This is a genomic window from Candidatus Omnitrophota bacterium, assembly GCA_028716165.1.
Taxonomy (GTDB): Bacteria; Omnitrophota; Gorgyraeia; order JABMRG01; family JABMRG01; genus JAQUQI01.
Genome location: JAQUQI010000013.1, coordinates 1 through 46,039, shown reverse-complemented (window position 1 = coordinate 46,039; position 46,039 = coordinate 1). Strand labels below are relative to the sequence as shown.

51 protein-coding genes and 1 riboswitch are annotated in these 46,039 nt (G+C 44.7%); of the genes, 1 reads left to right on the top strand and 50 read right to left on the bottom strand.

The window, feature by feature from the left end:
- Positions 1-189: 189 nt before the first annotated feature.
- From rpsO to PHV77_06355, 36 genes are all read right to left on the bottom strand, one after another.
- Positions 190-459 (bottom strand): 30S ribosomal protein S15, encoded by a 270-nt coding sequence (rpsO, locus tag PHV77_06530; protein MDD5504943.1) that lies wholly within the window; start codon positions 457-459, stop codon positions 190-192.
- Between the two features lie 249 nt (positions 460-708).
- Entirely contained in the window at positions 709-2,775 is a 2,067-nt protein-coding gene (locus PHV77_06525; GenBank protein ID MDD5504942.1) for a hypothetical protein, read from the bottom strand.
- A gap of 118 nt (positions 2,776-2,893) precedes the next feature.
- Positions 2,894-3,259 (bottom strand): prepilin-type N-terminal cleavage/methylation domain-containing protein, encoded by a 366-nt coding sequence (locus PHV77_06520; protein ID MDD5504941.1) that lies wholly within the window; start codon positions 3,257-3,259, stop codon positions 2,894-2,896.
- Positions 3,260-3,416: 157 nt separating this feature from the next.
- A complete protein-coding gene (locus PHV77_06515) occupies positions 3,417-3,782 on the bottom strand; it encodes a prepilin-type N-terminal cleavage/methylation domain-containing protein (GenBank protein ID MDD5504940.1) in 366 nt (121 codons plus the stop codon).
- Between the two features lie 127 nt (positions 3,783-3,909).
- Positions 3,910-5,136: a type II secretion system F family protein gene (locus tag PHV77_06510; protein ID MDD5504939.1), complete on the bottom strand. Its 1,227-nt coding sequence runs from the start codon at positions 5,134-5,136 to the stop codon at positions 3,910-3,912.
- A gap of 108 nt (positions 5,137-5,244) precedes the next feature.
- The gene (gene gspE / locus PHV77_06505; GenBank protein ID MDD5504938.1) at positions 5,245-6,951 is read right to left on the bottom strand and encodes a type II secretion system ATPase GspE; all 1,707 of its coding nucleotides are present in this window, start codon (positions 6,949-6,951) and stop codon (positions 5,245-5,247) included.
- Between the two features lies 1 nt (position 6,952).
- Positions 6,953-8,449, bottom strand: a complete 1,497-nt coding sequence (locus tag PHV77_06500) for a secretin N-terminal domain-containing protein (GenBank protein MDD5504937.1) — start codon at positions 8,447-8,449, stop codon at positions 6,953-6,955.
- A gap of 12 nt (positions 8,450-8,461) precedes the next feature.
- Positions 8,462-8,923, bottom strand: coding sequence for a general secretion pathway protein GspB (locus PHV77_06495; GenBank protein MDD5504936.1), 462 nt, complete (start codon positions 8,921-8,923; stop codon positions 8,462-8,464).
- Positions 8,924-8,925: 2 nt separating this feature from the next.
- A complete protein-coding gene (locus PHV77_06490) occupies positions 8,926-9,492 on the bottom strand; it encodes a hypothetical protein (GenBank protein ID MDD5504935.1) in 567 nt (188 codons plus the stop codon).
- A 2-nt stretch (positions 9,493-9,494) separates the two neighbouring features.
- The gene (gene pilM / locus PHV77_06485) at positions 9,495-11,078 is read right to left on the bottom strand and encodes a pilus assembly protein PilM (GenBank protein ID MDD5504934.1); all 1,584 of its coding nucleotides are present in this window, start codon (positions 11,076-11,078) and stop codon (positions 9,495-9,497) included.
- Positions 11,078-11,269, bottom strand: a complete 192-nt coding sequence (locus PHV77_06480; GenBank protein MDD5504933.1) for a MerR family transcriptional regulator — start codon at positions 11,267-11,269, stop codon at positions 11,078-11,080. The genes pilM and PHV77_06480 overlap by 1 nt, the downstream gene beginning before the upstream one ends.
- A 185-nt stretch (positions 11,270-11,454) precedes the next feature.
- Positions 11,455-12,624, bottom strand: a complete 1,170-nt coding sequence (gene alr / locus PHV77_06475; protein MDD5504932.1) for an alanine racemase — start codon at positions 12,622-12,624, stop codon at positions 11,455-11,457.
- The gene (tsaB, locus tag PHV77_06470) at positions 12,624-13,346 is read right to left on the bottom strand and encodes a tRNA (adenosine(37)-N6)-threonylcarbamoyltransferase complex dimerization subunit type 1 TsaB (GenBank protein MDD5504931.1); all 723 of its coding nucleotides are present in this window, start codon (positions 13,344-13,346) and stop codon (positions 12,624-12,626) included. Before tsaB ends, alr begins: the two co-directional genes overlap by 1 nt.
- Positions 13,312-13,779 (bottom strand): tRNA (adenosine(37)-N6)-threonylcarbamoyltransferase complex ATPase subunit type 1 TsaE, encoded by a 468-nt coding sequence (gene tsaE, locus PHV77_06465; GenBank protein MDD5504930.1) that lies wholly within the window; start codon positions 13,777-13,779, stop codon positions 13,312-13,314. The genes tsaB and tsaE overlap by 35 nt, the downstream gene beginning before the upstream one ends.
- A 12-nt stretch (positions 13,780-13,791) precedes the next feature.
- The gene (locus tag PHV77_06460) at positions 13,792-14,676 is read right to left on the bottom strand and encodes a thiamine-phosphate kinase (GenBank protein ID MDD5504929.1); all 885 of its coding nucleotides are present in this window, start codon (positions 14,674-14,676) and stop codon (positions 13,792-13,794) included.
- Positions 14,673-15,701 carry an S-methyl-5-thioribose-1-phosphate isomerase gene (gene mtnA / locus PHV77_06455; protein MDD5504928.1) on the bottom strand — a complete coding sequence of 343 codons (1,029 nt, stop codon included), beginning with the start codon at positions 15,699-15,701 and terminating at the stop codon, positions 14,673-14,675. The genes PHV77_06460 and mtnA overlap by 4 nt, the downstream gene beginning before the upstream one ends.
- A 27-nt stretch (positions 15,702-15,728) precedes the next feature.
- Positions 15,729-16,523 (bottom strand): TatD family hydrolase, encoded by a 795-nt coding sequence (locus PHV77_06450; protein ID MDD5504927.1) that lies wholly within the window; start codon positions 16,521-16,523, stop codon positions 15,729-15,731.
- Between the two features lie 88 nt (positions 16,524-16,611).
- Complete coding sequence (metG, locus tag PHV77_06445; GenBank protein MDD5504926.1) at positions 16,612-18,141, bottom strand: methionine--tRNA ligase; 1,530 nt, start codon at positions 18,139-18,141, stop codon at positions 16,612-16,614.
- A 23-nt stretch (positions 18,142-18,164) separates the two neighbouring features.
- Complete coding sequence (locus tag PHV77_06440) at positions 18,165-18,962, bottom strand: stage 0 sporulation family protein (GenBank protein ID MDD5504925.1); 798 nt, start codon at positions 18,960-18,962, stop codon at positions 18,165-18,167.
- 95 nt (positions 18,963-19,057) lie between these two features.
- On the bottom strand, positions 19,058-20,023 hold the full coding sequence (locus PHV77_06435) for a DNA polymerase III subunit (protein MDD5504924.1): 966 nt from the start codon (positions 20,021-20,023) through the stop codon (positions 19,058-19,060).
- Positions 19,983-20,648 carry a dTMP kinase gene (gene tmk, locus PHV77_06430; protein MDD5504923.1) on the bottom strand — a complete coding sequence of 222 codons (666 nt, stop codon included), beginning with the start codon at positions 20,646-20,648 and terminating at the stop codon, positions 19,983-19,985. The genes PHV77_06435 and tmk overlap by 41 nt, the downstream gene beginning before the upstream one ends.
- Positions 20,633-22,048 (bottom strand): cysteine--tRNA ligase, encoded by a 1,416-nt coding sequence (gene cysS / locus PHV77_06425; GenBank protein MDD5504922.1) that lies wholly within the window; start codon positions 22,046-22,048, stop codon positions 20,633-20,635. Before cysS ends, tmk begins: the two co-directional genes overlap by 16 nt.
- Complete coding sequence (gene cysE / locus PHV77_06420) at positions 22,045-22,713, bottom strand: serine O-acetyltransferase (GenBank protein ID MDD5504921.1); 669 nt, start codon at positions 22,711-22,713, stop codon at positions 22,045-22,047. Before cysE ends, cysS begins: the two co-directional genes overlap by 4 nt.
- Before the next feature lie 65 nt (positions 22,714-22,778).
- A complete protein-coding gene (ispF, locus tag PHV77_06415) occupies positions 22,779-23,249 on the bottom strand; it encodes a 2-C-methyl-D-erythritol 2,4-cyclodiphosphate synthase (protein ID MDD5504920.1) in 471 nt (156 codons plus the stop codon).
- 1 nt (position 23,250) lies between these two features.
- Positions 23,251-23,967: a 2-C-methyl-D-erythritol 4-phosphate cytidylyltransferase gene (gene ispD, locus PHV77_06410; protein ID MDD5504919.1), complete on the bottom strand. Its 717-nt coding sequence runs from the start codon at positions 23,965-23,967 to the stop codon at positions 23,251-23,253.
- Positions 23,964-24,992: a PIN domain nuclease gene (locus PHV77_06405; protein MDD5504918.1), complete on the bottom strand. Its 1,029-nt coding sequence runs from the start codon at positions 24,990-24,992 to the stop codon at positions 23,964-23,966. The genes ispD and PHV77_06405 overlap by 4 nt, the downstream gene beginning before the upstream one ends.
- 41 nt (positions 24,993-25,033) lie before the next feature.
- Positions 25,034-25,477 carry an MgtC/SapB family protein gene (locus PHV77_06400; GenBank protein MDD5504917.1) on the bottom strand — a complete coding sequence of 148 codons (444 nt, stop codon included), beginning with the start codon at positions 25,475-25,477 and terminating at the stop codon, positions 25,034-25,036.
- Between the two features lie 109 nt (positions 25,478-25,586).
- Positions 25,587-26,600 carry a tRNA (adenosine(37)-N6)-threonylcarbamoyltransferase complex transferase subunit TsaD gene (tsaD, locus tag PHV77_06395; GenBank protein ID MDD5504916.1) on the bottom strand — a complete coding sequence of 338 codons (1,014 nt, stop codon included), beginning with the start codon at positions 26,598-26,600 and terminating at the stop codon, positions 25,587-25,589.
- An 8-nt stretch (positions 26,601-26,608) separates the two neighbouring features.
- Positions 26,609-27,883, bottom strand: a complete 1,275-nt coding sequence (locus PHV77_06390; GenBank protein ID MDD5504915.1) for a S41 family peptidase — start codon at positions 27,881-27,883, stop codon at positions 26,609-26,611.
- Positions 27,870-29,315 carry an Asp-tRNA(Asn)/Glu-tRNA(Gln) amidotransferase subunit GatB gene (gene gatB, locus PHV77_06385; protein ID MDD5504914.1) on the bottom strand — a complete coding sequence of 482 codons (1,446 nt, stop codon included), beginning with the start codon at positions 29,313-29,315 and terminating at the stop codon, positions 27,870-27,872. Before gatB ends, PHV77_06390 begins: the two co-directional genes overlap by 14 nt.
- Positions 29,316-29,345: 30 nt before the next feature.
- Positions 29,346-30,818, bottom strand: a complete 1,473-nt coding sequence (gatA, locus tag PHV77_06380; GenBank protein MDD5504913.1) for an Asp-tRNA(Asn)/Glu-tRNA(Gln) amidotransferase subunit GatA — start codon at positions 30,816-30,818, stop codon at positions 29,346-29,348.
- A complete protein-coding gene (gatC, locus tag PHV77_06375; protein ID MDD5504912.1) occupies positions 30,811-31,107 on the bottom strand; it encodes an Asp-tRNA(Asn)/Glu-tRNA(Gln) amidotransferase subunit GatC in 297 nt (98 codons plus the stop codon). Before gatC ends, gatA begins: the two co-directional genes overlap by 8 nt.
- 168 nt (positions 31,108-31,275) lie before the next feature.
- Positions 31,276-32,145: a 16S rRNA (adenine(1518)-N(6)/adenine(1519)-N(6))-dimethyltransferase RsmA gene (rsmA, locus tag PHV77_06370; protein ID MDD5504911.1), complete on the bottom strand. Its 870-nt coding sequence runs from the start codon at positions 32,143-32,145 to the stop codon at positions 31,276-31,278.
- A gap of 101 nt (positions 32,146-32,246) precedes the next feature.
- A complete protein-coding gene (pdxA, locus tag PHV77_06365) occupies positions 32,247-33,293 on the bottom strand; it encodes a 4-hydroxythreonine-4-phosphate dehydrogenase PdxA (GenBank protein ID MDD5504910.1) in 1,047 nt (348 codons plus the stop codon).
- Positions 33,271-34,236 (bottom strand): peptidylprolyl isomerase, encoded by a 966-nt coding sequence (locus PHV77_06360; GenBank protein ID MDD5504909.1) that lies wholly within the window; start codon positions 34,234-34,236, stop codon positions 33,271-33,273. Before PHV77_06360 ends, pdxA begins: the two co-directional genes overlap by 23 nt.
- A gap of 113 nt (positions 34,237-34,349) precedes the next feature.
- The gene (locus PHV77_06355) at positions 34,350-35,240 is read right to left on the bottom strand and encodes a peptidyl-prolyl cis-trans isomerase (protein MDD5504908.1); all 891 of its coding nucleotides are present in this window, start codon (positions 35,238-35,240) and stop codon (positions 34,350-34,352) included.
- Positions 35,241-35,449: 209 nt separating this feature from the next.
- On the opposite strand from PHV77_06355, the gene PHV77_06350 reads away from it, so the two are divergent.
- Entirely contained in the window at positions 35,450-35,998 is a 549-nt protein-coding gene (locus tag PHV77_06350) for a DJ-1/PfpI family protein (protein ID MDD5504907.1), read from the top strand.
- A 91-nt stretch (positions 35,999-36,089) separates the two neighbouring features.
- Here PHV77_06350 and PHV77_06345 read toward each other — a convergent pair whose 3' ends face one another.
- The 14 genes from PHV77_06345 to PHV77_06280 form a co-directional block, all read right to left on the bottom strand.
- Positions 36,090-36,887, bottom strand: coding sequence for a DUF1573 domain-containing protein (locus tag PHV77_06345; protein ID MDD5504906.1), 798 nt, complete (start codon positions 36,885-36,887; stop codon positions 36,090-36,092).
- A gap of 3 nt (positions 36,888-36,890) precedes the next feature.
- On the bottom strand, positions 36,891-39,407 hold the full coding sequence (locus PHV77_06340; protein ID MDD5504905.1) for a PKD domain-containing protein: 2,517 nt from the start codon (positions 39,405-39,407) through the stop codon (positions 36,891-36,893).
- 95 nt (positions 39,408-39,502) lie between these two features.
- Positions 39,503-40,282 carry a hypothetical protein gene (locus PHV77_06335; protein MDD5504904.1) on the bottom strand — a complete coding sequence of 260 codons (780 nt, stop codon included), beginning with the start codon at positions 40,280-40,282 and terminating at the stop codon, positions 39,503-39,505.
- A 26-nt stretch (positions 40,283-40,308) separates the two neighbouring features.
- Entirely contained in the window at positions 40,309-40,992 is a 684-nt protein-coding gene (locus PHV77_06330; protein ID MDD5504903.1) for an outer membrane beta-barrel protein, read from the bottom strand.
- A gap of 195 nt (positions 40,993-41,187) precedes the next feature.
- Positions 41,188-41,733: an RNA polymerase sigma factor gene (locus PHV77_06325; protein ID MDD5504902.1), complete on the bottom strand. Its 546-nt coding sequence runs from the start codon at positions 41,731-41,733 to the stop codon at positions 41,188-41,190.
- 60 nt (positions 41,734-41,793) lie between these two features.
- A complete protein-coding gene (locus tag PHV77_06320) occupies positions 41,794-42,147 on the bottom strand; it encodes an exosortase system-associated protein, TIGR04073 family (GenBank protein ID MDD5504901.1) in 354 nt (117 codons plus the stop codon).
- A 14-nt stretch (positions 42,148-42,161) separates the two neighbouring features.
- The gene (locus PHV77_06315) at positions 42,162-42,305 is read right to left on the bottom strand and encodes a hypothetical protein (protein MDD5504900.1); all 144 of its coding nucleotides are present in this window, start codon (positions 42,303-42,305) and stop codon (positions 42,162-42,164) included.
- The gene (locus PHV77_06310) at positions 42,298-42,561 is read right to left on the bottom strand and encodes a hypothetical protein (GenBank protein ID MDD5504899.1); all 264 of its coding nucleotides are present in this window, start codon (positions 42,559-42,561) and stop codon (positions 42,298-42,300) included. Before PHV77_06310 ends, PHV77_06315 begins: the two co-directional genes overlap by 8 nt.
- The gene (locus tag PHV77_06305; protein MDD5504898.1) at positions 42,548-42,847 is read right to left on the bottom strand and encodes a hypothetical protein; all 300 of its coding nucleotides are present in this window, start codon (positions 42,845-42,847) and stop codon (positions 42,548-42,550) included. The genes PHV77_06310 and PHV77_06305 overlap by 14 nt, the downstream gene beginning before the upstream one ends.
- Before the next feature lie 94 nt (positions 42,848-42,941).
- Positions 42,942-43,034: riboswitch (cyclic di-GMP riboswitch) on the bottom strand.
- 172 nt (positions 43,035-43,206) lie between these two features.
- Positions 43,207-43,947: an anti-sigma factor antagonist gene (locus tag PHV77_06300; GenBank protein MDD5504897.1), complete on the bottom strand. Its 741-nt coding sequence runs from the start codon at positions 43,945-43,947 to the stop codon at positions 43,207-43,209.
- A 79-nt stretch (positions 43,948-44,026) separates the two neighbouring features.
- Positions 44,027-44,407 carry a hypothetical protein gene (locus PHV77_06295; protein MDD5504896.1) on the bottom strand — a complete coding sequence of 127 codons (381 nt, stop codon included), beginning with the start codon at positions 44,405-44,407 and terminating at the stop codon, positions 44,027-44,029.
- A 52-nt stretch (positions 44,408-44,459) separates the two neighbouring features.
- On the bottom strand, positions 44,460-44,873 hold the full coding sequence (locus PHV77_06290; GenBank protein ID MDD5504895.1) for a PilZ domain-containing protein: 414 nt from the start codon (positions 44,871-44,873) through the stop codon (positions 44,460-44,462).
- A 102-nt stretch (positions 44,874-44,975) separates the two neighbouring features.
- Complete coding sequence (locus PHV77_06285) at positions 44,976-45,329, bottom strand: exosortase system-associated protein, TIGR04073 family (protein ID MDD5504894.1); 354 nt, start codon at positions 45,327-45,329, stop codon at positions 44,976-44,978.
- Between the two features lie 66 nt (positions 45,330-45,395).
- Positions 45,396-46,039, bottom strand: a 644-nt coding sequence (locus tag PHV77_06280) for a sugar phosphate isomerase/epimerase (protein MDD5504893.1), incomplete at its 5' end; no start/stop codon positions are given.

The window sequence follows — 46,039 nt, the reverse complement described above, 5'->3', positions numbered from 1 at the left end:
CCTATTACAGCTTTTGCGCTCGTCTTCATCCTGTCTCCTGACTTTAAAGTTGCGTAATGTTTATCCTGTCCGTAAAAAAATAACAGACAACGCCGTTGTTAACCGCCTTTATAACAAACACTCCCCTACATGCTAAACCAAGTTGCAGCAAGAGGGGAGCGCGCTCCAAATACAACCAATTTAAACTGATTACTTTCTGATATTGAGTTTTGCTATAAGATTATTATATTCTTCCCGCGAGTTTTTCTGAAGATAATTTAACAGCTTTCTTCTCTGCGATACCATTTTCAAAAGCCCGCGCCTGGAATGATGATCCTTCTTGTGGGCCTTAAAATGCTCGGTCAAACCGTTTATCCTCTCCGTGAGCAGGGCTATCTGAACATGCGAAGAACCCGTATCCTTGTCATTGATCTTGTTTTGTTTTATTACAGCCTGTTTTTTGTCTTTGCTTAATGCCATTGTTGTCTGCCTTTCCTCCAATGTAGTTTGCCAATATTATTAATATGTTTTGAATTATATCAGATATTTAAGCCGATGTAAAGAAAAATTAATGAAGAGTGATGCCGCGGTGGATTGTAACTCATACCGCAAAAAACCAAGCCAAAACCACTCTTACCTTGCAATAACGCTATCCAAGCTCCGTTTCGCGCCGTTTACGGCTTCATAAGAACCGCGTGCCGCGAAGGCGCATGCCGGGAGCTGATATCATTAAATGCCCCGGGCCCTCTTTAGAGCTTCAAGGCATTCCTTTATTCCATCGCTATCCGGCTCCAGCCTAAGCCCAAGCCTGAAACATCCTTCAGCAAGGTCAAGATTATTATTCTTTAAAAAAAATATGCCGATATTCTGAAAAATCATCGCGTCGGCAGGCTTAAGTCGCGCCGCCTCCAGCATTGCTTCAGAAGCGGGCCCTGGCAGGTTGAGGCCGTCAAGCGCAATACCCTTCAGGCAATAAATTAACGGATCATACGGACATATATATTGGGCCAATTTCAAAGCATCCAGGGCATTATCGTAAAAACCCGTAAGACAAAAAAAACGGGCCAGGTTGACATATGATTCGGGATAATAGCCTTTTTCCCTGGCCTCTTCCACAAGCTCTTTATCGGGCATTATTTCAAATTCTTCAAGACAGACAATGTCTTTCTTGGCAATTATAGTTTTGCGGTTTTTGGTTTTAGGAAAAAATACAGAAGTATTTCCGTCAAAAAAAACAAGGTTCCAATCTTTGGAATTGTATAGATATTTAAACATCCCCGCAGTCCGCCAATCATTACAGGGTAAAACAACCAAATCTATCCCCATATTGGGCTGTATCCTATCCAATATGGCGGGCTCCTTCATTATCCTGGTATATGACATCAATAATGCGTCGCCATAAAGTTCGCTTCTGGCATCAATAAATACCCGGCAATCAGGGTAAAGGCCGAATATAAGATAGGCCGAGTTATTAAAACTATTAAAGATATTGCCTTTTATACCTTTATCCTTTATAAAGCGCACAGCGCCTTCAGGCCTGGATGAGGACAAACCTGAAACATTAGGCAAAAACACAATGCTGGCCCAATTGCCCTTAAGATCGCACACGCGCTTTGCCGTTATGGCTATAATAAAATTCCGCGCATAAAAAAAAATGCCACAGAAAATAATTATATATACGGCCGCGGACAGCACCTTGCTTATGGCCAGCCCGAGCCGTTTCTTTGATAAAAATAAAAAACCGGCACCGGATAAAAGATTACCGTCCGATAAGGCAAGGTTACGCAAAGTTAAAATACCGGCCGTAAGGGCCAGTATCGCGTCGTGCCTGCCGGCCTTTAGCGTTATAAAAAGAAACGGGACAACAACCATGATATCAAATATATCAACACGCCTTATATTAAGAAAAAGCGAATAAAAGAAAACAAGGACCATGGCAGGCAAGAGAGCGGGCGGGCCGGCAAATAAGGCGTCATTTATCGGTATGGACCGGAGTTCATTGATCACAGAAAACTGAAAACCGCTTAACGAAATATTTCTTATTATCGCAAGAGGATATAATGCCCCTTTTAAAAAATAGGGGTTGACCGCCAGCGATGCTATAAGGGCGCAAAAGAGGAGCAAAATAGCCTTAAGTGATTTATTATCAAGAGCGTTCAGATTCCAGTCAAAGGGGAGTTTAAGCTTGCGGCACAATATTCTTGACAATATAAACATGAAAACAAGAAAAGGGCCCAATATAAAATATCCATGTAAATTAACCCATAAAATCTGAATAGGGATGAGAAAAAATATGCCTCTTCCTCCCTTATAGGACTTCAGCATGGATAAAAATATCGCCGCGAACAAAAGGCTGATGATATCCGGCCTCATGTTAAAACGGCCGGAGCAGGCAAAAAGCGCGGCCACAGCAGTAAAACACGATAAAACAATGTATTGTTTTGTTCTGGAAGCAGTAACAAAAAGCACGGATGCTATAAGAGCAATCAAGGCAAGGCGGAATATCATAATACCTGGCATGCCCGCAAAATCATATATCGGATAGATAAGCGCCTGAAACAACCAGCTGTGGTCTATCCACGCGCAGGTTTCAAGCAGAAATGAATATAGTTGAGTGCAGGGTATATGATGGCTGCTCCAGATAAGCGAGCCTGTCTTGATATGTAACCAGATATCATTACAACCAATAGGCCTTATGCCTGAAATCAGGGCTGATAAAAGGCCTATGATCGCCATAGAAGGCCTAAGCCAATCATGGCGTATTTTATAAATACGGCTATCTGCGCGCGTATCCATTAATCTTGTTATAGCTACCGCATAATAAGATTATATCAAAAAAGGACAGGTTTTTTTAAACCCATCCCTTATAAAAACAAATGCGCCTGATAATTGACCTGGTATCAGGGGAAGCGTATTAAGCTCCGGCATTTCCTTTGTCGCCGTCCTCTGTCACCCATGCCGTAAGGCCTGATGCCTTACCGCTTCCGGTGGCTAATAGATTATAATTGGTCGCGTCAACACTGGCTATGGAATAAGCGAACACGGCGCCTGTCGGAGTGGTAAAAGGTATATTGGCTACAGTGGCTCCGGCATAGTTTCCGTTTTCCTGCTTGTATAACTCCATGGCAGTCCTCATTGAGCTAAGCCCTGTCCAGGCCTCGGCAAAATAGGCCCTTTTTGCCAGGCCCGCGAATTGAGGCATGGCTAAGGTGGCGAGTATGCCTAAAATAATAATTACGATCAAAACCTCTATCAGAGTAAAACCCTTTTTACGCAGCATCTAATCCTCCTCATTGTTTGTTTAATTTTACCATTCAATCTCCCGCCTGTCAAGAGCTGTGGAGTGGTATAAAAAAATAAAGGGACAGGTTTTTTAAAACCCATCCCTTATAAAAACAAATACGCCTGATAACCGGGCCGGTATCAGGGAAGCGTAATCAAGCTCCCGCATTTCCTTTGTCGCCGTCCTCTGTCACCCATGCCGTAAGGCCTGATGCCTTACCGCTTCCGGTGGCTAATAGATTATAATTGGTCGCGTCAACACTGGCTATGGAATAAGCGAACACGGCGCCTGTCGGAGTGGTAAAAGGTATATTGGCTACAGTGGCTCCGGCATAGTTTCCGTTTTCCTGCTTGTATAACTCCATGGCAGTCCTCATTGAGCTAAGCCCTGTCCAGGCCTCGGCAAAATAGGCCCTTTTTGCCAGGCCCGCGAATTGAGGCATGGCTAAGGTGGCGAGTATGCCTAAAATAATAATTACGATCAAAACCTCTATCAGAGTAAAACCCTTTTTACGCAGCATCTAATCCTCCTCATTTTTTTTAATTTTACCATTCAATCACTCGCCTGTCAAGAGCTGATACTTTTTACGCGTTATTGTCTTATCCGCGTATCCGTTATCAGCATATCGTGTAAAAACAAAAAACATTTCAACTGCTCATAGCGCTTGAAATACCGAATATGGGTAAAAACATGGCTATTATCAGTGTCCCGACCACGGCGCCAATTACCACTATAAGCATGGGCTCAAACATGGTAGCGAACCTAACAACAGTGGCATCTACCCTTTCACCGTAAAATTTAGCAGCACTATCAAGCATATTGGCAAGTTCTCCTGATTCCTCGCCTACGGCAACCATATGCGCGAGCATCTCCGGGAATATCCCGCATTTTATCAAAGGCTCTGCCATTGACCTGCCTTCCCGGACATTCTCTTTAACGACCTGCAGCATTTCCTTTACAATAATATTCCCTGCCGTTTCAATAGTTATGTCAAGCGCGTGCAAAATCGGCGTTCCGCTTTTTATAAGCATATTAAGGCCCGAAGCAAATCTTACAGCCGCAACCTGCTTAATAATATCGCCTATTAAAAACACATTCAGCAATATCAAATCAATGCGCCTGCGGCCTTCATGGGTACTGGCATAATAACGCAGGCCAAATACCGCAAGAATTACAGCAACAACGAAAAATACCAGATACCGCTTGATACTAAGGCAGACATCAAACACAGCCTGCGTAAAAGCAGGAAGCTGGGCGCCAAAACCGGAATAGATACCGGCAAACATAGGTATTACCTTTACAATGAACACAATAACGGCGCAGGCGGCCACACAAAGGACTATCATAGGATATACGAGCGCGCTCTTGATCTTTCTCTGTAAAGAAGACGATGATTCAAGATAGGTTACAAGCTGTTCAAGAGCGAACGGCAGTTGGCCTGTCGCCTCACCGGTCTCAACGATGTTTACCCAAAGGTTAGAAAATACCTTTGGGTGTTTTTCCAAAGCGGACTTCAGGCTGCTGCCCGCGGATATATCCGCCTTGATTGATTCAACGCAGTCATAAAGCCTTTTACTCTGTATCTGAAGGCTGATTATCTCAAAGCTTCTAAGCAGGGTAATACCTGAACCGAGAAGCGCCTGAAGCTGTTTTGCCATTGTAATAAGGTCGTCCAGTTTCACGCCCGGATGCATCTTAACGTGTTTGACCGCGGCAAGGGAAGGTTTATCTGTTTTTTCAGTTTTATGAAAATCAACAAGCACAAGCCCCTGGGCCTGAAGAGCGTTTACCAGTTCGTCTTCGCCGGCAACATCAATAAAACCTTCCTTGGACTCGGATTGCCTTGTCCTGGCATAATATTTATAAGTAGGCATAATTCTCTCCTGTGCGCTAAACGCGGCACATATACTACGCGCTCTGTAAACCGTTAAGCGGCCACTATCTTTTATAACCGCTCTTGGCTTGCTATGGGCCGGCGCGCTTTATTCAAAGGCAGAACTCATCACCTCTTCAACGCTTGTTGTGCCGGACATTATCTTTGATAAACCGTCTTCCACCAATGTCCGCATACCGGACTTTTTAGCGGCCTGCCTTATCATATCCATCGCCGCTCTATCCGCGATAAGCTGACGCAGTTCAGGGGTGATCTCAAGCAATTCATGTATAGCGACCCTCCCCGAGTAGCCTGTATTCTTACAATACTCACACCCCCTTGCCTCAAATATGTCCCGTTTGGTTATGCCATAGCGGTCAGCAATTGCGTCAGGCATCTTAACACAGGCCTTGCACTTGGGGCATAATCTTCTTACAAGGCGCTGGGCCATGATAAGCAAAAGGCTTGAAGCGACAAGATACGGCTCAACACCTATATCGGTAAGCCTGGTAATGGCTGAAGGAGCGTCATTCGTGTGCAATGTGCTTAATACCAAATGTCCTGTCAAAGAAGCTCTGATACAAATACTCGCCGTTTCAATGTCCCTGACCTCGCCTACCATCATTATATCAGGGTCCTGCCTTAGGAAAGAACGAAGGCCTTCGGCAAACGTAAGCCCGATATTGGGCTTGACCTGCACCTGATTTATGCCGCTCAATTGATATTCAACGGGATCTTCAATCGTCATGATATTTTTCTTTGGTGTCATGATATGGTTCAGGGCCGAATAAAGCGTGGTTGATTTACCACTACCGGTAGGCCCTGTTACAAATATAAGGCCGTAGGGCCTTGTTATCACCGATTTAAAACTGTTAAGGTGCTTTTCCGAAAAACCCAGCTTATCAAGCTCAAAAGAGACAGCGCCTTTATCAAGTATTCTCATCACGGCTTTTTCGCCAAACAGGGTAGGTATAACAGATACCCTTAAATCAATGGGCCTGTCTTCAATCTTTACGGTAAAACCGCCGTCTTGCGGCAGTCTTTTTTCAGCAATATCCATCTTAGAAAGTATTTTTATCCTTGATATCAAAGCGGGCAAAAGGTGCTGTGAGGGAGGCGCTATCTGATGTAATATTCCGTCAATCCTAAAACGCACATTTATCTTTTCCTTGAAAGGCTCTATGTGTATATCGCTTGCCCTGTCTTTTACCGCTTGTATAAGAAGAAGGTTAACAAGTTTTATTATAGGCGCTTCTTCGGCCTTTGAGACAATGTCTTCAAGGCTTTCGCTTTCATACTGTTTTTTGAACGCGTTGACGCCTGCCTCCGTTATATCATAGGAGCTGTCAACAGCCTCTTCCAAAAGATCTTTCGCGCCGTAAAACCGTGATATCATTTCCCTGATATCCGCCTTTGTGGCAATAACAGGATTAATATCACAGCCTGTCATCTTTTTCAGGTTATCCATCAGCAAAAGATCAAGCGGGTTGGCAATGGCAACGGTAAGCGATTTCAGGTGTTTTGAAAGCGGCAATACCATATGGCTTCTGGCAAAATACTGCGGTATAATTTTATCAAGGTCATTGTCTTCGGACGGCTTTAACGAACCGTCCTTGATTGACACAAACGGTATATCCAGTTGCTTGGCAAGGGCGTTTGAAAGATCATTTTCCCTGATCAGGCCCCTGTCAACCAATATGTCCCCGATGCTTCTGCCGCTAAGTTTTTGAAACTTCAACGCCTCGTCAATCTGCGACTGGTTAATCAGGCCTTCATTAAGAAGTATCTCGCCAATTTTTAATTTAGACTTACGCATATTACTTTGCTCTTTCCAGCTCTCTCTTTTTCCTAAGTTTTATAACAGTCTTCTGTATCTCTGCCTGCCTTTGACTTGCCGTATCAGGCATAACTTTCTCAACAACAGCCGGCTTGTTCTCGGTCTTTTGCGCGGCTGGCGCTATTTGATTGGCATCAGCGCTGTCAAGTATCGCGTGGGCCGTGATGAAAACAATGATCTCGGTCTGGACCTTGGTTTTGCCTTTAGACTTAAACAGATTTCCTAAAATAGGTATCCTGCTGACACCCGGCACATCTCTTCCCGAGTCTTCTTCATCCGTCTTTAACAACCCCCCTATCGCGATAGTTTGTCCGTCCCTTACCATGACTGTGGCCTTAGCGCTTCTCTTGGTCGGATCCACAAAACTTGAAAAATACGCAGACTGGACAGCGCGCGACACTTCAGGCTCTATCGTCATAGTAATATAACCTTTTTTGTTTACCGTCGGAGTAACCTTTAATGTTATGCCGGTTTCTATCCTCTCCGCCTCTTCAATAACCTCACCCGTATCGGTAACACTTGTCTTTTTTACTCCTATTGCCGTATCGGATGATATCTTTATCTCCGCCGTTTCACTGCTTAAAGACATAATACGCGGTTTGGCTAAATACCTGGCCATGTTTTCACTTTCAAGCGCCTTGAGGACAACGGAAAACTCCTGCAAAGAAAGAACGCCCATCTCATTTTCAAGCTCCGTGCTGTCATCGTCGTCGGTATTGCTTATCTTCAGAAGCCCTTTGGAAAACGGATTGTTATGCCTTACAAACGGAAAATGAGTCAATTTCGTGGGTCCGGTAAACCTTACAAATGTCCCGTCGCTTCCGCCCCACTCAAGGCCAAGGTTTCTCAAGGCGCCCGTATGTATCTCTACTATTTCAGCTTCTATAAGCGCTTGAGGCGTTACGCTGTCAAGTTTTTTTATAGTATCTTCAATGATCGCAAAATCCGAAGGTATCGCGGTTATGATAAGGCTGTTGGTCCTTTTGTCTACAACAACACTGCCGAGTGTTTCACCGTTTACGCCCTTTGAAAGCAAATGTTCTATTACCGGATAAATATCCGCTGATTCGCTTGATGTTGACTCGTCACCGGACTGGCTTATACGGGCGAAATCAAGCGAATAAACCTTTGTCAGCATCTCAACCTTGGCTTTTCCTGATTCCTTGACAATGAAAATAGAACTGCCCTGGGCCTGTTCATAAGTAAGATTGTTGGCCGCCATAATAGAATCAAGGGCATCCCGGACAGTCACGCTATCAAGATACAAAGTGATCTTCCTGTTTTCAATGTTTTCCGTAGCAACAAAATTCAAGCCCGCCTGCTGTGAAAAAACCTTTAAGACGTCTTTCAACGCGGCCTGCTGAAAATCCATTGATATGCTTCGCATCTCCTGGGCAGGGAGAAAACCCGCCCCGGTAAAAAAAACCATTATAAGAATCAACGCCTTCTTTAATCCCGTATTATGGTTCATTCTCATGTTGATATCTCCTCATTTTTTCCGTTCTACCAGCACGCGCTCTCCGTTAAAATCTATCGTTATGCCTTGTTTTTCTATATTAATAATACGCACACCGTCAATAATATCCCCGGCGTTCAAGACCTTGCCGTTAATTATGGCCTGGGGTTTATCGGTGTTCCACACCATACCCTCAATAACAAGACTGGGCATTGGCACGGAAACATGTTCAACGACTTTCTCCTTATCCGAAGCCTTAAGATATGCCTGCAAAAGATTCGTAAAAGGATTCTCTTCACCAGGCGTGTAATTAAAATCCATGCTTTCATCGGGCATAGGTATGGCGTCAATACCTGCATCGGGCGCAAAAACCTCTTCTTTGACACCTGCCCCGCCCCGGCCCTGTTCTCGTTGTGAATACATATGCATAAGGGCTAAAAAGAATATAGGTATTATAATAATTAATATTATCTGCTGTTTTTTATCTTTATCCATGTTTAACCGCTTATTGAATACCCCGCAACCACCATGGCAACAGAGACATTATCATCCGGCTTATAATCCTTTGCCAGGGGCCGGCTGGCCGAGACAGACGCCTCGTTATAACCAGAATCCCCCTGTATTGACAACGATTCTATTTTAGTAATCATGGGTGTACCTTCAATTCTGGCAATAAATAACCCAAGATCATTGAAAGCGCACGTAAAAGACAGATCAACGGACTCTTTTGAAAAAGGCCCCAGGTTCTCTCTTTCACGAGGTTTTGCGGAGACTATACTCACGTTTGACTCTGACGCGGCAGACAATACAAATGATCTCAAAGCTTGCTGATCTATACCATCGTAAAAAAACCTGGCATACTCCTGCTTGATCTTGTCAATCTTTTCAATGTCCTGCCGCAAAACTATTCTTTTAGAAATATCCGAGACCCGTCTCTTAATAAGCTCTCTTTTTTTCGCGTGAGCGCTTGCTATATTAAAACACACAAAAAAAGTAAACAACAGGATTGCCACCGATATTAATACTGCCTTTTTTTTAGGGTCTAAATCAATTTTTACCGGCATATCTATCTCCTGCCCCTGCGGCCAGCTTTAGGTTCTGCCTGCGATCGGGCGGATATGGTAAAATCCGCCACCCATTCATTTGATACGCTGGTCCTGTCAACAGAACCCAGTTCTATATCGTTAAAATAGCGGGTAAAACCGGCATCTGATGTAATAGCGTCAAGAAAGCTATGGATATAATCCATCTCTCTGGCGCTATCGCTTGAAAAAGCGCCTCCGGACAAAACCATTTCCCTGTTAAAGCCAACAGGCAGGCCTGATTCGTTTTTTATAACGGTTTCTTTAAAAACAATCTTCTTTATCCATAAGCCTGCCGGCTGTTTTTTTTGTTCCTTAACATAAAAAGCTATTGCGGACAGCTGCCTGGCCAAGGAAATACGGTCAGACTGCATAAGCTGAAAACACCTAAGAGTCTGCAGTGTAGCGTCCTTTTTTTTCATAAGGCCTTCCGCTTCCAGTGTTGAAGTCATTATAGGCAAAGACGCGGAAGCTTGCTCTAATTGGCGCAATTTGGAATAACCTCCCTTTAGAAGCAATCCGGAGAGAAGATACGCCGCGGAAATGACGGCTACGGCAGCAATGACCTGCACCGCGAGGATACCGAATGCCTGCCTTTTTTCAATAGCCGCGCAAAAAGGCGAAAGATTGACACTATATCCCGACCTTCCAAGGCCTTCCATCGCGGCGCCAACAGCTATAATGGCGGTGGGAGGCAATTTATCGCCGTTTTTTATTTTCATAAAATCATACATGGTTTCGGTGGTAACTTTTAATTCGTTTGAGATATACGCGTCCAATCCGCTAAAAAGCTGTTCGCCGCAAAGGATAACCTTGGAGACGTCATAACCAATCTTTTGCCTGCGGTAATAATCAATTGATACCATCAATTCGCTTGCAATTTTTTCAAATAAAGATTCTTTGTCATCCATAGAAATTTGGATATCCCTGCTCATAAAGGGAATACCGGATTTTATGATACTTATTGAAATGCTTTTCTTATTCTCATCAACATAAAGTATGGCCAAACCGTCTTTTGCCTCCGCCTTCTTGTGCAGCATCAAGACCCGCAGTAAGGCAAAAGGAATGATATCAATACCGGAGGTATGCAGGCCTGCTGCCGTAAACTTAGCGGTATGGTTATTCAACCTTTCCTTTGTGGCAGCCACAAAAAATATGTCTATAGATCTTTTACCTTTGGATGAAGCCTGGACCTTAAAATCACTTACTATCTCATCAAGCCTGAACGGCATGTATTTTTTTGCTTCAAAACGCACCGCCTGGGCCTGTTCGGATTTAGGTAAATACGGCATATCAAAATATCTGATCACCGTGTCAACTGACGGCAGTACGGTATAAACCGACTGGGGTTTGGATTTAAGGCCCTCTGAACCCTTTTTTATCGCGCAGACAAACTCATCCTGGCATGCCGGGGAAACGTCCTTTTCATAATTGTGGTTAATACCGGCACCGGGGGTTATCTCCTGCCTGCTGAAACTTAAAAGCACCGGATTGGACCGCAAACCCGAAAGTTCAGCGATATCCACATATCGCGATGAAATATAAATACCAACGGCCTTTTTTAACATCAGGAAGTCCTGCCTATTATTTTACGCAAGTGGTTAATCTCATTTATAGTGTATTCACGCCACCCATTGACTTTATTGCGCCGGGCGTTTGGAAATATACCTTTTGACTCATAACGAACCAGCGTCTGCTTTGATATACTTAAAAGCCTGGCAACCTCATTAACAGAATAATATTTTTCTGCCTTTATCATTTTATTACCTCAAATACGGTATCCGACACTTGATAGTGTCTGGTATACCTTGATATATTATGAAGGGAGTATATAGTATTTGCTGTGATTAGTCAATAAGAATAAATCGGTAATAATAGCCTATTACTGCTTGAAATCTCATTATTTCTCTTACTATCTATCAAAATCACGGTTTTTTAAAAAAATTAATTTTTATATTTCCTTGGTATCCTTTTATTAAACCAGCAGACAACTTCATAAGGTATCGTATCGCATAAACCGGCTATCTCGTCAACCGTTATAGAGAGTCCTGACTGACTGCCTATCAGGGTGACTGCGTCAGATTTTTTTACATGAGAGACATTGCCTACATCAAGCATGGTCTGGTCCATGCATATACGCCCGACAATAGGCACCCTTACACCTCTGACAAGGGCATGCCCTATATTAGACAATCCTCTGCTCAAGCCATCTCCATATCCTATAGGAATAGTCGCGATCTTAGTGTGCCTATCAGTAGTGTGGGTGGCGCCATAGCTAATTATTCTGCCCGGAGGCACTGATTTAAGAAAGACAATCCTGCTTTTAAGGCTTAATGCCGGTTTAATACGCATTCTGCCGCAGGATATGCCGTGTTTAGGCCATAATCCGTAAAGAATAAGGCCGGGCCTGATAAGGTTCATGTGTGAGCTTTGATAATCAACGACTGCCATGCTGTTAGCCATATGCTTATAACGTATCTTAAAACCCAATTTCTCTATTTCCGAAATCAACAGGTTAAACGCGGCTATCTGGTTATGCGTAAGAATACTATCCGCGTCGGAACTGGCAAAATGACTAAATATACCTTCTATCTCAAGGTTTTTAAATTTGCGCATGGCAAATAGAAATCGCATGGCATCCTTATGCCAAACCCCTATCCTGCCCATACCCGTATCTATCTTTATATGAACTTTGGCCTTCCGGCGCCGTCTTCCGGCGCTTTTATCTATCGCGGCGGCAAGATTGATATCCCCCACAGCCTGGGTAATATTATTGTCAACAACTATAGAAGAGGCTTTGCCAAGTATCACGCCCATCATTAAAACCGGTATATTACAAAAACCTCTTGACCGAAGCAACATGGCTTCATTTAAGGTGCCTACGCCAAGATAATCCACGCCTAAGTCAACGAGCATCCTGGACACCTCCAATATTCCGTGCCCATAGGCATTGGCCTTTACAGGAGCCAATATAGCCGTTTCTTTTGAAATAATTTTTTTAATCTGCCGGAAATTGTGCCTTATGGCAGAAAGGTCTATCTCTATCCATGTCGGCGCATACCCCAAGCAGGCGGCATTATTTAAAACATTACGCGTAATGTTTGCGTGTTTCATCATGTTTTCTTAGAAAACCATGGCCCCGGACTGTTTGGAACAGGCTGTTTTCTGATCTGGCATTCTTTCGGGTATATGTATAAAGGCGACAGCGTAAAAACATTATCTACTATGCCCGCTCTTGACCTCTTAAGGCCAAGCAGGGCGATTATGCCCGGATCGGGCTGCCAGGCCTGCGGCGAAGCCAAATCCTCTTGCGCAAAACCCGCCTTTATCATTTTTTCCCTATAGATACTTATGGCATCTCCGATAAAATACGTCCTGCTTTTAATAAGCGCGGGCAGTTTGTCTATTTCCAAAAGCATTATCCTGCTTAAGGCAATTGGCCCGGCGGGGGTGTTTTTATAAAATCTCGCGTATACCTTTGACTGCCTGGCGTCCCTTATAACGCATATGAACGGATTTGGAGTTACCGCGTTACGCGCGATAGCGTCAATGCTTGGCACGCCCGCAACGGGTTTTTTCAACGCAAACGCCATGGCCTTTATTATTGTGATCCCAACGCGCAAACCTGTAAAAGAGCCCGGGCCAAGGCCTACGCAAAAAAGCCCGACATCTTCAGCGCGCAGGCCGGAAGAGGCCAAAAGCCTGTCTATTTCAGGAAGCATATCAACAGATTGCGAGTTTAAAGAAACGGACCTGAAGGCCTTTATAATATCCTCGTTCTCGCACAGAGCCAGAGCAAAACTATCGCCTGAAGTATCTGCTGATAATATGATCATATCTTCGCCCCTTAGCTTCAAATAAAAAATTTCTGCTGGAAGGCCCTGTTGTATTAATCTTTATAGCAAGGTATTGGCTGGGTAATAATGCCCCCATACGGCAGGCCCATTCAATAACAACAATACCAAAACCGCTTAAATATTCTTTTACGCCGATATATTCAATGTCTTCAAGCCTTTCAAGACGGTATAAGTCAAAATGATAAAGATTAACACGCCCTTTATATTGTTTGACAAGCGTAAATGACGGTGAATTCACATACTCGTAGTTTGGCACCTTCAATCCGCGCGCTATGCCCTTGGTAAACAATGTTTTACCGGAGCCGAGGTCTCCGTCCAATATAATATTGTCGCCCGCGCGTAAAAAAACCGCGAGCCGGCGTCCAATCCGCATTGTATCATCAGGGCTGTTTGAAACAATTCTCTTTTTCATGAAATCATAATGTCAAAAATGAGTATAACCTTTGGGCAAAAGCCTTCTCCTGCGGCCTGAAGGGCCAACCATGATAATAGAAGGCGCGCCTTTGCATATACGCCCTATAACAAAAAATCCCTTAGGGATAAACCGGGCGCGGTCTGCGGGCATAGTAAACATCAGCTGAAATTGTTCACCTGTTTGCAAAACTTTATCAATGCCACCGGCACGCTTTATTACGGGTATTGCCGATTCATATAAAACAGCTTTTTTTCTGCTCATCCTTAATATATGGCCCAAGTCCGCTAAGAGCCCATCCGATATATCTATCATTGAGGTCGGCATTAAATTTTTTACGATAAAACGGGATTCTTTTATTTTAGGCAAAAAACAAAGGTGATCGGGCTTTTCGCTCAAAGGCCCTGAAAGCACCAATAGGTCCGCCTCTCTTGCTCCATCGCGTGTAACAAGCTCTCTTGCCGCAACCTGGCCTAAAAGAGCCACTGATATAATTATCTTCCGGCAACGGTTGGTATCCCCGCCCACTATATCAATATTGAACCGCCCGGCCAGACGGCGCATGCCCTTATACATATCACTGACAAAAGAACCTTTGGTATCAGGCGGCAGGCCAAGAGCGACAACCGCCCATTTTGGAAGGCCGCCGCATGAAGCGACATCGCTTATATTAACAGCCAATGCCTTATGCCCTATAAATGAAGGCTTCGTTGTTTTTTTAAAATGCGCGCCTTCTATAAGCATATCTGTGGTAAACAACAGGTGTTTACCGGGCCTATGCCTTATTACAGCGCAATCATCTCCTATCCCGCGTAAGACTGAAGCGCTTGTTATAATTTGGCTTGAAATGGCATTTATAAGGTTAAATTCGCCTATCTCTGATACAGGACTGTTCATGCCCGCAAGGTCTTTTGGTATGGCTTTTTCATGATCCCCGCCTCTGTTATAATAGCGCTTATATGGCTTGAAGGCGTGACGTCAAAGGCCGGGTTAAAGGTCTTGATTCCATAAGGCGCGACACGCCTTCTGGAGATATTCGTTATTTCTTCACCCGAACGTTGTTCTATGGGTATATGACTGCCATCTTTTATAGAAAAATCTATTGTTGAGCTCGGCGCGGCTACAAAAAAAGGTATATTATGAGCCCTGGCTAAAACAGACAAAGCATAAGTGCCTATTTTGTTGGCAGTATCACCGTTTCGGGCGATCCGGTCAGCGCCTACAATGATCTTATCCACACCCTTCTGCTTCATTACAACAGCTGCCATATTATCGCAAATAAGGGTCACATCAACGCCTTTATTATGCAGCTCCCACGCGGTAAGGCGCGCCCCTTGCAGTAAAGGCCTGGTTTCGGTAGCATACACCTTAACCCGTTTACCCTGCTCATTAGCTGTATAGATAACAGCGAGCGCGGTTCCCATGCCCCCTGTTGCCAGGAAACCGGCATTGCAATGCGTTAGTATTGTATCATTTTTCTGGATAAGAGAAGCGCCGTTATTGCCTATAGCTTGGCACATAATTCTGTCTTGCTCATGAATAGCCAGCGCCTGCTCGCGCAACGCTTCTATTATTTCCGGTATGCCTTTATCCGCCGCGTTTCGCGCGGCATAAAGCATTTTATCTAATGCCCACGACAGATTAACGGCCGTCGGCCTGCTCTTCCTGATAATGCCTGCTGTCGTATTAAGAGCCGCCAAAAAAACCTTTTTGTCGCGCGTCTTTATGCTCCGGGCCGCAAGAAATAACCCATAAGCGGCAAAAACACCTATAGCAGGGGCGCCTCTGACTGCCAGGGTCCTTATGTAAGAACATATATCCCGCGCGTTTCGCGGAACTATTTTCTTTAATTTACCCGGAAGCAGTCTCTGATCTATTACCATGAGCCTGCCGTTTTTATATGTTATTGTGTCAAACCGCATTGAGGCCTCACCCGTTCCAAATCCGAATCATTGCTTCCGGTTAAAAAAAAGTTCGCCGGCATTTTTATCAGTATGTTCCTCTATATCAGGCTCGGGCAATCCGATAATATCTGCCATTGATTTAAGAAGGTACTTAATGTAAGAAGGCTCATTCCTTAGGCCGCGTTTTTCTTGAGGGCTTAAAAAAGGAGAATCCGTTTCAAGAAGCAATCTCTCCAAAGGAGTGGCCTTGAGCACATCTCTTAATCGGCCCGCATTCTTGTATGTGATATTGCACGTATACGAAATATAAAGCCCTAAGTCCAGACACTTAAAAAGCGCGGCCTTGTCTCCGGAAAAGCAATGTATCACGGCCCTGTAAGGCTTCTCAAGGCATTCCTCCATCGCCTTAAACAGCACATCAAAGGCATCGTATTTTTCAGGCGATTCCTGCCTGCAATGAAAAATCACAGGCAGGCCGAGCTGTCTGCTTAATCCTAAAAAAAGTCTTAAAGCGTTATACTGCGAATCGGCGGAGAAAGTATTCCTATAAAAATCTATGCCTACTTCACCGATAGCTACAACCTTATCGCTTGATACGGCAAGACGCCTTATCTGCTCAATAACCGATTCATCCACTTTGCCGGCTTCATGCGGATGCACACCGCAAGAAGCATACACCATATCATAAGCCCGCGCGAGCGCTAAGGAAGAAACACTGCCTTCAACGCTTGAGGCAACATTGATAATTTTTTTTATTCCGCAGGCCCTCGCTCTTTCTATAACCGATTCTCTGTCGCTTTCATATTGCGAAAAATCAAGGTGCGCGTGCGTTTCTATCATATTAACCTCAAAAATTCTCCGCCATACATCTTCAATCATCAGGCACGATTAGCGCAGTTAGATACCACGCAATCCAGTTATCAAGCAACTAACGTATTCTGGGGAATACGGGATCAGGTTTATTAACCTTACTACCGGCTTTTAACATGCCTCCCGCGTCTTTGATATTCATGGCTTTTTCATCCAGCACTATACCTAACTGCGCCGCTATTTGAAGCGAAGCTTGCGGCATAAAAGGATAAAGCAGAAAAACGCAATACTCAAGCACCTTAAGCAGAATACATATAACCGATTTGAGGTTTTCCAAATTACCTGATTTGGCCATTGCCCACGGTTTTGAAACCTCAATATATTTATTCGCGGCATTTATGATATCCCATACCGCCATAAGGGCTTGATTAAACTTAAACTCGGCAAAAAAAACGTCAAAGCAACTGACAAGCGAACATAGTTTTGACTCTATCAAGCGGCCTTCCTCATCGGAAACGCCTTTATCCGGAATAATAGAATCAAAATATTTTTCAACCATCGTCAATGTCCTGTTGAGAAGATTGCCGATATCATTAGCAAGGTCGCTGTTAAAGCGCGCCACAAAGGCTTCTTCGCTCAATGTGCCGTCTAATCCGGGAGTCATTTCGCGGAGCATAAAATATCTATAAGCATTTTTACCGTATTTATTTATTAGATGAAACGGGTCTATCACATTGCCTTTGGATTTTGACATCTTCTCTCCAGCCGTAAGCCACCACCCATGAGCGAATATGGTTTTCGGCAGGTCTATGCCAAGCGCGTGGAGCATAATAGGCCAATATACGGCGTGGGGGCGCAATATATCCTTGCCTATCATGTGGATATCGCAGGGCCAGACAGTCTCAAACCTCGCGTAATCATCCGCCCACCCGCAGGCGCTGATATAATTGATAAGAGCGTCAAACCACACATAAACAACATAGCCTGGGGCAAACGGCAGCGGGATGCCCCAATCCAAACGCTCTTTCGGCCTTGATATGCAGAGGTCTTTTAAGGGTTCTTTAAGATAGCCCATGACTTCATTGCGCCTAAAATCAGGCTTAATGAATCCAGGATTACGGCTTATATAATCAATCAGCCATTGCTGATATGAGGACAGCTTAAAAAAATAATTTTTCTCGCGTATAGGCTCAACCGCTCTGGCACAATCAGGGCACAGGCCGTCTTTAAGCTGTGATTCAGGCCAGAATGTTTCACAGCAAACGCAATAATACCCTTCGTATTCACCTTCATATATATCGGACTTCTCATAAAGTATTTCCAAAGCTTTTGTCACGGCGCGTATGTGGCGCGTCTGCGTGGTCCTTATAAAATCATCGTATGAAATATCCAAATCTTGCCATAGCTGTTTAAACTTCCGGACAATGCCATCCGCGAACTCCACTGGGCCCAAAGAAGCCTTTTGAGCGCAAGAGGCCACCTTCTGGCCATGTTCATCGGTCCCCGTCAGAAAAAACACATCCTGGCCCTTTAGCCTGCGGTATCTCGCGATACAATCGCACATAACCTGGGTATAAGAATGCCCTATATGGGGCTGGGCATTAACATAATAAAGAGGTGTTGTTACGTAGAAAATTTTTTTTGCCATAAAATTCCCATACAAACCGCGGCTTATCTTTGCTCCCTATTGTAGTCAATCTTAATATGGCGGCCGTCTTCAAGTTCAATAACGGCAATACGTTTAAGATAATTAACGTCTATCACCTTGCCGGAACCGTCAGCGGTCTTGACGCGCTGGCTTGGCTTCGGAAGGCCCTTGGCCGACTCCTTATAGCATTTATGCTCATATGACAGGCAGCACATAAGCCTGCCGCAGACACCTGATATTTTCGAGGGATTAAGAGGCAGGTTCTGGTCTTTAGCCATTTTTATCGTGACAGGCTCAAAATCGCGCAGGAATCTTGAACAGCATAATTCTCTGCCGCACTGCCCGAAACCTCCAAACATCTTCGCTTCATCGCGAACGCCGACCTGTTTAAGCTCAATGCGCGCCTTGAATATCTTGGCCAGGTCTTTTACAAGTTCCCTGAAGTCAACTCTCTCTTCCGCGCTAAAATAAAATATCATCTTACTGCAGTCAAAAGAAAGCTCGGCATTAATAAGCTTCATGCAAAGATTACGTTCGGCAATCTTCCTGTCACACGTCTTTATCGCCTCTTTGGCCGCCTTGCAATTGCGTTCTATCCTGTCCCTGTCCGCATCAGTAGCGATACGTATGATCTTTTTTTGGCTTTTCTGGGAAGCAAGCTTGTCAAGCAGTATCTCTTCACCTGATAGAACCTCGCCGTAATCAAGTCCCCTGTCGGATTCAACTATTACATAATCACCTGCCGATAATTTAAAATCGCCTGCCACATAATGTGCCGTATTGCCCGAACCCCTCTGTTTTACTTCAACCACTTTTATCATTCCCATACCCCTTCCCTAAAAAGATACCGGGTCTTATCCGGCTAAAATACCCCGCCCGGGCAAAAATATCACCCGTGCCCTCAATCGCGGCAGCCTCACTGCGTCAGCTTTTCTTTAAGCAGATTAAAAGTAAGTTTCGCATTCGCATTAAAACGAAAAGCGTTCTTTGCCTCATTTATATAATCCATGCCCGCCTGCGCGTTTAGGCCGCGCGGATTATTTGAGCGTGCCTCAATATCGGCCAGTTTGTCCGCATTGATCAAAATGCTGTCATCTTTAACATATCTGCGCACAAGCACGTCCCTGCAGAAAAACGCCAGGATATCACATACATACTCGTTGGTAAAAGCGCGGTTCGCGGAAAATATATCCTCATCTATCTCAATCCCGGATTGACCAAAAAAATTGTCTATAACAGAGTTCTTCCATAATACAGCTCCTGCTTCCTTAAGCAAAAGCGCTCTTTTTACATCTGATCCGGATAAAGATGAAAGCAGGATTGCCTCTTTCTCATCAGTGTTAAAATTTGCCGCCAGGATATTAGCCACATCAGCTTTTGATAAAGGCTTAAACCGTATTATCTGGCAACGCGACACTATTGTATGCAGTAATGACTTTTGGGAGGAAGCTATAATGATAAAGACCGTATTAGACGGAGGCTCTTCCAGCATCTTCAAAAGAGAATTAGACGCCTCATCGGTCATATCCTCTCCGTCAATAACAGCAATATTATACCTGCCCTGCAGAGGCTTAAGTGAAAATCTTATCTGCAGGCCTCTTATGGTTTCTATGGATACAGACTTCTTACCCTGCTCCTTTTGGATAAAAAAAACATCGGGATGAGACCTCTTTTCAATCATAATACAAGACTGGCATATGCCGCAGTTGTCATCGGCCTTCTGGCCGCAATTTAAAAGCTTGGCAAATTCCACGGCGGTTTTATGCCGGCCTATGCCGCTCGGGCCCAAAAATAAATACGCGTGGGATATCTTCCCGGATAGCATGCCTTTTAAAATAAAATCAACGACCCTGTCTTGGCCTTTTATGTCTTTTAATGACATTTAGAACCAGTTCCTTTATTAGATAATGGGTGGCCTGCGGCTCTTTCGCGTCCACAGATATAGTCTCTATCCTTTTTGGAAATCTTTTCGCTATCTCAAGATAGCCCTTCCTTACCTTGTTATGAAAATCGCGGCCCCTCTTTTCAATCCTGTCTGAAAAACCCTTTACCCTCTTTGACCGCTTGAGCCCTTCTCCAACATTAGTATCCAGAAATATCGTAAGATCAGCGGTAATTGACCTTGTCACAAAACGATTGCATAAACGTATAAGCGATTTATCAATGCCAAGCCCATACCCCTGGTAACACAGGGTGGCATCGGCAAACCTGTCGCATATTACGATAAAACCTTTTTCCAGGGCCGGGGCTATTTTTTCGTCAACCAACTGCGCCCTGGATGCCAGATACAGCATGGTTTCGGCGCGGGCGGATATATTACCTCTAAAATGCAGGAGTATATTACGGACGGATTCGCCCAGCAATGTGCTGCCCGGGTCCCATACGCGTAAGACCTTGTGCCCTTGGCGCCTTAAAAAAGCCTCTAATAATTTTGACTGCGTGCTTTTACCGCTTCCTTCGGGGCCCTCCAGTGTGATCAATACGCCTTTATCTACTGTTTTCGCCACGATGTTATCCCCTTGCCGTCTTCAATAATGATACCTTTTGCCCGCAGTTCATCTCTGATAATATCGGCGCTTTGGAAATCTCCTCTGGCCCTGTGGGAATTTCTTTTTTCTATCATAACCTTCACATATGCCTCCAAATCCTTATCAATGCCAATGGGCGTTTCAAACGTAAGATTAAAAATTGAAGCAAGATCTTTTATGACTTTAGCGGCATAGGCAAGGCAATGACAGTCCCCGGCTGACCTGGAATTAGACAGTGTCATTATCTCAAACAACCTTCCAAGGGCCTGCGGAGTATTAAAATCATCATCCATCGCCGCGATAAAACAACTCTTTAGCGCGTCTATATCCGATTTCACCCTGTCATCCATCGCTTTTTCGGCAATACCGCGTTTTTTTAAATCATTATCTGACCTGGCAAAAAATATAATAAACCTTTCAAGCGCGGAGGCAGCCTGCCGCATCTTCTCTTCGGAAAAATCAACGGGGCTTGAATAATGGGCCTGCAAAAATAAAAGCCTTATGGAATCCGCGCTGTATCTCTGCAAAGCGTCCTGGATTTTAATAAAATTACCCAGCGATTTTGACATCTTCCGGCCCTCTATAGTAAGAAGGCCGTGGTGCATCCAGTATTTGGCAAACGGGAAACCGGTATAGGCCTCGGACTGGGCTATCTCGTTTTCGTGATGAGGAAACACAAGATCTCCGCCTCCGGCATGTATGTCAAGGGTTTTGGTGTTTAAAAATTTCTGGCTCATTACAGAGCACTCTATATGCCATCCCGGACGGCCACTGCCCCATGGGCTGGGCCATGACGGTTCGCCTTCTTTGGAGCTCTTCCACAAAGCGAAATCAAGGCTGTCTCTTTTCCCGGCACCCGGCTCTTTCCTGACTCCTTCTCTCATATTCTGTATGTCCTGCTTTGAGAGCTTGCCGTAGCATTTGGCTTTTTTTACTTCAAAATACACATCCTGTCCGGACTGATAGGCATAACCTTTTTCAATAAGGATCTTGATATACTCTATAATATCCGGTATATTTTTCGTGGCCCTCGGCTCTTCGGAATCTTCATCAAGAATACCGTAACGTATTCCTAAACATTCAAGGTCATGCTTGTAAGAGGTTATATATTTTTCAACAAGCTGCCTCCAATCCATGCCAAGCTCAAGAGAACGGTTGATGATCTTATCATCTATATCGGTTATATTCCTTACAAAATTTACCTTATAGCCTTTGTATTCAAGATAGCGCCTTATAGTATCAAAAACATAAAGGCTCCTTGCGTGGCCGATATGACAGTCATCATAAACAGTGACCCCGCAGGTATACATATTAACGATATTACGGCTGGCAGGAATGAATTCCTCTTTTAATCTGGTAAGAGTATTATATATCTTCATTTCTTTTCAAGATCCGCTATCCTTTTTTCAAGCATCTCCATGGATTGCTTTATCGGATCCAGCATATGAACATGGTCAAGCGACAGGTCCATACGTTTGCCGGCCTGTTTAGTAATGCGTCCGGGGACACCTACTATTGTTGAGTTTTCAGGCACATCCTTTATCACAACCGCATTAGCGCCTATATAAGAATTAGCGCCTATTGTTATATTGCCTAATACTTTTGCCCCCGCGCCTATGACCACATTGTCCTCTATATTGGGGTGCCGTTTACCTTTTTCCTTGCCCGTGCCTCCGAGAGTAACACCCTGGAATATGGTGACATTGTCTCTTATAACGGTGGTCTGGCCGATAACGACGCCCATGCCGTGGTCAATAAATAAGCCCTTTCCTATTACCGCGCCCGGGTGTATTTCTATGCCTGTCATAAAACGGGCCGCCTGCGATATAAACCTGGGCAATAAAGGCACTTTTAAGCTGTAAAAAAAATGCGCTATCCTGAACAATATAATAGCGTGCAGGCCGGCATAGGTAAGTATAACCTCAATGCGCCCACAGGCCGCGGGGTCTCTATCAAATACAGCTCTAATATTATCGTCAAATATTACAGCGATTAAAATCAGGGCTACGCAGACAAAGACTGCGGCAATGAAAAAAATCAGCATAATAACCTCCCGTGGAATATTCCGGCAAAAACCCTTGTAATATATAAAAATTTAAACCGTCAGACCTAACCTACGTTAAGCAAAATAACCGCGTAAGCGCAAATGCAATCGCGGCGGGTCTCTTCGCTCGTCTTGGCCTTTATACTTACTCTGTCCGTGTTGATTTCAAGAAATCCCGCGATTTCCGCTGCCATCCGCTGTTTATAAGAAGACAGATTGGGGCTGTCGCATACCACTACCGTATCCAGATTTATGATATCAACCGCCCTTTTTTTGCGGACTATCCGGCATGTCATGCGTATCAGTTCACCCCCGGAGATTCCGCGAAACCGGCTGTCCGTATCAGGGAAATGTTCACCGATATCAGGCTCATTGCAGGCTCCAAGAATAGCATCGCATATCGCGTGGCAAAGAACATCAGCATCAGAATGCCCGATAAGGCCTTTGGAAAATGGTATATTAACGCCTCCCAGGTATAAAGGCCTTCCTTCCGCCAGCCTATGAAGGTCATAACCTATACCTATGCGGTTTTCCATATCAATTTTCTCCAGCCTTGGCCATATTTTTATTATTGCGCCCTTTCAAGAAAAGCGCGAAAACAAGATCTTCGGCAGTTGTTATCTTGATATTTGCGTAAGTAGACTGCACAAGTCTGACCCTGTTACCGGAATATTCAACTATGCCTGAATCATCTGTAAACCGGCTGACAGCCCTGCCGGCCTTCTTATATGCTTGTTTTAAAATATCCGCCTTAAATACCTGCGGCGTCTGAACCTCCCAAAGACTTGACCTGTCCAGCGTCTTGTCCACAAAATGCTCTCCCTTAAAAGCCTGTTTTATGGTGGATTTAGCTCTAACAGCCGCAACAGCACAATTATATCTTTTAGCGGCCGATATTGTTTTGTTCACTATGCCCTTGTTAATTATAGGTCTGGCGCAATCATGGACAAGAATAAAATCAGAACCTTTATTGACAAACTTTAAGGCATTGGCTACCGAAAATCCGCGGCAACTCCCGCCTTCAATAACATGCCTTACTTTGCAAAAACCTTCCCTTTCAATAACCGCCTTTATTTTATTTATGTTTCTTTTTTGGGCGGCTATAATGATCTCTGAAATACAGGCAATACCTTCCAGGACATTGAGGCAATGGCAAAGCATTTCCTTGCCATGGATCATTATAAACGGTTTATCTGTCTTTGACCTCATCCTCCTGCCGTAACCTGCGGCAGGGATTATGGCAGTAACCTTCATTTATCTTTGCCGTCTTGATGGTTTAAGGCTTTTGCAAATATCATCCTGCCTGCCGAGGTCTGGAGAACACTTGTTACGCAGATACGCCTTCTCTGCCCAATAAGCTGCCTGCCACCCTCAACAACTATCATGGTGCCGTCTTCAAGATAGCCTATGCCCTGATTATGCTCTTTTCCTTCCTTTACGATCTTAATATCCGTTTCCTCGCCAGGCAGCATCACAGGCTTTAACGCGTTACTTAAATCGTTGATATTCAATACCTGGACATGCTGAATTTCTGCGACCTTATTAAGATTATAATCGCTTGTAAATATTCTGGCATTCAATATCTTGGCTATCTTTACCAGCTTTGCGTCGGTTTCTTGTACTTCGGGAAAATCCTCTTCGTGTATCTTAATATCCATATTCGCGCTTTTCTGCATCCGGTTCAATATATCAAGGCCTCTTCTACCCCGGCTTCTTTTAATAGGATCAGAGGAATCAGCCATCTGCTGTAATTCTTTCAAGACAAAGCGAGGCACGATAAAACACCCACCCATAAAACTACTTTGGCAAATGTCTATAACCCTGCCGTCTATTATAACGCTTGTATCCACAACCGTGATATCATCCCTTCTGTCCTGCCTTGTAAATTTCACGTAAGGTATTATCAGGCTAAACTCGTCTTTGCCTCTTATCGCAAGCATCACGCCGAGATAACAGAATATAAGCGTGCTAAAAACGCGCACCGTGAAAGCAAGCGCGGTATTTGAATAACGCATGGATTCAAAAATAAATGAATCTGTTATAAGCCTCACCATTAGAAGGCCTGTCAAAAACCCAAAAATTCCTGCGGAAAGACCCCTTAAAGAAATATTCTTCATGCTCAATTCAATCCAAACAATCAATAAAGATACGGAAAAACCAAACGCTAAACCTATCAATGGCCATGAGGAAGCGCCCGGGCCTGCGAAAGATACGCCTAACTGATAGCTTATAACGGTACTGGCAACGACAAAAAACACTCTGATAAACGACAATGCCATTTACTGCCTCCTTTTGAACTTGCTATAAAACCCTGACAGCATTAAACGGTCTGCTGTCTATGGCTGATTTTGTCCTGAAACTTTCTTAATATAAAAAGGCTTACTACTATAAGCGCCGTCGCGAAAAATGAAATAATAAAAAGGCCCGAACCGACCGCCAGGCCTACACCGGCCACCGACCAAATACTCGCCGCTGTCGTAAGCCCGTGTATTGAAACCCGGCTTCTGATGATAGTTCCTGCGCCAAGAAAGCCTATGCCGCTGACCACCTGCGCGGCAATACGGGCAGGATCCACATCAGTTAGGCCTATATATATATCAAATATATGCATAGAGGTAAGCATCATCAGGCAGGAGCCTATGCATACAAGCGTATGGGTGCGAAAGCCCGCGGCCTTTGAGTTAATCTCTCTTTCCAAGCCCACAATACCTCCTAATACAGCTGACAATATAAGCCTTAATACCATTTGAAGTTCTGTTACCATGGCCTCTCCTTTTGCCGTATTATATCATAAATGGCCTGAATCTGCATAAGCAATCTTTTTGCCCCAACCTTATTCTATCCTGCCTAGCTTGGAGAAAAAACAAAAACCCTTAAAAAGGCATATCGGACATAGCCGTAAAATCAAGACTTCCAAATATATGCCTATTATACTTGTAGCTTCCCAAGGCAGCGATCATGGCGGCATTGTCTAATGACATGCCCCGCGCAGGCAAAAATAAGTCTATGCCCTCTCTGTCGCACAATATCTTTAGCCTTTTCCTAAGCTGGCCGTTAGCGCTGACACCGCCGCCAACCAAAAGGCTTTCGGAACGGTTTTTGAGACAGCATATCCTTGTTTTTTCTATTATAACGTCAAATACCGCGTCCTGGAATTCCCTGCATATATCTGCGGTAGAACACGGCTTACCTTTCATACCGCGGACAAGATTGAGCACCGAAGTTTTAATGCCGCTAAAACTAAAATCCATGGAGCCCGCTTCAAGAAATGGGCGCGTAAATCTTATTTTTCCAGGCCTGCCTTTCGCGGCCAACTTTTCTATGACCGGCCCCCCGGGATAACCTAAGCCAAGCACCCTTGCCGCCTTATCAAAGGCCTCTCCACAGGCATCATCCCTTGTCTGCCCCATCAGCTTAAGATTATCAATGCCCCGCATATGGACAAGAGTAGTATGCCCGCCTGACACCACAAGCCCGGTAGCAGGAAATCGCGCGGCCTTATCGGTTGACAATAAAGCCGCGTAAAGATGCCCGTGAAGATGGTTTACGGGTATTATCGGTATCCTAAGGCAATAGCTAAGCGCCTTGGCCATGGAAACGCCTACCAGCAAAGCGCCTATCAAGCCAGGCCCCTGCGTTACGCTTACAGCTTTTATGTCTGATAGCCCGGCCTTTGCCTGCTTTAAGGCTTTATCTAAAACAATATTTATATTTTCCGCGTGGTGCCGGCACGCTATTTCAGGAACCACACCGGAATATTTTTTATGAAAACGCAGGCTTGAAACCACTACGTTTGACAATATGTTCTTTTCTCCACAGGCAACAGCCGCGGAAGTCTCATCGCATGATGTTTCTATGCCCAGAATTAACGCATTATTTTTTTTCAACGCGGTTCTCATGCCTCAACCGGATCTTTTGAAAGCAGTCGTTCATAGCCTTCTTTGTCTCCAAGCAGAGTAATTGCTTGCGCAATATATTTATCCCGTGCAAGGGCCTGTTCAGGGGGCAGGGTTTCTTCTGGCTCTTCCTCATGGCTGGATTCGGAATCGGGCATATCCTGCGGTATGACAATATCAGGCATTATGCCTTTCTCGTGGATAATACGGCCTGAAGGGGTATAGTAATAACTGGTTGTCAGACGAATAGCCGAATTATCCTTAAGAGGTATCACGGTCTGAACAGAGCCTTTTCCAAAACTTTTATTCCCTATAATTACGGCTTTTTTATTGTCTCGTAATGCCGCGGCAACTATCTCGGAAGCGCTGGCAGAACCTTCATTGATAATTACGGCAATTGGAAAACCCTCATAGATTTTAGCGGCCCTTGACCGGAACAGGGCATTTTGCCCTTCAAACCTTCCCCTGGTTGACACTATTGTCCCGGGCTTTTTTATAAATTTTTCACAAACCATTACCGCCGCTTCCATTAATCCTCCGGGATTATTGCGCAGGTCAATGATCAGCGCCTTAATGCCATTCTTGACAAAATGCCGCATGGCCTTATTAAGGTCAGAGGCTGTATGCTTCTGAAAATCAGCTATCCTGATATAGCCGGTATTTTCACCGTTAAGAAAACAGTGCCTCACCGACTGGACCTTGATAACAGCCCTTTTTAATACAAACTCTTTCATTTCCTGGTCCGGCCCGCGCAGAACGGTCAAACGGACAGTGGTCCCGGGCTTGCCCCTTAATAAGGCTACCGCATCATCTAAACTGTAATCCTTTGTGAGTTTATCATCTATTTTAATTATTCTGTCTCGGGGCAATACCCCCGCTTTCTGGGCCGGGGTCGCCTCAAGCGGGCTTATCACAATAAGCATACCATCTCTTACCGACACCTTAATGCCCAGGCCCCCGAATTCGCCCAATGAATCTGCCTGCAGCCTCATATACTGTTCATGTGAAAGAAATTCGCTGTGGGAATCAAGCGACGAGACCATGCCGTCCAATGCGCCATAGACAAGTTCTTTGGCAGGCACTTTCCTGACATAGTTGGCATCAATAAGGGTAAGGGCGTCAGCAAGAAGACCAAGCTCATAAAAAATATCGTCTTCGGCGCCGGATACCGGTTTCGCGGAATCCTGGCTTAATTCTTCCGCTGAAAAGCCGCAAGCGAGGAATAGCGCGAGGCATATTGCCCATGATAAACAAACAGATTTAAACACCTTCATGCCCTGCCTCAAGCAGTTTTTTAAGGGCCTGCCCTGCCATAACAGGATCGGCTTTGCCTTGCGATTTTTTCATAATCTGGCCTATCAAAAAACCTAAAGCGTTCTTTTTACCCGAGAGATAATCCTCTTTTACCTTTGGATTGCTTTGAAGGACATCGGCGGCAATACTCTCTATGGCAGTTTTATCGGTTATCTGGAGAAAACCCTTTTTCTTTACTATATCTTTGGCAGGCACGCCCGAAGATATCATCTCTTCCAAGACGTCCTTGGCCATATTATTGCTTATAAGCTTGCTGTCAATGAGCCGGATCATGTCAACAAACATGCCGGCATTAATAGCAATCTGGCTAAACCGGCAATTATGCTCATTAAGATATGCCTGAACGCCGCCTGTAAGCCAATTAGCAATGACCTTGGGCTTAGGATATAATTTAACGGACTCTTCCATAAAATCCGCCATGCGCCTGTCAGAGGTAAGCAGGCACGCGTCGTATTCCGAAAGGTTATATTCTTTGACAAACCTGTTCATTTTAGCCCGCGGCATTTCCGGCAGGGATTTTTTCAGCATCAAGACCGTGTCCCGCTCTATAATAAAATCATTGAGATCGGGATCAGGAAAATATCTATAGTCATGGGCCTCTTCTTTGGTCCTCATAAGCTCGGTAATCTTTTTCTTTTCGTTCCAAAGCCTCGTCTGCTGCACAATCACGCCGCCAGAAGATAAAATCTTTGCCTGCCGGTCCTGTTCATACTCAAGGCCCTGCCTTATAGCCTTGAAGCTGTTCATATTCTTGAGCTCTACTTTCGTGCCAAGGCCTTTTTCTCCGGCGGGCATCAAAGAAATATTGGCGTCGCAACGTAATGACCCTTCCTCCATATTGCAGTCGGATACATCCAGGTACTCCAATACCGATTTCAGGGTCTTCAGATATGTATATGCCTCATCGGGAGAAGAGATGTCGGGTTCGCTGACTATCTCAAGCAAGGGCGTTCCCGCGCGGTTTAAATCTATAAAACTTGAAGATCCGCCTTCATCGTGTATAAGCTTGCCCGCGTCCTCTTCCATATGCGCGCGGGTAATGCCTATCTTTTTAATACCGCCTGTTGTCATTATCTCCAAAAAACCGTTTTGCGAAAGAGGCATATCGTATTGGGAGATCTGGTAATTTTTAGGCAGATCCGGATAAAAATAATTTTTTCTGTCAAACTTCATCCGTCGCGCAACCTCGCAATTAAGCGCGAGAGCGGTCTTGACAGCGCGGTAAAGATATTGCCTATTAAGAACCGGCAGGGAACCCGGCATGCCAAGGCATACGGGGCACACAGACGTATTGGGCTCTTTACCAAAGCCGTTCTCACAGGAACAAAACGCCTTTGTCCTGGTGGATATCTGCAGATGTATCTCAAGGCCTATGATTGTCGTGTATTTTATATTATCCATTGTTTTTATATGAAGATAAAACTATAAAACCGGCTTTACCTTTTTCCAGCCGGCATTCTGTTCGTAAGAATAAGCCGCGCGGAGGAGTTTTTCCTCTTCAAAGTGTCTTGCCATTAACTGCATGCCTATGGGCAGTCCTCTCTCGTCATAACCGCACGGCAGTGAGATCGCCGGTATCCCCGCCAGATTTGAGGGAATGGTAAAAATATCGGAAAGATACATGGCAAGCGGGTCTTCTATCTTTTCGCCTATTTTAAAAGCGGTTGTAGGCGTGGTAGGCGTGAGTATCATATCGCATTCATTAAAAGCCTTATCAAAATCCGCTTTGATAAGCGCGCGGACCTTGCACGCCTTAAGATAATACGCGTCATAATAACCACTGCTCAAAGAATATGTACCCAGTATTATGCGGCGCTTGGCTTCAAGGCCAAAGGCCTCGCCCCGCGTCCTCATGCACATATCAATAAGAGCGTATTTTTTATTTGCCTCCTGATATCTATACCCATACTGCATACCGTCAAACCTGGCCATATTGGAAGAGGCCTCTGAACAGCCTATTATATAATAACAACTTACAGCATATTCCGTATGGGGCAGGGATATCTGCCTTATATCGGCGCCAAGGCCTTTATAAACCGAGATCGCCTCATCTATTTTGGCCTTAACGCCTTTGTCCAGGCCTTGTATAAAATACTCTTTAGGAAGCCCTATCCTCATGCCCTTTACCGCGCCCATAAGCGACTTGGTATAATCCGGGACAGGAACATCGGCTGAAGTAGAATCCAGTTTGTCATATCCGGCTATAACGCTTAAAAGCATGGCGCAATCCCTGACATCCTTTGTAATAGGCCCTATCTGATCAAGACTTGAGCCAAAGGCTATGAGCCCGTAGCGCGATACCCTCCCGTATGTAGGCTTGAGGCCGACAACGCCGCATAAGGCGGCGGGCTGTCTGATAGAGCCCCCTGTATCGCTTCCGAGCGCGAGTATAGCCTGGTCCGAGGCAATAAGCGCGGCGGCGCCGCCGCTTGAACCGCCCGGTATTCTCTCTAAATCATAAGGATTTTTAGTCGGGCCATAACAGGAAGTTTCGCAGGAACTGCCGAAAGCGAATTCATCCATATTGGATTTTCCAAGCAATAATACGCCGGCAGACTTCAACCTGGATACGACAGTGGCGTCATATGGGGGTTTAAACCCCTGGAGTATCTTTGAGGCACACGTCGTCAACTCGCCCTTGACGCATATATTATCTTTTAGCACGACAGGAACATTCGGAAGGCTAAACCCCTGGCGGCAGCTTTCGTCCAGATTATCAAGACGAGCCGCCCTATCGGTAACCGCGCCTTTGTCAAAATTAACAAAACCCGATACCCTGCTGTCAACTTCGTCATAACGGCTGATGACAGAAGACGCTATATCAGCGGCCTTTATCTTGTTTTCGGCAGTCGGATCTGCTAATTCGTGGGCGGAGAGTTTGCAAAAATTATTCATTTGACTCTATTATTCTAGGGACTTCAAAGAAACCTTTATTGCGTTTAGGAGCATTGGCAAGCGCCTGCTCAACGGACAAGGACTGGCCAGGATTATCATCACGCAGTACATTAGTGTTTGAAACGATGTGGCCGCACGGTTTAACACCTTCTGTTTGGCATTGCCCTAATTTTTCCATATATGAAAAAACATTATTCAGCTGGCCTGAAAATAATTCCTCTTCTTCGCTTGTTAAAAATATCCGGGCAAGCCTTGCCACATATTTGATATCATCTCTTTTGATCTTCATTCTTTTACCCGCGTCTTTATAGCAAAAAAAATCATTTTATTGGCCATATTACTTTACCAGCATTTGTTTTGCAAACGTAGAATACCATATAATGCCGGCAAAGTAAAGCCATAAGCGATTCAAATACAGAGGTTGTCCGGGAAAGATAAAAAGTCCTGCTAAAAAATATTAGAATTCAGGGCCGCGAGGTTTGTCCGTGCGCGAATGCGGGCTAAGGGCCTCTGATAATTTCGCCATCTCCTCAAGGCCAAGCTCCTCGGCCCTGACGCGCGGATTTATTTTTAGCAGGCTGAATGCGTCCATAATAGCGGCCCTATCCAAGCCCAGTCCGGGCGCGCATTCAAGGGCATTATAAAGGGTCTTCCGCCTCTTATTAAAACCTGCCTTTATTAATTTAAAAAAATATTCTTCGCTTGCAACATGTACCGCCGGGCATTGCCGGACGTTTAATTCAATAAGCGCGGAGTCAACGGCAGGGGCGGGAAAAAAAGAACCTCTGCCTATTTTGCACAGCTTTTTTGCGGTGCAATGATATGATATGCCTATAGTAAGCATGCCATAATCCTTGCAGGCAGGACCCGCGGTTATACGGTCGGCAACCTCTTTTTGAACGGTAAAAAACATGGATCCTATCCGTGACTTTTGGCAAAGCATGTGAAAAATTACCGCTGATGTAATATAATACGGCAGGTTGCCTACAACCTTTACCTTCTCTCCGAAATCAGGTATTTTATAGCGCAGAATATCGGAATTGACTATCTCAATATTACCGCTATCCGCAAAATAACGCTTTAAGAAATCCGAGAACCCACGGTCCTTTTCAACGGCAATCATATTCGCGCACATCGGTTGTATGCCTTCAGTCAAAGCCCCAAGCCCCGGGCCGATTTCCAGCACCGTTTCATGGCGGCATATGCCGCATAAACTTATTATCTCATCCCTCTTGCCGGCATGGACAAGAAAATTCTGCCCCAGGGCCTTATTGACCGAGAGGCCGTTATCTTTCAGTATACGCCTGATTCCGGACGCGTTATGCAATATTAAATACCTATGGGTTTATTGAAAGCCTGGCAAAAACTGCCAGGCATTGGCAAAAATAAACGTATCTTAGTTTCAAAAAATCGAGGCGGTGTTTGCGGCTAATGATGAAAGATCTTATCCTGCTCAAATTTATTATTGGATATCATAAACATGCCTATAGCCGTCCTGATAGCCTCTTTCATGCTGTCAGGGTTTGCTATACCCTTGCCTGCTATATCAAGAGCCGTCCCATGGCCGCAAGATGTTCGTATGAAAGGCAGGCCCAATGTAATATTTACCGCCTTGTCGCGGCCGGCCATTTTCAGCGCGACCAGGCCCTGGTCGTGATACATACACATAACAGCGTCGTATTTACCTCTGGCAAGCTCAAAAAAAACTCCATCTGCCGAAAGAGGCCCTTTGGCATTGACATCTTTTTTCAATACCTTCCTGATAGCCGGTATTATTATGCTTTTCTCTTCATTGCCTATAAGGCCGTCATCGCCGGCATGGGGATTAAGCCCGCATACGGCTATAATCGGCCTCTTTATTCCAAAAAAACGCTTCAAATAAGCATTTACCAATAACAACTTATCGGATATGTCATTGCTATTAAGGCAAAAGGATACGTCTTTTACGGGCAGATGAGTGGTTGCCAGAATCACCCTTAGCCTGCCGCTGACAAGCATCATCGCAACACGCTGATGTTTGGTTAAATATGCCAAAAACTCGGTATGGCCTTTGTGTGTAAAACCCGATAATTCAGCCGCGCGCTTATGTATTGGCCCTGTCACCAGCACATCAAATTTACCGGCTTGCGCCAAATCAACAGCTTTTTTTATATAACGAACGGATTCGCCACCTAATACGGCCGATATCCTGCCGCAGGAAAATTTAACCTTCGCGGCTTCAGGAATGTTCAGAAATAATATATCTGAATTAGAAAATTCTATACCGGCATCATCTTCTATCACGGTATACGGCATATCTTTAACATAACCGCAGCAGGCTTTATTAAAAAAAGATATATTGCCTATAATTAAAAAATTGGCAAGCCTTCTCACTGCCCGGCTTGCCAACGCCTTTGATATAACTTCAGCTCCTATGCCCGCGGGATAACCCATGGTAATGCAGACCCTGGGCTTAATTAATTTTGATATACGCATCCTCTTTCAGTTTGCCCACGAATTCCCTTAAGGTCAGTTCCGACTCTCTCTGGAAAAGCCTCTCTTTGATGGTGTCCGTTACCTCTGTTATCGGGGATGTGGAGGCTTGTTTTTTGTCAATCATTTTAATGATGTAAAAACCCGATGTTGTCTCAATCACACCGGATACCTGGCCCGGAACAAGCCCTGACAGGGCTTGTTCAATCTCGGAAATAGTGCTCCCGGCCGCCATATAGCCCATGTCACCGCCTCTTTGGGCGTTAGGGCCTTGTGAAAACCGCGCGGCAAGAGGGTCAAAATCATCGCCTTTATTTATTTTCATCCATATATCTTCGGCGAGTTTCCTAGCCTGCGGCAACGGCATCTCATCCGTAGGTTTAATGAGTATGACCTTAAATCGGACAGTGTCGGGGACAGTGAAATCCTTTATGTTTCCGTAATAATAGGCCGTAACCTGGGACGGGGTTATATTAACACGGCTGCCAATAACGTCATTAACAAGCTTGCGCATCATTATTTGTTCTTCATATTTTTTTTTAAGGCGCGCAAGGGTTATGCCGGATGAATTTATTGCGCGGTAAAATTCTTCATCACTGCCGAACCTCTTCTTTACGTCATCAACCCTTTGCTGTATTTCATTATCCTCAACCGTCACGCCCCTTTTGACGGCCTCTTGGGATATAAGCTTTTCTTCAATAAGCCTGTTGAGCGCGTCCTGGCGCGCTTCATCCATTTTCTCTTTCAGGCCTTCTTCGCCGTAGCGAAGCCTGTAATCGGCGATAAAAGGCAGCATGGATTCCTGGAGCTCGCTTTCGGTGATAACGTCTTCGTTTACGACAGCGGTGATTTTGTCAACCAAAGAAGCTGCCATGGCATAGCTATGGCAGACTGCAAAAAAAAGGCACAAGACAGACAAGAATTTGAATATTATTTTATTCTGCATGGCAATAAGGTAACGAATTGAACCGCCTAAAGTTACCGGATAAAACTTTACCCAAAAGAGCCCCCGCGTTCCACGTTTTTAACGCGCCATTGATAAACAGGGCCTGACAAGGCCTATTGCGCCGTGCCGGTATCCGGCAGATCATTTTCCGCGTCAGGCTCTTGAGCATTTTCTTTTTCTAAAGATTTCAGCATGTCTTCGTTAAGCGATATCCTGGCCGCATCCTTCAGGGTTTTTGTAAAATCCGCGAAACTTTGCCTTTGTTTATCGCGGATAATAGATGTCATAACATCGTCTTTTACCTCTTCAAAAGTGCGGAAAGAAGCCGGCTTGCGGTCAGTAAGGCGTATGATGTGATAGCCAAACCTGGTCTTAACAATCCCGCTTGTCTGGCCCACTTCCAGGCTAAAAGCCGCGTTCTCAAACTCGGGTATCATTTGACCTTTTTTAAAATAACCGAGGTCTCCACCCCTGTCTTTGGTCAGGTCCTTTGAATACGTATTGGCGACAACGCTAAAATCAGAGCCTTTTTCAAGCTCCGCTTTTACGGCTTCGGCATCTTCTTCGGTACTTGTCAATATGTGGCAGGCTCGTACCATTTCCGGTATGGCGTATTTGTCTTTATTCTGTTCATAATACGCGCTCACGTCATCATCGGAGACGGGATCGGTTTTCCTGGTTTCGTCTTCAATCACCCTTGATATTAATATCTTCTTGATAGCATCATTGATTAACTCTTTCGTATCAGGGTCCTGAAGCAGTTTTCTTCTTTTTGCTTCATCATACAACAGCTCTTCAATGACCATCTCATCAACAATCTCTTTCTTGTGCTGGACCGCGAATGCCTGATAGTATTGAGGTAATTTTTCTATCTTTTCATCAACCATTTTAAGCGTGATCTGCCTGCCGTTCACGCTGGCGACAACCCCGTCCTTGGCTTTTTTGGCGCAGCCAAAAGCTGCGAGCGTTAAAACCACTGCGACAAATACGGATATTCTCTTCATCACATCACCTCTCCCGGTTAATATATTAATTAGGTAATTTTATCACATATATATAGTATACACAAGCAAAATCTACTCCCCGATTCCTTAGAAACCGACACCGGCTCTTGATGTTATTACCTCAAAAAAAATCATGTAATATCAGGATTTAATTACTTGAAACAAGGCGCGCGTAAGTATAAAATATCTTCGTAGAGAAGGGGGTCTATATGCAAAAAACAGCCATAGTTTTGCTTGCCGAGGGTTTTGAGGAAATTGAGGCCGTAACCATAATTGATGTTTTGAGGAGGTCGGGAGTATTAGTTGACGCCTGCGGTATTAATACCATAAAAGTCCAGGGTTCAAGAGGCATCAGTATATCAACAGATCTGATACTTAAGGATGCAAATAACAGATACGATGCTTTGGCGCTTCCGGGCGGCCTTGCCGGGTCTAAAAACCTTGTTGCGGATAAAAGGGTAAAAGAAATGTTAATACAAGCGAAAGCTCTAAATAAACTTATAGCGGCAATATGCGCCTCTTCCGCGCTTGTCCTTGCTCCGTTAGGGATACTGGATGGCAGGTCGGCTACGTGTTATCCCGGAATGGAAAACAACTTTTCCAAAACAACAAAATATGTCAACGACCATGTTGTGGTTGACGGAAATATTATAACCGGCAGCGGCCCGGCCGCGGCATTAAAATTCGCCTTAGCGCTTGTAAACTCGCTATGCGGAAAATCAGTTTCCGATAAAACCGCGGGCGGGCTTTTAATCTAAAAATCCGGCTCCGGGTTAATGCGAAAGCAAACAACCGCCTGTTATTACAACGTTCATTTGGAACAGAGCAGGGATTAAGAAAAAAATAATGTCAATTATTATAAGTTATTAAATACCCGTTTCTTTCCCAGGAGGATATCCCTCCTTTTACGCAACAGGCATTATAACCCAAACTGTTTATTTTGGATGTAACAATACGCGCCTGGCCACGCCCGTCCCAGTCAAATACGGCAATCAATGTCCTTTTCTCAACATTCCTTAACACATCGCGCAGGCATGCCTCGTCATCTATAATGCTGTCCGCGGCAAGCCGTATTGAATTTGGTATATGTTTTTCCGAGTATTCTCCGGACGGCCTTACATCCAGTATCAGGACATCCCTTCCTGTTGACAAGCGGCCGTGTAATTCATCAACGGTTATTGCGGGAATTTCCTCTTCATTCTTAGCCTTTGGCACCTCCTGTACATCGGATGCTTCGGTTTTGCTTTTTATCAGAAGTTTTTTAGGGGCCGGGGAAATGTCAGCCTTTACCGGAATAAGGGCGTGAGGATTGGCCGTGCTGTTTGAAAGAAGGGTAATATATCTTTTGTCCCGTCCAGGCGTCTTTTTTGAAGCATCACAGGTAAGAGCAATCTCTGCTTTTTCTCCCGGCGCGAGTGTCCATTTGGAAACCCTGTCAACGCTGTATCCGCAGCACGTATGGACATTATTAATCACGAGCTCGTCAAAGCCGGTATTGCTGACAAAGAATACCATCTGCTTTGACGAGCCCTGTTGGACCTTGCCGAAATCCCATTCCCTGGAAACAGGCTTGAGTTCAGCCCCATCACATACGCGGCATGCTAAAAAGAAAACACAAGCACAGACAAGGCTTAAAACAACCTTCATCGGTTACCTTATTTTTATAATAGGTACCGGCGGAGCGTTCACGCTTGCCGTAAACGAAGAAACGCTTGTATTGCATTCAGTGCCTGAATTATCGTCAACCGTAAGAACGACATTGTATCTTCCCGGTTTTGTGTATACATGATTAACCTTAACGCCATCGGCTTTCTTCCCGTCGCCAAAATCCCAGCTATAGGACAATTTGTCGCCGTCGGCATCCGTTGAGTATGATCCGTCAAAATACGTATTCTCATCAACACAGCAGGCAAGGTTGATACCTGCATTGGCCACGGGCGGGGTATTTACCCGGATATTAAAGGCGGTTGATGTCTTGGAGCACTCATAACCCCGGCCGTCATCAACCATAAGACGCACCGTATGCACGCCTCCTGAATTAAATGTATAAACCATCTTCGGGCCTGCCTGCTTTACAGCCTCATCTCCAATGCTCCAGTAATAACGCAGGGCATCTCCATCGGGGTCACCTGAACCGGATGCGTCAAAAGTAACTGCTTTGCCGATACATATCACGGACGGGGCATCAATTTTGGCAACAGGTGCCGTGTTTACATCCGCAACGGCTGTAGCCAAAGCCTGCGAACACCGTGTGTCGCTGGTATCATCAACAACGAGTCGTGGAAAATATTTACCGCCTTTTTTATAGACGTGGGTAACCTGAACTCCTTCAGCCCTGGAGCCGTCGCCGAAATCCCACGCATACTTCAGATTTTCGCCGCTTTCCGTTGAAGAACCGGAACCGTCAAATATGACTTCATCTCCCACGCAAATCTTTGACTCTCTTGTCTTTATTGACGCGATAGGCGCCTTGTTTAAAACAACCTTCAGCGTATCCTTGGCCGTGCCGCAGGCAGAGGAACTGCCGTCATCAACGGTAAGCGTTACATTATAATGTCCGGGTTTCTGATACACGTGAGTAATCTTTACACCGGTTTTCTCTGTGCCATCGCCAAGGTCCCACAGATATGAAAGCCGGTCTTTGTCCGTATCGTATGAAGCTGATCCGTCAAAAATAACCTTATATTCGGACTTAAAATCTTCAAGGCATATGTCTATATCGGAACCCGCTACTGCCACTGGCGCGGTGTTTATCCGGATAGAACGGCTGACAGTATCGGTACTGCAGGAAGATTCTTCATTATCATCAACCAAAAGGCTGACTTTATAAGTACCGCCTTTATCATATTGTTTGCGCACCTTAAGGCCTTCGGCCTTTGAGCCGTCGCCGAAATCCCATACATAAGATAGATTGCTTGAAGTGTCGTCGGTAGTGCCGCTGGCATCAAAATATATATTATCGGACAGGCATGCTGTTTCAGGCGATGTGAAACGAGCCTTGGGCGGGGTATTGACCCTTACTGTCTGCGTGGTTGTCGCCGTATCACAGCCTAAGCCCGAATCATCTTTTGCCGTAAGGCGCACTGTATATGTCCCGCCTTTTTCATACACGTGCGTGACAACCTGTTCCTTGCTTGTATTTCCGTCGCCAAAATCCCAGTCAAAAGAAAGATCCCTGTTGGTAATATCATAGGAATCAGTGGCATCAAAGGTAAATTTGTTACATCCAAGGTCTTTTGCCTGGGTAACGACAACCGCTTTGACCGGAGAAACAGGAACACTCTGGCCTTCTATAATAGGGGCAGGCGCCGGGCCCTGCTCAAAATACAAAGGCAAAAGCGCTCCCTTGTCATCATATACTTTTATACCGGCGTGGGCGTATTTCTGCGTGCCTTTTGTTATAATATACTTGAGCCTGCCGCCTGTAATGGCATTAACCGGTATCTGGGTTTTTCTCCATTCGCCGCTCGGTGAATCTTCTACGGTATGCCTTGTCGTTGATTCTCCAAACAACACATTGCGTCCGGCAAAGATCTCGCTTGTGCCGCCTTCGGCATCCAGGTCGTAGTTTTCAAGAATAACATATTTAGTGCCGGGAGATATCTCCGGATAAAAATACATCTTATCTCCCTGATTAGGCAAAAGCCTGATAGTAATATTGTCGCTATAAACATTGGCGCTGTCAGGCATTATCCTGAACCTGAAAAGATTGGCATCGTCGCCTTTAACGCCTTTGGCCACAATTTTAAAACGATAAAAATTTGACACGGCCTGCCCTTTATCCGCGCTGTATGGCCCAAACTTATAATACGCTTTGTTGTAATCCTGGGCGCCGAATTCCTTTTTATCAAGAAGGTCCTTGCCGAAAACGGAAAATTCCGTTACCGTGTCCCATGTGTTTGAGGAGTCTGTTCTGAAATCATGATGGCTTCCCGTGTCAGGGTCAAATACTTCAATAGCTACATCCGAAGTTTCGCTTGAGGGGACATCAACATACAAAGTTAATTCGTGGTCATCGGCACCCAGCAAAGGGTCTCCGTCAGAGCCGAAGACATAAAAATACTTGGCCCTTGAGTGATGCCATGGTATGTCCTTGGCATAAGCTTGAACGATACAGAAACACAGCAAACATATTGAGGTAAACAATAGACCGATGCATCTTTTCATATCTCTCCTCCTTTTACTTTACAGTGATAATTTTACGCGGTAAAACGTGTTAAAGCAAAAAAATACGCTTATACCTGATTTTTCCCGCAAAAATATTATTCCTTGGAACCGCCAAAAGGCATATTATTGATCAACTTGCCTGCGGCATCAGTCACAGCCTTGCTTGTTTGGCCGGCGATTTTTGTTGCCTTGCCAGCTGTCTCTGTGGCAAGCTTGCCCGCCTTGGATACCACGCCTGATACGCTGCCCGAAAGAGCGTTAAGGTCAAAGTTCGTAAGGCTTGCTATGGTAGTATTCATGAGCGCCCTTACTACGATAAGGCTGATAAGCGCGTAGGGGTCGCTGATATCGGTATATCTTTCATCAAGATTAATATTGAATTCCTTGACAGATGGCCCGGCGCCAAACGAATAATCTTTATATACCACCTTGCCTATCTTTAATTCAAGGCTATCTATCCGCATGTCAATAGGCCGCGTCTTATCGGACTGTTTTTGCGCCTTAACCGACTTGAGCGAATCAAGATTAAGCTTGCCGTCCTTATTCTTTGTAACAATAAATTCCTTAAGGTCCAATTTCATATCATGCAAATGAATTTTTCCTTTGAGTATGGCAGGCAGATTATAATAAACGTATATGCCGGGCATATCCAGCATTATTCTTTCTTCAAATATCCCGGGATTATACAATTTTAATCCGTTAATGCTAACAGAGGACTTTAATATTCCGACATTGAGGCCGCTCATTTTAAGCTTAAGGCCTGTGGCTAATCCAAATACCTTTTCAACGACAACTTTGGCCGCGATATCCTTGCCCAATAAAAGACCTGCTGACAGAACCACTACGACAACAACTACCGTAAAAAATTTTTTCATTCGGGCCTCCCTTGTTTGGGCCAATCCTAAAACCTGGCCATAAGGCTTATTGCCGCTGTTTTAGCGTCAATAAAACCTGCCTCCGCGTTTAGCCACATTTCATCAGTAATCTTGATATCGGCACCGCAAACAAAACCTATACAATCTCCGCTATCAGACATATGGCGTTTCCTGGCATTGTCTATCCAATTTATGTAATCCGTTCTTGAAACGCGCGGGCCGGCATATAAAGAAAGGTGAGAATAATCGTATGACAACAGTAAAGAGACCTGCCAATCATCAAGAACGGCTTTATATTTTTTATTGTCAAGGCTTACCGTGTTTGGATGAACGCTGATATGCTGAAAACCTCCGGTCAGCCTGACATTGTCTCTGTCAAAAAAAAGCGCTCTAAACCCGTATCCACCGTCAAATCTCGCGCTATAATCAACGTTGTGGTAAGGGGCGCTGTATCTGTCTATGCCTCCGATGCCAACCTTTAAATCAATACTAAACCAGTCTTGCAATCCATATGAAACCAATAAAAAACTTTGGGTGCTTTTGACCTTACCCTGGTCTTTCTCAAGGTTTCTGTCAATGTGGAAAACTTCTATGCCTGAAAAAAATCCGCCTTTTGCGGGTATCTTTGTCCCATAACATGGAGCGCTTTGACATAAAGAAGGATTAAATAATAATAACAGGAAAAAAAAAGATAAAAACTTAAATCGCATTGGCTATAAATTAGCACTTTTAAAAAAAATTGTCAAGTAAAAATTGCACGCGCAGATACACGGAACAGTCTGACCGCAAAAGAATGGTTTGTATTTTCAAATAAAAATCCTATCACGCTGAAAAAATTACAGGGATACATAGAAAGGTAAAAATCAAAAAGGCGGGCTGTGCCGCGATAAGACAGTATGATAACATTACATGATAGCCATCTTTGATGATAAAAGCCTCTTTGCCCTCATCAGGTCATGGGCAATCACGCTGGCGCTTGTATGCAATTGCGCGGCAGCGGCATGATACGAATAGCCTTCAATGCCGCAAAGCTGGACAACCAATCTGTATTTAGGCGTTAATTTTTGCACGCACTCCCTGAACACGCATACAAGCTCATTTTTTTCGGCAATCTTATCGGGCGCGGGACAATTACAATCAGCTACAGTGTCAATGAGATTTGCGCTGTAGTTTTGCCTGTCGGCAGGCTTTAACGCGCCTGCCAACGTCCTGCTGTTCGCTCTTTTGTAATTCAAGCAGAGATTGCGCGCTACTATAAACACCCATCTTATAAAATCATCTTTTTTGTACGTTTTATCCATGTTCATATAAGCGCGCATAAAAGCCTCTTGCACAATATCATCCACGACGTCCATTTCATTGCGCAGAATGCGCCTGACGCGTAAGCGTACCTTATTAAAATAACGCCTGTATAAAAGCTGGAATAATCTGTTTTTCCGGTCAAGAGGCATTTATCTACCCTCCGTCCGGAAGGGGCCTTTAACCCCTCCCGGGCATTCAATAAACTTCTATCATTGCTTATTGTCTTCGCTTTCCGGGGCATAGAAGGTCGCTATTTCCACGACCCCCTCTACTGTGCCGGAAATAGCCTCGCCCGCGCCTTTTATGGCGCCAGCCGTTACACCTTCCACCACGTTCGTTTCCTGCGTGGTCTCGGCCATTTCCTTAGGCACTTCCGTCCACCCGGTGGCGGTATCCTCAATACCCTGTATAAGTTTTTTGCCGGCCTCCTGCCCTGCCGCGACAGCAGGAAAAACAAGGACAAAAACCAGCGCAAATGGCAAGAAACCTCTTATGAACCTCTTTATCCCCGCTTTTCGCCTTACGCATCTCTGATGGCGCCTCATATCTCTTCCCCTTCTCATATAAACCTCCTTTTCTATTTTTTTACCGCTTTATCTATCTTGATCCTTAATACATGGACCGGCGATATCTCTATCTGCATAAAATCGGCGTTTCTGGTCTGCCATCTTGTTATCATCGGGCATTTCATATCAGATTTAAATTTTAACCTTTTATACATAGCGTCTCCTTGGCACAAAACCGCCCGCGCGGCTATACCGCATCAGGGCATCTTGTATAATATCCATTTCCAGACAAAATATACACCCGCTGGCCTCCTTCAAATATACGGCAATATTTCTGCCCATATCCGCAGTCAATAATCTGTCCCCGTTTAAACAGTAAAGAGCTTCATCCGAAGACAATACCACAACCGAGATCACAAACACAAAAGGCGCAAGAAGCAATATGACCATAGCCAGTTTAATTATTATCATGCCCGCCCCTTGCCTCAATTATTTCCGATACGGCATCAGGCAATGCCGTCTGCAGACAACAATACAGCCTTTTTTCCAACCCCTGCCTTGAAGAAATACCTTTGCCGTTAATTTTACTTGATTTTACGCAGTCAATGACAGCGCGTATAATGTCAGTCCTTGACAACTTATGCCCCGTAGAAAACAAAGCGTCTTTTGCAAGGCTGTCTATATAATCTATTTCCGGCCTCGTAAGAAACGCTACCACTCTACCCGCGATTTCTTTTTCACCATGACGTATCTTCATACCTGGCTCGCCTTATTAAACAAAAAACCCCAAAACTATCAATATGGTAAAAGCGCGTATTGAAGCCTTGGGGCCATGTCCTAAATAAATGAAATTCGGCAACCCGACTGCCATAACCCTGGTTTTACAAGATTTTAGGCCCGCGGCTTTGCGCCCTGTCCTTTCGGACAGTTTGCCTTTATCGTATTCTCTGTAAAAGAACCCTGTTTGCCTTTCCGTAATAAATATGCCTTGTGTAATGAAAAAAGTCAATAGTTCAAATGTGCAAATGTGTAAATTTACATTTTTTACAGATTTACAAAAAAATGGCGGGTAGGTGCTGGTTTGAGTATGCGGTTTTGTCTTTTTTTATCGGCAGGTCAGCCTTTTCTGTGAGTGGCGTTCTTTTCTATAAACTGCAGTATGTTTTCTCTGATACCGTATGATATATCCGTAAAAGCTATCCCCATTCCGGGGAACAGCCAGGGCTGGAGATTTTTGTCCGCGAGCCACATTACCACACCGTTAAAGTATCTGGGTTCCTGATCATTATTCAGTTTTACTCCAACCGATACCTCGCTGCCCGGAGGCAGCAGGTTTATTGAACGCACGAACAGCCCGGCGCCGCTTATATTTTCTATTCTTCCGGTTAGTATCTCGGTAGTCGCAAAGCATTTCCCAGGCAGAGAAAGCCTGTATGTCACCGGAATGTCCATGTCAAGCCTTGCGAATTTCCTTCTCAACGGCTGGATACCTGGCCTGCTTTTCGCCCGTATGCCATCCGTTGCAACCTCAAAACCGGATACAGCGCTATTGATGTCGTTATATATCTCAAAGACATCATCAAGTTTTACAACCCTGAAAAGCTCTTGTATGTGCGGGGCAATCCCGCATAGTTTCATGGCGCTGTTATTGTTAAGAACATTCTTATAGGTGATGGCTATCACAGACAGGCCGTTATAATCAACGAAATCCACTTTTTGCATATCAATAATGAGCTTAGATACGCCCTTGTCCAGCAGGCCCGCTACGCTCTCTATAAGCTTTGACGAATTAATATTGATTTTGCCGTCAACTGTCAAAACCGCTATGTTTTTTATATAATTAATTTTAATTTTCATGATTTATTGCCGGACATGTAAAATAAAAAAGACTGGTATGATTTTTAGATACACGCATAAAAATCACACCAGCCTCTTACTATTCAAATGCCTCTTTTGTCCCCTCTACAGGCGTTTTAATGCCTCCTTCAGCAGCTGTATATCCTGTCTCGGCCGTGCCTTTGACAGGCTCAACAATAACATCCTTTATCTTTTCAGGTTTACCCGTTACAGTCTCAACGGCGCTAACACCTGTATTCGCAACGGTAGTAACTCCGGCTTTTGTGGTTCGGCCAACAGTTTCAGCGCCTTGTTTCGTAACGCTAAAAGGCCATTTAAAAACACCCTTAAAAAATTTTACCACCTTGTTCTCCCCTCCGGCAGACTGGCATCCATCATCCGCCAGCGCATATCCGCAGGATGCAAGACAGGCGACAACCAAAACCCATGCCGCAAATAACCTAAACCCCCTCCTTGCCACTTTGCCACCTCCTTTTTTTTGTTCCGCACAATCCAAAAAGATCAACAGCTGTTCACAAAGTTTGCGAGTTCTTGTATATTAGATCACATAAAAACTTCAGGAATGTGTTCTTGTTGTCTTCTTCAATGGAAATAAATTCCACACCGTAGCTATAACCGTTTTTGCCGATCTTGCCTTCCGATGCCCACACTATCCTGCCTTTACAGTGCACCGGGTTGGGACTGCCTGGCGTGGTAATTTCAATGCCGACCTTTATACCGGTATCAAAATTATCACCCGCCTCTACCATCATACCGCTGGCGCTAATGTTCCAAGCCCTGGCATTCACCTTTTCAGGGCCGTTCTTTTTCTTCACATAAATAATAATCGGTACGGAAACATCGGCCCTTATATAATTTCTTTTTTCATCCGAGCCTGTTTTGCGGTTGCTGGATCTGCGCTCTCTGACTTCTCTGGATATGCCCATAATAAACCGCTTTCCAAAATAAAACGAAGCAATAAATCTTCATTTAATCTGTTTTTATTGCTTCGTTTTAATCATTCTCAACAGATGCCACCGGTTATTGGACTATTTCTCTTCAAACACAAATTCAGGCTGCAATATCGGCTGATAATCCTGCGGGACAGGGAATAGAAAAGTCACGGTATCATACGCACCAGCGCCTGTCCTTACCACAGTCATGCCTAAGCCTTTTAACGTGCCGTAGGTAATACCCATAAGCGGGTTATTTTTTTCAACGCTTATATCATATATATTTTTCGGCAGTTCCACCCAGCCTGTCGCGATATTCACTATACCTCGCCCAAGTTTTTTACCCATTTTTTCTATCACGCTGCCTTCCTGCGCAAACGCAGGCAAAGCTATCGCGGCAACGCATAATACCAACACGCAAACCACCCCGACCTTAACGCTTTTTGACATCTGCTTTCCTCCTTTTATGAATGCATGGCCCTATTTTTTATAGTTTAACAACACGAAAAAACATTGTCAAGAAAAATCTCTCATGTATTCTATATCTTTTATCATATCCGCCTTTGAATGAGGCTCAATGGTAACGACGGCATTGCCGGCAAGGCGCAGCTGCCGTAAAAAACCTTTGATATCAACAAGCCCGCGTCCTAAAATAAGATGCTGGTCTTCCTTTGTATTATTGTCCGATATGTGCGCTTCATTGACAGAGCCATTAGGATACGAGGCAAGGATATCTTTCCAGGGCTCTAAACCAAATACAGTATAATGGGCAAGGTCAAAACAGGCCTTAAAAGACGGGTACCTATCTAAAAGATAGAATACGGCATCCGGGCCGTCATCCTCCGAATTCTCAATATTGACAGTGATACAAAGTTCTTTGCTCAAAGCCTCCACATCAGCCCAGGTCATATCCGCGTATTTTTGCCAATCAGCCTTATGCTTTTTGTGATAAACAGGATCATAGTGGCTGTGCAATACAATATTGTCGCATCCCAGCGCTTTACATACACGCAGGCCGGAAAGCATACGCTGTTTTGACAGATTACGGATACGCGTATCAGAACTTGCCGGGGCAAGGGCAAGAAAGGGGCCGTGTATCCTTTTTGCGGCCTTGACCTTTGCGAATTCCCTGTTTATGAGCTCTATGCTATCCTGGTTGT

Excerpts from the sequence above, each read along its gene's own strand:
- PHV77_06335 (MDD5504904.1), bottom strand. The coding sequence starts at position 40,282 with ATGAAAAAATTTTTTACGGTAGTTGTTGTCGTAGTGGTTCTGTCAGCA.
- PHV77_06520 (MDD5504941.1), bottom strand. The coding sequence starts at position 3,259 with ATGCTGCGTAAAAAGGGTTTTACTCTGATAGAGGTTTTGATCGTAATT.
- alr (MDD5504932.1), bottom strand. The coding sequence starts at position 12,624 with ATGAAACACGCAAACATTACGCGTAATGTTTTAAATAATGCCGCCTGC.
- PHV77_06345 (MDD5504906.1), bottom strand. The coding sequence starts at position 36,887 with ATGAAGGTTGTTTTAAGCCTTGTCTGTGCTTGTGTTTTCTTTTTAGCA.
- PHV77_06355 (MDD5504908.1), bottom strand. The coding sequence starts at position 35,240 with ATGAAGAGAATATCCGTATTTGTCGCAGTGGTTTTAACGCTCGCAGCT.
- PHV77_06515 (MDD5504940.1), bottom strand. The coding sequence starts at position 3,782 with ATGCTGCGTAAAAAGGGTTTTACTCTGATAGAGGTTTTGATCGTAATT.
- rpsO (MDD5504943.1), bottom strand. The coding sequence starts at position 459 with ATGGCATTAAGCAAAGACAAAAAACAGGCTGTAATAAAACAAAACAAG.
- PHV77_06390 (MDD5504915.1), bottom strand. The coding sequence starts at position 27,883 with ATGAAGGTGTTTAAATCTGTTTGTTTATCATGGGCAATATGCCTCGCG.
- pdxA (MDD5504910.1), bottom strand. The coding sequence starts at position 33,293 with ATGCGTATATCAAAATTAATTAAGCCCAGGGTCTGCATTACCATGGGT.
- PHV77_06495 (MDD5504936.1), bottom strand. The coding sequence starts at position 8,923 with ATGGATAAAGATAAAAAACAGCAGATAATATTAATTATTATAATACCT.
- PHV77_06500 (MDD5504937.1), bottom strand. The coding sequence starts at position 8,449 with ATGAGAATGAACCATAATACGGGATTAAAGAAGGCGTTGATTCTTATA.
- PHV77_06435 (MDD5504924.1), bottom strand. The coding sequence starts at position 20,023 with ATGTCATTAAAAGACATAAAAGGCCAAGACAGGGTCGTTGATTTTATT.
- ispD (MDD5504919.1), bottom strand. The coding sequence starts at position 23,967 with ATGAAGGTTACTGCCATAATCCCTGCCGCAGGTTACGGCAGGAGGATG.
- PHV77_06325 (MDD5504902.1), bottom strand. The coding sequence starts at position 41,733 with ATGCCTCTTGACCGGAAAAACAGATTATTCCAGCTTTTATACAGGCGT.
- gatA (MDD5504913.1), bottom strand. The coding sequence starts at position 30,818 with ATGAATAATTTTTGCAAACTCTCCGCCCACGAATTAGCAGATCCGACT.
- cysE (MDD5504921.1), bottom strand. The coding sequence starts at position 22,713 with ATGCTGATTTTTTTCATTGCCGCAGTCTTTGTCTGCGTAGCCCTGATT.
- PHV77_06315 (MDD5504900.1), bottom strand. The coding sequence starts at position 42,305 with ATGTATAAAAGGTTAAAATTTAAATCTGATATGAAATGCCCGATGATA.
- PHV77_06400 (MDD5504917.1), bottom strand. The coding sequence starts at position 25,477 with ATGGTAACAGAACTTCAAATGGTATTAAGGCTTATATTGTCAGCTGTA.
- PHV77_06480 (MDD5504933.1), bottom strand. The coding sequence starts at position 11,269 with ATGATAAAGGCAGAAAAATATTATTCTGTTAATGAGGTTGCCAGGCTT.
- PHV77_06460 (MDD5504929.1), bottom strand. The coding sequence starts at position 14,676 with ATGAACAGTCCTGTATCAGAGATAGGCGAATTTAACCTTATAAATGCC.
- PHV77_06285 (MDD5504894.1), bottom strand. The coding sequence starts at position 45,329 with ATGTCAAAAAGCGTTAAGGTCGGGGTGGTTTGCGTGTTGGTATTATGC.
- PHV77_06305 (MDD5504898.1), bottom strand. The coding sequence starts at position 42,847 with ATGAAGATACGTCATGGTGAAAAAGAAATCGCGGGTAGAGTGGTAGCG.
- PHV77_06320 (MDD5504901.1), bottom strand. The coding sequence starts at position 42,147 with ATGAGAAGGGGAAGAGATATGAGGCGCCATCAGAGATGCGTAAGGCGA.
- PHV77_06360 (MDD5504909.1), bottom strand. The coding sequence starts at position 34,236 with ATGCAGAATAAAATAATATTCAAATTCTTGTCTGTCTTGTGCCTTTTT.
- mtnA (MDD5504928.1), bottom strand. The coding sequence starts at position 15,701 with ATGCGGTTTGACACAATAACATATAAAAACGGCAGGCTCATGGTAATA.
- PHV77_06350 (MDD5504907.1), top strand. The coding sequence starts at position 35,450 with ATGCAAAAAACAGCCATAGTTTTGCTTGCCGAGGGTTTTGAGGAAATT.
- PHV77_06310 (MDD5504899.1), bottom strand. The coding sequence starts at position 42,561 with ATGATAATAATTAAACTGGCTATGGTCATATTGCTTCTTGCGCCTTTT.
- PHV77_06290 (MDD5504895.1), bottom strand. The coding sequence starts at position 44,873 with ATGGGCATATCCAGAGAAGTCAGAGAGCGCAGATCCAGCAACCGCAAA.
- pilM (MDD5504934.1), bottom strand. The coding sequence starts at position 11,078 with ATGTTAAAAAAGGCCGTTGGTATTTATATTTCATCGCGATATGTGGAT.
- PHV77_06340 (MDD5504905.1), bottom strand. The coding sequence starts at position 39,407 with ATGAAAAGATGCATCGGTCTATTGTTTACCTCAATATGTTTGCTGTGT.
- ispF (MDD5504920.1), bottom strand. The coding sequence starts at position 23,249 with ATGGAAAACCGCATAGGTATAGGTTATGACCTTCATAGGCTGGCGGAA.
- cysS (MDD5504922.1), bottom strand. The coding sequence starts at position 22,048 with ATGAAGATATATAATACTCTTACCAGATTAAAAGAGGAATTCATTCCT.
- PHV77_06440 (MDD5504925.1), bottom strand. The coding sequence starts at position 18,962 with ATGATAAAAGTGGTTGAAGTAAAACAGAGGGGTTCGGGCAATACGGCA.
- tsaB (MDD5504931.1), bottom strand. The coding sequence starts at position 13,346 with ATGATCATATTATCAGCAGATACTTCAGGCGATAGTTTTGCTCTGGCT.
- PHV77_06330 (MDD5504903.1), bottom strand. The coding sequence starts at position 40,992 with ATGCGATTTAAGTTTTTATCTTTTTTTTTCCTGTTATTATTATTTAAT.
- PHV77_06525 (MDD5504942.1), bottom strand. The coding sequence starts at position 2,775 with ATGGATACGCGCGCAGATAGCCGTATTTATAAAATACGCCATGATTGG.
- PHV77_06490 (MDD5504935.1), bottom strand. The coding sequence starts at position 9,492 with ATGCCGGTAAAAATTGATTTAGACCCTAAAAAAAAGGCAGTATTAATA.
- gspE (MDD5504938.1), bottom strand. The coding sequence starts at position 6,951 with ATGCGTAAGTCTAAATTAAAAATTGGCGAGATACTTCTTAATGAAGGC.
- PHV77_06300 (MDD5504897.1), bottom strand. The coding sequence starts at position 43,947 with ATGAAAATTAAAATTAATTATATAAAAAACATAGCGGTTTTGACAGTT.
- PHV77_06405 (MDD5504918.1), bottom strand. The coding sequence starts at position 24,992 with ATGGCATTGTCGTTTATCAGAGTGTTTTTTGTCGTTGCCAGTACCGTT.
- PHV77_06450 (MDD5504927.1), bottom strand. The coding sequence starts at position 16,523 with ATGATAGAAACGCACGCGCACCTTGATTTTTCGCAATATGAAAGCGAC.
- gatC (MDD5504912.1), bottom strand. The coding sequence starts at position 31,107 with ATGAAGATCAAAAGAGATGATATCAAATATGTGGCAAGGCTTGCCCGG.
- tsaE (MDD5504930.1), bottom strand. The coding sequence starts at position 13,779 with ATGAAAAAGAGAATTGTTTCAAACAGCCCTGATGATACAATGCGGATT.
- metG (MDD5504926.1), bottom strand. The coding sequence starts at position 18,141 with ATGGCAAAAAAAATTTTCTACGTAACAACACCTCTTTATTATGTTAAT.
- PHV77_06510 (MDD5504939.1), bottom strand. The coding sequence starts at position 5,136 with ATGCCTACTTATAAATATTATGCCAGGACAAGGCAATCCGAGTCCAAG.